Origin of the sequence: Marinobacter zhanjiangensis (assembly GCF_014651935.1) — a bacterium.
GTDB lineage: Bacteria > Pseudomonadota > Gammaproteobacteria > Pseudomonadales > Oleiphilaceae > Marinobacter > Marinobacter zhanjiangensis.
Genome location: NZ_BMXV01000004.1, coordinates 1 through 57,671, shown reverse-complemented (window position 1 = coordinate 57,671; position 57,671 = coordinate 1). Strand labels below are relative to the sequence as shown.

Genomic DNA, 57,671 nt, shown 5'->3' with positions numbered 1-57,671 from the left:
CAGCCGCGCCAGGCCCAGGGTTTCTTCCTCGCCGCTTTCATCGGAATCATCCTGAATGCTGCCCTCCTGGAACAGGTAACGGGCCACCTGCCCCTGGTCCGGCACGGCAATATTGACCCCCGCCTGGCGTTCCGTGGGCACTGCCAGCCAGATCAGCTCATCCCGGGCGTCGCCGGGTACGTCAAGCTCCAGGCCATCGCTCTGGTCAAAGGCGAACGGCATGCCATCCGGAAAGATACCGGTCACCCTGACCAGGCTGATCTGCCCGAGAGCCGGCGCCTGCTGGTCCATCACCAGCTCCCGCACACCGTAACCGTGCGGATTCATCAGATTGTGACGCTGGCAGGCAGCGTGATACAGGAAGCGGTCCTGCTGCTGGAAATGCTGTGGTCTGAGCAGCATGCCCTCAGACCAGGCAACTTTGGCCAATCGTTCCATGATGTGCTGTCCTTTTTTATCTGGTAACGCTTCCGGCTCTGACGAGAGAACCGGTCAGTCGCGAACCCGCTCAAGCTCGAGGCCGTCCACGGCGATCCTGATGTCCTGGTACCCCCTCGGCTTGGCGTCCAGAATCATTTTCCAACCGGCCTCGTCGATGTTCTGGAACGCCGCCACTATGCCGAGATAGCGGGTGTTCTCGTTCAGGGTCATGGTGGGCAGCGTTTCCACCAGTTCCGGACGCAACAACACTTCCTGCATGGACAGCAGATCCTCGTTGAGCACACTGTCCGGCTCGTCATACAGGTCGAAGAAACCGGCACTGCGGAAGGTGTCCACGGACCGTAGTTCGTACACCCGAATCACCAGCGGCGACGCGCGCCCCGAGGCGTCAGGGTTGATGTTGTCACCGGCCTCGAAACCGAGGTTGGTATAGGGGTCCACCACGTAATTGGCCACCGCGCAGCCGTTCAGCACCACAACACTTACAAGGAACAAACACTGAAACCATCGCATTGTCTGACTACTCCCTTTCACTACGACTGACCGCCACTTCATAGGCGTCCACAAAAGTATCGCTGCGCAGCATACGGTCGACATCACCGTACTCCTGCAGGTGCTGCTGGCGCCGCTCATGCATCGCCGCCAGTGCCTTGCGCTTGCGGAGCAACCCACCATCTTCCTCTCCGGAAGGGGGCTGCAGAATATCCCGGATAACATCTTCCACGCCCTGGAGCAGGGCGCGTTCATGGCTGACCACATCACCGAACGCCTGGGACACCGCCTCCTCCGGCCCGAGGAACGACGGGTGTCGGCGGAACAGCAGGCTTTCCAGGGCATCGCTGGAAGTGGCCGAGAATTTCAGCGGATTGTTTTCGCTGCGCTGGAACAGCGTCTGCTTTACCCGCAGCTGCTGTTTCTGGCGAGCCCGCATATGCAGCAGGTCCAGCAACCGGTCCAGCAGGGTTCTGGTCAGGTCACCCAGAGCGCGACACTGATCGGGCGTGAGCGACTCGGCGTCCATCCCCCGCAACCCCAGCCCTTCCATCAGTGCCTGGAGCTGACCGGCCTGCTGCTTCGCCGCCCGCTCGGTGTCCTGCTCCGGCCCGGTCACCGAGCCCCAGTCCCACTGATCGGGGATTTCCGATTTCGGCATTTCGACGTGGCTGTCACCGAGGAAACGTTCATTGAGACCGGAAGCCAGCATCGAATTGATATCACTGCTGCCTTGGCCCTGGGGTATCGGCTCCGGATCCGGGGCAGACATGGCACTGGCGACAGGGGGAGGCGACGAGGAAACAGATGGCTCCGGGGCCGCCGGCTGGTGTTTGGAGTCCACCGGGGATTCCGCGCCCACCAGACTGACTGAAAGCTCGTAGTCGCCGACACGCAGGCGATCGCCATTGTCGAGGGGCGACTCGGCATCACGACCCAGTGGATCCGGGCTATCGTTGATAAAAACGCCGTTGGTGGAGGTATCACGGATCAGAAAACGCCCGCTGCCGTCACAACGAATCTCCGCATGACGGGAAGAAACCACCTTGCCGGGGTCGGGCAGATGCCAGTCACAGGATTCCGAACGACCGATAACCCAGACCTGTCCGGGCGCGAATCGTCTGGTGGAGATAACGGCGGGCGACAGCCGCTGGTAGCTGGTGATGGCGAGCTCGAGTTCCATGAGCCAATCCTTCCTTTGACATCTGTCCTGGCCCGGCAGCCTGGCGGCTGGCGCGCATTCCCGACCTGCCGCGGCAGGTACATCCTGGGTTCGGGGCAACGTAAGCAGCCATCCTGTCAGGGGCCACCGGTTACCGACCGGACAGAGATTATGCAGAGTCCCGGGCAATGTCAATCACGGTTATCCCGGGCTGGGATCGCCTGGCCACCGATAACCGGAGACGCGTCACATTACCGACCTTTAAGGAAAACAGCCCGCTTGACGAGGTGCATCCAACCTGACTAGCATTCGACCTTCAGGAAGTCTGACGTGGCCTGACTCCGTTCTGCAACAGAACAATGTCAGTCGCCCGTTAATCCTCAGGGAGCAAGAGGAACGGACAACCGGCCCATCACGGTCGGCTCTGCCAGACCGGTACGACTCATGGCACCGGATAATACCCCCTTACAACTCTCCCTGACAGTGGACCGCCTGACGGCCGTACCGGTGATCCCTGGCTGGTGCGGACAGGCGCACGCGCACCCATGGATGAACAGCGGTAAGGATATTCCGGATGGACGCCAACGACACCGTTCTTGATGACAGCACCCAGACCCGTAAGCCGGGTTTGCAGTCGCCAGCAGCCAGAGGGCAGGAGGTGCCTGAAGGCCCCCGCCACAAGCGCCTGGGCATGTTGTTGAATGGCCGCTACCGGATTGTCTCACTGATCGCCTCGGGTGGCATGAGTGACGTCTACAAGGCCGTGGACCAGAACCTGGAAAAGGCGGGTTCCCGGGACTGCATGGTGGCCCTGAAAATCCTGCGCACCAGCCTGACCCGCGACCCCGGAGCCCGCAGCCTGCTGGCGCGGGAAGCCGCCAAATCCAAGCGCCTGTCTCACCCCAATATCATCCGCATCCACGACCTGAACCATGATGGCGATACCTGGTTTCTGGTGATGGAGCTGCTGGAAGGAGAACCGCTGTCACGGATCATCCAGCGCGCCAAACCCAACGGCCTGAAATGGAAAGGCTGCGTCGCGGTACTGCGGCAGGTGGCCGATGCCCTGGAGCACTCCCACAGCCAGGGCATTGTTCATGCCGACCTGAAACCGTCCAATATCTTCTTTACCCGTGAAGGCCGCATCAAGCTGCTGGATTTCGGTGTCTCCCGGGCCCTGCAGGCGCAGCAGCCCGAGGACTACCTGAACCCTCGAAGCGAGGACGAAACCTCCATTTACGGCTACACCCCGGCCTACGCCTCACCGGAACTGATCGAGGGCAAGGACCCATCTCCCCAGGACGATCTGTACGCCCTGGCCTGCATCAGTTATGAACTGCTGTCCTCCCGGCACCCCTTCGATCGCCAGAAGCTGACCCTGGAAGAACTGGGCACCTACAAGCTGAAGAAGCCCGACAGCATGCCCCGTCGTTTCTGGGGCGTGGTCAAGCGCAACCTCCGCTACGATCCCCGCTACAGCTCCCTGGAGCTGATCAAACGGCGCATGATACCCCTGCGCTGGCAGCCCTGGGCCGCCTCTGCGGTGGTCGTTGTCGCGGCCGCAGGTGGCAGCCTCCTCTGGTACCAGCAATATGCCCGGGCCATGGCGGCCGAACAGGCACTGACGGCAAAGGAACAGCATCAGGCGGAAGTTCGCCGGGTAATGGAGCTGCCGCCGGAACAGCTGCTGACGGAAGTGAACGCATTACCTTCGTTGGAACGCAGCGGCATCCTGCGCCAGCAGTCCGATCAACTGCTGGACTGGTACCTGACACAGATCGAGGGCATTCTGGTCGGCGGCCGCAGCGGCCAGGAACTGCCGGACATTCCCGCCGCCCTGGACCTGTTGGCGGAAGCCGGCACCGTCTACCCCCGGGATCACCAGCTGGCGGAGCTGGAGAGCCGGATTATCCGTCGGCGCCAGTCCCTTGAGGCTGCCCTTGGTAATGAGTTGGCAACTCAACTCCAGGAGGGCAATTACCGCAGCCAGCAAGCCTGGGAAGACGTGACCGGACTTACCCGGGATCTGGAGTTGATTGGCGCCGGGGATTTCACACCATCCGAAGAAGCGGTTCAGCAATTCGACCAGCAGTTGTCTGAAGCTCTGGATTCAGACAACGACGCGGCCCTGGCCCGCCTGCTGATACTGGGTGAACAGCTGTTTGCCGACCGGCCCGGGGTGTCCGACAAACTGGCCCGGGCAGCCACCATGGAGACATCCATCAGGGAACTGGGGAAGTACTACGCGGCCATCGCCAATGGTGATGATGAGGCAGTGTTCCCCGCCCGGGCGGCCGAAGACTTCTATGCTGACCGCTTCGAACGCTGGCGCGACGAAATCGCCAATGCCGGCAGCCGTGATCAGCTGGACAGCGTCTACGAGGAAATGATCGCCGTACTGAACCGGCTACCATCGAACTTCGAGCCACTGTCCGATATCCGCCAGCAACTCTCGGACGCCTACCTGGCCATGGCCGACAGCATGCTGGCCCGCAACCGCACAAGGCAGGCGCAGCCGTTGTTGTCGCGGGCGAGGGAGTTGATGCGCTAGGCCTCTCCCTACACTGGCGCGAGCAGCGGTTTGCATGGCCGCAATACTGTTTGCCTGCAAATAACGCAGCGAGGCCATGAACTGATGGCTTGGGTCAGGCCAACGCAACCTGATTGGCCACCATCGCTCTGTTGGTGTAGGCCTTGAAATTCAGGTCTCTGGCCTCGACTGCTGCCACACTGTATGAAGCTGCGTCCGCTGTATTCTGAAGTCGAGTTTTTTCCGAGGAAATACGGCTAGCATTATACGAATAGCCTACGGAAAGAGACAATATCACCAACAGCCCCAAACAATACACAAGCACACTACCATGTTGTCTTTTCACGCCAGCGCCATCAATTGTCCGGCTCATCACGCATCTCAATTCAGGTTATTGAGTTTCAATGTTCACATTGCGTCCCGTCTGGCACATGATAATTAACTACCACATAGGTATTACCATTTTTTACAAAATGCGGAACTTCCTTTCTGTAAACCCATACGCCGACACCCTGCCTGTGCTCACCACCTCGAAAAATTGCACAACTCGGTTCCGAATCCAACTCCAACTCTTCAACTCGCTCATATTCCGGAGCCTTTAGCCTGGAACGGTAAAAGTCGCACACCTCCTCAACGGATCGCTTAGTCCTGACGTGCATTGTGCATCTAGAGAGGTCGCCGGTGGTGCTAATAAAAACTCCGCCAGGCGCTAAAGGTATTGATACTTCGGAAGCCTCTGGCACCTCCATGCCCTCAGCCAACTCTGACAAAGACATGCCATCCCCGATTACCCCCCACTCTGCATAGGGCTCAGCCATAGCAGGCAGCGACGCCACCAACCCTAAGCCAAGAACTACCTTTGAAATCTTCATTCGATTACTTCTCCCCAAGAAAGTACTCTGGCACACGCCATACGAAGATCAGTCATAAAGTCCACCAACAATTTCGGAAACACCTCAGAGCCTCCGCACCAGCTCAACCCGACGGTTCTGACGTCGCCCATCGTCAGATTCATTGCCAGCCACCGGCGCATAAGGCCCAACTCCCGCTGCCTTGAGACGCTCCATCTCCACGTCATAATCGTCTTTCAGAACATCAACTACCGACGCAGCTCTGCGGGAAGAAAGGCTAAGGTTGTAATCGCTTTCACCCGTATCGTCAGTATGACCAACCACATAGAGATTCAGCTCCGGGTGGGATTCAAGAAGATCCGAGATGGCTTTGAGGGCATCAGCGGACTCGGGTTTTACGGTAGCGGAGTCGGTATCAAAGTAGATGCCGTAGACCAGCGCCTTGCCGGTTTGCTGGATGTCCTGGTAGAGCTGGTCAGCGTCCACCTTGACCAGATCCGTTTCGGTACCTTTCTCCTCGACAATAACCTGCTGAACCGTTGTATCTCCGTTATAGCCGCCGACAAAAACGGCGACGGTGAGAGGTCCTTGAGCCGACTTTTTTCTCGCAACGAAATAATAAGGCTTCCGGTAAAAGTTGAAGACACTCCCGTCCACTGAAACATTGCCGCCAAGCTGTTTAGCTGCATTGCTATCCCCACAGGCCTCCAGTTCACACTCGTAGTCGAGAGTTAAGTCGAGTTTTCTGACGGCAGCTTTGTAATTCTCTATAACTTTCAGGGTGGAGACATTCTCGAGAGCGTAAGTATGCTGAGCCAGATCCCCTGTTAACGACAAACGCTCACCCATTTCTCCGTCGGCGTCGACAGTACCAAACGGTATGTCAATTCGCTCGTACTCCATCGCCCTGGAATCGCTTAACTCTGCACCCGGATAACGGGCGATGAGTGGATGGTCCTGCTCCCGCTGCTCATCGGTACGCGATTCCCTTTTCGGCGAGATTTCACCACCACGGGTCAGATAATCCGCCGATACGGAGACCAGAGTGTCATCCAGTGGAACCTCTTCAAATATAACCTGCTGAACAGCCACCTCTCCCCTATACCCACCAAAGAAAAGTGCTACATGAACCGTACCTTTTGCACCGTCCAACTGGGCACGGATAAAGTACGGTTTTCGGCGGTGGTTATTCACCGAGCGCCGGACGGCCAGAGCCGCGCCAAGCTCGGCGCGGCCTCTATCGTCTGCACTGCACTGCTCGAGTTCGCAGATGGATATGACTTCGGCACCCAACTCGTCTAATGCGTGCCTGTAATTCTCGAATACTTTCAGGGTGGATACCCCCTCAATTTCGTATGTCAGCATTGAGAGGTCACCAACAAGTCGCTCTGTTTCCAGCTCCCCACCTTCCTCTATTGGCCCTACAGGCATGGCAAACTGCTCGTATTCGGTATTTAGCGACTCATCGATTTCGGCACCGGGATAACCACCTAACAAGGGGTGGTCCGAATCGGCATTAACCCACTGGGAAATCAGACAGAGGGATAGCAAGACAAGCGTTCTGGGGAGCATGAACATTCCTTATTCAGTTAGGCAGAGAACCTGCCAGTCCATTTGACATGTGTACTACAGGAGACAATTTAAAATAGCCCCCTGGTCCGCCAGAGCCCCACTTTAAACGGGAACCTACTTGGAATCGCAGTAGAATGGCACCCAGGCTGGATTCGTAAAACGTACACCTTGTCGTCATTGTCACCAAAAGGCGCACCGAGTCGCATCAGGGTGACGGTCACGCCCCTTCCGCGACACCATACATACCATTGTTACTGTTCAGGTTGATCATGCCCACAACCAGTCTGTAGACAAACCAGATGAAAAGGATGACAAATCCAAGCAATCCGATAAGAAAATAGGTCAGAACCAGGCTGATTGCCCCGAAGAGCATGCTCCACCAGAAGGTACGGATCTGCCACCTGAAATGTGAAATAGCAACATTGCTCTTTAGGTCAGACAACTTGACGTAGTTAACGATGATCGCTGCAAGGCTGGTCAGACCACCCGTAAAGAATCCCAGCACGTGCAGTATATAAACCAGCCACACGGTGTTCTTTTCAGCAGCAAAATCCTGTTCAACATGACTTTCCATAGCACTATTCTCCATTTTTAAATTGACGATCTTTTCTTTTAAAAGATCTTCTTATTAATCAACACAATCGCGTTCTTACATTTAACTAACGCAAAGGTGAAGGTTCGTAAAAAGGAGTAGCACAGGCCATTTAACAGGCCCGCAGAGTCTTCAGGAAGAGAGCTCGTAAAGCAGGGTTGTTCGCAAGCGTGAATAGTCCCTTTCTCCTTCAGACAGACAATCTGCCAATCCACTCCCTGTGGTGACATTTTCCCGGCGACGCGATTTGTTGAGCCACCGATAGAGAACGCCAGTCGAGACAATATCAAAGCAAGGATTAAATTGAACTCATTGGTCCGCAATGCGTGACAGACTTCACACACTGGCTTCAGCCAGAGCTGTTCGTTAACTGAACAGCACCCTCTTCGTAAGAAAGCGGATCCTCGACTCGCCATCTTTTCGGCCTGTGCAAAGCTCTATCTCACGGACGACGTCCCAGCTTTGATTCTGAGCTACACATCTGGCCCATAAGGCGGCGTCGCCGGAAAACAGCAACCAAGTGGCGACATCGGCCTGAACGGTAAGTCGCTTCAACGCCGGCAAGGTCAGCTCAAACCCCCGATGCCCGTAAGCGAACGCCTCCAGTTCAGTAACTTCCTGTGCCGTCAGGGCCGCTGCCGGAGGCAGATCGGCACTGATAGCCAGTACCAGCTCCGGTGACAGGGTGGGCCAGACTACCGGCAGCATCACCGGCCATTGCTCGGCGAATCTGGCGGACAGACGTTGTTGAGCAGCAGTACCGGGGTCACTCAGTCCCTTCATCATCTGAACAGCATATTCCCCGGAGCTGGCCTCGCGGCTGATGCCCAGGCGAACGGTGGCGAAGCCGGAGGATTGCCAGAACGGCAGCAGCTCTTCCGCAGCGCCATAGCTGGTGCCGATGGCATCCAGCGCTATATCGGACGCTCTCTCCCTGGCGCAGTCCAGCAGTTTCCGACCAATGCCCTGCCGACGGCACTGGTCGTGAACCGCCACCCGTACGACCCTCAACATGCGTAGCGTAGCCGCTTCGGCATCCCCACCGTGATTGGCCAGGGACTGGGGCAGCAGATGGCCTTTTAGTCGCCGCTCCCCTCGCAGTACCTTTTGCGCGAGGGCCGGGTCCAGGCCACCTTCCACCGTTGCCCAGAGCACACCGATGATGTCGCCCCCTTGTCTTGCCACGACGGTGACGGCATCCGGGTCATCCATCCACTGCCGCAGGTCGCCTGGGGTGGTGCGGTAATGGGCGTCCACCAGCAGGCCAAAAGCCCGGAAAAGTTCAGCCTCATTGGCCTGGCCCGGCTGCCAGTCTTCAATAGAGATGTCGCCAGTCGGCTCTGCCCCCCTGGCGTCCGCATCCAGCAGAAACAGGCGGTTGACCAGCGGCTCCAGGGGATCCCGGGGCGACCAGCGCACCGGCTGTTCCAGGGTCAGCGCCTGCCAGTGTGGCGTCTCTCGGTCCAGCACTGTCCGGAAGCGCAGGTTGAAGCCCCGCCCCGACCCTTCATAGCCATGCACCGTGGAGGCAAACACCACCCTTGGCCAGCCAAGCAGAACCTGCTTCAGCAGAGGCGCGGGGATGGCGGCGGCTTCATCCACCATGACCAGCTCCGCCTCCGGGCGGCTGGCCAGCAGATCGTCTACCGGAAACCATTCCAGGGTGGCGCCGGACTCGATCTGTAGAGCGGTCTGGCGATGGTATTCCATGCCTGCCTGTTCCGCTGCGTGGCGGAACAGGCTCGCGACATTGTCCTTGCGGGGCGACACCACCGCTATCCGGTTGCGCCCGCCCTGTAATAGGCGGACGGCGGCGATACCCAGGGCGGCCGACTTGCCCCGGCCCCGGTCAGCGGTGACTACCAGTGGACGGCGGCGCCGGCCCTGACCGGTGCGCACGATGGCCTCGATGGCCCGCTCCTGATCGGGGGTACCGGCAACCTGAAACGGTTTGTGGGCGGAAGCTGCGGAGAGAAAGGCTGGTCGCGGATCGGTGTCACCGGCGGTTACCCGGATAACCGCGTCATCGTCAGAGATAACATCCGCCAGCCGGGCCATAAACGGATGATGGCCACTGGCCGGCAGCCCCATGCGGGCATAGTCCGGGTCCGGGAAATTTGCCCACTCGGCCAGCGGAGGCATCAGCCAGAGCCATAGCCCCCCGGCCTGAATGGTGCCGGCCATGGCCGCCAGCGCATCCGGTGGATTGCCCTGCCAGCCGTCCCACACCACCAGAGGGGTTTCCGTGCCCAGCCGTTGCCGGGCCTGAGTGGCGGGCAGGGGCTGGAGGGCGGGGTTCGGGTTACGCTCACCTTCGCCAATCCACAGCCCATGCGCTGGCGCCAATTGCTCGAGAATACGGCGCGCACAGGTAAACACCTGATTATGCTCGCCCTCGACCAAAACCAGTCGCCGTTCGCCCCGTGACGCCAGTTGCTTCGTCAGGGCCTGCCACTCGTTACCGGTCACTAGCTCAGATCCACACCGTGGCGCTTCAGGTCCGCCAGGTCGCAGATTTCCAGTGCTGCCTTGTGGGTTGCCCGCAACCGGACCCGTGGCGCGCAACCGGCCTCGAAGGCTTCGTTCCAGCGGGCCGCGCACAGGCACCAGCCATCACCGGCACGCAGGCCGGGGAAGTCGAACTCCGGCCGGGGTGTGCTCAGGTCATTGCCCTTGCTGCGGGAGAATTCGAGGAACTCGTCGGTGACTACGGTGCAGACGGTGTGGCTACCCAGATCGTCCGGGCCTGTGTTGCAACAGCCATCCCGATAGAAACCGGTGAGCGGGTCGTTGCCGCAGGTCTCCAGGGTCTCGCCCAGTACGTTGACCGACTCTTCCAGTACCATTGCCATGCTGTCGCTCCTTGTTCGAAATGAGCCGCCATTATGGGGTAAGGATGACCGGGTGTCAGGGGCCCTTTACAATAGTGCCATGACCAGCCAACTCCCCGACTTTCTCACCTCCGAACAGCGCGACATTATCACCGCCGGCCACGAGCATGCGCTGATTACCGCCGTGGCCGGCAGTGGCAAGACCACCACCCTGGCCTGGCGCCTGCGGTGGCTGCTGCAACAGGGCCATGATCCAAGGCGGATGCTGGTACTGATGTTCAACCGCAGCGCCCGCGTCGACTTTGAACGCAAGCTGCGGGACGTCAGCCGTGACCTGGGCCTGGCGCTGCCGGAGGTGCGTACCTACCATGCCATGGGGCTGCGGCTGTACAAGCGTTTTGTGCAGGAGGGTTACCTGCCCGGCTTCTCCGACAGGATTCTTACCGAGCAGGAGGTCAGCTACCAGGCCTGGCTGCTGACCCGTCAACTGGCGCCGGAGGACCTGGCGGACGAAATCCGCCGCAACAAGAAGGACTTTGTGGAAACCGCCACCAACTTCATCGACCTGGTGAAGACCACCCTGACGCCGGTGGAAGTGGTCTTTGAGGAGCTCGGTTACAGCGATCGCCATCGTTACCTGATCGACCTGTTTCACGGCTTCGAGCAATGGCGCAAGGAGCGCAGCCAGATCACCTTTGCCGACATGCTCTACGAGCCGGTGATGGCCATTCACCAGAACACGGCGCTGCAGCGGCTGGTGGGCAACAAGATGGACCTGGTACTGGTGGACGAGTACCAGGACACCAACGAGATCCAGCACCTGCTACTGCGTTATGTGGCCGGTGACCGTGCCAGGGTGACGGTGGTGGGCGACCCGGACCAGACCATCTACGAATTCCGCGGTGCCAAACCGGAATTTATCCTGCGGCGCTTCCGCGAGGAGTTTGACGAGCCGTTGCAGCACACCCTGAGCTACAGCTTTCGCTACGGCCACCGGGTAGCGCTGCTGGCCAACCACCTGATCACCCACAATCAGGGCCGCCATGACGTGCTGTGTCACGCCCACCCTTCCACGCCCGCCAGCCGCATCCAGCTCCATGAAAGCGAGCAGGACGGCGGCGTGGTGGTCAAGCTGCTGGAAGGCCTGCCGGAAAAGGAACAACAGCAGACCGCCATCCTGTTCCGGGTCTGGAGTCAGAGCGTGCCCATTGAGTTGCGCCTGCTGGCGCGGCAGATCCCCTATCGCATCGATGCCGGCAAGGGCGCCCTGTTCAGCCGCGAGGTAGAGGCCATCACCAGCCTGCTGCAGGTGGTTACCGGCCAGCTGCCCCGGATGACGGTCCAGGACCGCCTGGACACCGCCCGCAACCTGCTGCGATTCCCCCATGTGGGGCTGAAGGAGCAGGAACTGGGCAGCATGGCGCAGATGCTGGCCGGCTTCGAGTCCGACTGGGGCAACTGCCTGCTCAGCCTGGACGAGCGGGGCCTGGGCCCCATGCCCGCCCGCAAGTTGCGGCGCCTGGGCGAAGCGCTGGTGTCGCTCAACGGCTTCTCCGGCCCGGTGGCCACCCTTCTGGGACGGTACGCCGATCAGACCGAACTCTTCGAGGGGATTCGCGGCCTCGCCCTCACCCACGAAACCGCCAATGAACGCATCGATACCGTGCAGGGCTTCCGCGCCTACCTGGCGTCACTCGACGTCCCGCCCGCCGATGCCCTGCAACACCTGCAGACACTGCGCCGCCAGGCCCTGGAGCGGCAGGACCACAACAGCGAGGGCAACCGGGGCGTGCTGCTGTCTACCATCCACCGCACCAAGGGGCTGGAGTGGTCACGGGTGATCATTCCCGGACTGCAGGAAAAATACCTGCCCTACAGCCCCCGCCAGCAGGAAGACCTGCAGGCCTTCATGGAAAGCGAGCGCCGCCTGCTGTACGTGGCCATCACCCGCACCCGCAACGAGCTGCACCTGATCACCCGCCCCGGCGGCCCCAGGCCTGCGGTGGATGCGGATCAGGCCCCCAGCCGGTTTGTGGCGGAACTCTGCCACGATCTGAGTGAACGTTTTGGCCGCTGGCTGGACCAAAGGACACCGGGCCATGAAAGCGATAACGAGTTCGAAGTCGACCTGCCCCTGACACCGGTAAGCCAGCGCTATGCCAGCCGGGAAGCCGTCAGCCTCAAAGGAGAAGCCGCCAGCCCCGCGACCGACAACCAGCCCCTGTGGGCCTGTCGGCGCCTGAGTCATGCCATTTTCGGCCCGGGTACCGTGCTTGCGGAAGAGGAATCGTCGTTTGATGTGCGTTTCGATGAGGGTCGACTACTGACCTTCAGCAAGAAAAGCGCGCACCTGTATTTCCGGGCCATCACGCCGTAAGGACACCAATGTCAGCATTCCGGAAAATCTGCCAGCCAGCGGGCATCTGCGCGTTGCTGACCGGTGTTACGCTGCTGCTTGTCGGGCCAGCCCTGGCGGCCAGCGGGACCGTCTACCGGTGTGAGGGCCCGGACGGTATCCAGTTCTCCGACCAGCCCTGCGGCCCGGACCCGGAAATCGTCACCATTCGGGACAACCGCGTTGGCGGCAGCGTCGGGGACAACCTGCCCGACTTTGACGGCTATCCGGAAAACGACCCACCCGAGCAAGACGAACCCCGGGCAGCGGAAGACGGGGCCTGCCGTTTTATCAGCTCCACCGATCTGCGTACCTACCTGGCGCGGGAACAGGTGGTGCCCGGCATGACCCGCAAGCAGGTGGAAAGAGCGTTCGGGCGAACCTCGGAAGTCTACCCCACGCCCCAGGAAACCTGGGTGTACCAGACCAGGCATTACGGTGCACTTTACGAACTGACTTACATTTATTTCAGAAACGGCTGCGTGGAACGAGTGGAGTACCGCAAACCCTGAGCCACTTTCTCCATTTATTTCAATGAATTGAGAAGCCGTTCACAAATTTCATTCTGGTCATCTCTTCCGCCAACCTCTGCGTGAATACCGAACCTTCGTTAATTTTCACTTGTATACAGACGGTTACAGAACTTAACTTGATTTAAATCGCTTGCAAAAAGGCGACCTCAATTGGCAATAAAAAGGAATACTCATGAATACACTTCGCCCTCTGTCCGCCGCCATACTGGCTGCGGCCGTCAGCACTCCGGTACTGGCGCAAGACGATATCGAGACTGTCTATATCAATCCCTTCATCGGTTACCAGTATTTTGACCACAAGCGTGACCTGGACGAAGAGGCGACCTACGGCTTCGGCCTGGAATACCGCTTCCTGCCCCAGTGGGCTGTTGAGGCGGTCTATTCCAAAGCCAATCCGGATATCAAGGACAGCAACGGTGACGTCGACTTCGAAGAAGTCCGGGTCGATGGCCTGTACTACTTCGGAAACCAGAGCGAGACGGTGAACCCTTATCTGGCAGCCGGTGTCGGTCATGCCAAGTTCGATGGCGGCACCATGACAACGCCGGGTACCGAGCATGAAGAAACCCGGGTCAATCTGGGCGGCGGTGTCCGTTTCAACATGACCGACCTGCTATCACTGCGTGCCGACCTGCGTGCGCTGCACGGGCTCGACGAAAGTACCTTTGATGCCCAGGCGTCACTGGGGCTGAGCCTTGCCTTCAGCCGCAACACCAGTGAGCCCGAACCCGCCGCACCCGAGCCCGCACCGGCTCCGGAACCGGAACCGGACAGTGACAACGATGGCGTTCCCAACAATCGCGACCAGTGCCCTGGCACCGTTTCCGGCGCTACGGTTGACCGCAACGGCTGCGAACTCGACAGCGATGGCGACGGCGTTGTTAATCGCCTGGACGACTGCCCCGGAACCAGAGCCGGTGCCGAAGTGGGCGAACGCGGGTGTGAGCTGGTGACGCTCGAGACCATCACTCTGTACATTACCTTCCCGCTGAACAGCGCTGAGATCGGTAGCCAGTACGATGATGACATCCTTAAAATCGCCAACGCGCTGAAAAAGAACGATGAGGTGACCACGGAAATTGCTGGCCACACCGACAGCACCGGTGCTGCCGCGTACAACCAGCAACTTTCCCAGCGTCGTGCCGAAGCCGTTGCCGAACGCCTGGTCGAGATCTATGACATCGATAGTGACCGGGTAACGCCAGTGGGTTACGGTGAATCCGACCCTGTTGCCACCAACGAGACCGATGAAGGCCGCGCCCAGAATCGTCGGGTTGAAGCCCGCATTCAGGTTCGTCGCTGATCCGCGACTGGTTCTTCACTACCTCTAAAGGCGCCTTCGGGCGCCTTTTTTCATGGCTGGGCGATAGCCGCGTCCACCAGCAGGTTACGGGGCGTCAGCTCACGCTCGCAGAAGGTGCCCATGCGCACGTGATAGCCGGACTCTTCCAGGAACAGGGCATAGTCCAGTACCAGCCACAGCTCCAGCGGGCGGCGGAACAGATGGCGCAGCAACTCGTACCGTCGCACCGTGGCGGCACGCTCCACGCCGTGTTCAAGCCAGTGGTCGAAATTCACGCCTTCCGGTAATGAGATCCCCTTGAGCTCAGCCGCCCATCGGCAGAACGCCTCGAATCCGTCTCCCGCCAGGCGCTTCGGGTGTGGTGGCAGGGGCAGGTACTCATCCACACCTCTCAGCCAGCGCTGCAGGCCATCGAAGCCCAGCCGCCACCGACTGGCGCGGGCGGTCTGTGCACGTACCCCGGCGGGCGCGGTGACCGTCTCCCTCACCGCCAGCCGCAGATCCTCTCGGCTCAGTACCAGGCCGGTATGACTCGACTGTGCCCGGAACGACAAGGGGACGACATCGCGGGTGGTGGTGAGATGGTAACAACAGGGGGAGAAGCTGAGCCGGGGCTGCCGCTGTTCCACGGCATCGCGGATCAGCTTGCGATGCAGATCACCACAGGCATGGAGAGCGACACCATGGGCCTTTGGCGGCCAGGGGAGATCCTCTGCCATCACATCCTGGCACTGCAGAGTCACCGCATCGCCATACCGGGTAGTCAGACGATTGCCGTCGCGCACCAGTTCGGCGTTCCACTCATACCCGATGACTGGCACCTTACCCCGCCGGGCCAGAGTGCGGGACAGATGCCCCTTGCCACAGCACCAGTCCAGTGGTGATTGGGCCAGCGGTAACAGGGCGGCGGTAAAGGCCCCGGCCTGCTGCCGCTTGCGACCGGGCATGTCCACCGCCTCCCGCTCGGCCAGCGTGGCTGCGCCGACGTCCGGTGGGCCCGGGCTGAGGTCCGGCACGGACACCATCGCTGCATAGTCCGACAGCGCCGGCAACCAGTGCGAAACCGCCTCAGCCAACCGCTCTGGCTGCTTTTCGTAAACCTCGCAGTGGGTGTTGTCGAGTTGCCCCAGCCAGGCCGCCAGCGCCGGCCAGTCACGTGTCCATGAAGGTGCCGGTTCGGCGAACGGCACCGGCTGCCACAGCCCACGATGCTGCCAAAGCCAGTCATCGAGATGCTGCCAGCGATGAGAAAAAGGAAGCATCCTATTCGCCTTTCAGCAGGTCCCGGTACTGTTCGAGTACGTCCTCATCGTACTGAGGGTACTCCGGCGCCAGGTGCACCAGCTGCTCGGCGACAACGCGGGCCACCAACGCCCGGGCCACGGGCTTGCGGTCAGCGGGAACAATCAGCCACGGGGCCTCGGGCGTATGGGTGGCGGCGATGGCCTCTTCCACCACTGCCAGGTATTCGTCACGGCGCTGCCAGGCATTGATGTCAGACCGGTCGAATTTCCAGCGCTTGCGAGGTTTGTCCAGCCGCTTGAGCAGACGCCGGCGGTGCTCTTCGGGGGAGAGCTCCAGCCACACCTTGATCACCGTGGTGCCTTCCTGCACCAGGTGCTGTTCGAAGGCTCGTATGGCAGCGTAGCGCGCCTGCCAGTTGTAATGGCCCTCGTCACGAACCGGCCACAGGCGCTCAGCCATCACCGCTTCGTGATGGCTGCGGTTGAAGGCCGCCATTTCCCCCAGGGCAGGCAGGTAAGGCACCACACGCCAGAGAAAATCATGTTTTGTTTCAGCACCGGCGGGCCGTCCGAAGGACCAGGCATGAAACCCCGCCGGGTCCATATAGGTCGCCAGAGTCCGGATCAGGCTGTCCTTGCCGCTGGCGTCCAGCCCGTGAAATGCCAGCAGGCAGGCATTGCCACCGTTCGCCCATAGCCGCCGCTGGTGCTCGCCGATCAGTTCCAGTTCCGGCTCAAGCGCGGGCACCTGGTCGTCGTCAATGTCTGAGGCATAGTCACTCAGCCGGGAACGGCGGGGGTCATAGAGCCAGGATTTGTTGAACCGTGTCGTTATCATTGAGTGGGAACGCTCCGGGAATGGCAGGTTGATGGTCTCAGGCTATCGAGACAATGGTTCGGAACCACACGCCTTGATGATAAACTGGTGGACTTTGAGAATGCAGGTTAGCAGCTATGAGCCGCAAGAGACGAGACATCCCCGTTTTCGACCAGCCCCTGATCGAGACCCATTGCCACCTTGATTACCTCAAGGACCGGCCGCTGGAGGAAACCCTGGAAAAGACCCGGGACGTGAACATCGAACGGGTCATCACCATCGCCGTTTCTCCGGAAAACCTGGCCACGGTTCGTGACCTCAGTGGCCGGCAACCATGGCTCTATGGCACTCAGGGCGTGCACCCCCACGAGGCCGAATCCTACTCCGATGCCTGCGAGGAGATCATCCGCAAGCACGGCAACGACGACAAGATCGTGGCCATCGGTGAGATCGGGCTCGACTACTTCTATGATAATGCCGACCGCGAGGTCCAGAAACAGGTGTTCCGCCGCCAGTTGCAGATTGCCGCTGACCTGGACCAGCCGGTGGTGATCCATAGCCGGGAGGCAGACGAAGATACCGTCAACATACTGTCCGAATTCGAGGCCACACTGAACCGCCGGGGAGTCATCCACAGTTTCACCTCCGGCCCAGGGCTGGCCCGTTATGCCCTTGATCAGGGCTGGTGCCTGGGCTTCAACGGCATCACCACCTTTAACAAGGCGGAGAACGTGAGGGACATCGTGCGCATGGCACCGATCGAACAGATCCTGCTGGAAACCGACTCACCGTTCCTGACACCCGCGCCCTACCGTGGTCGCGAGAATGCACCCTTCTACCTGCCTTTCGTGGCCGAGAAGATTGCCGAGGTCAAAGAGCTGGAGCTGGCCGACGTGCTGAGCGAAACTTATCAGAACAGCCTGCGTACGTTCTTCCCCGCCGGCTGACTCAGGCGACTGACAACATGATAAAACGCATTCCGCTGTCCGCACTGCGCGTGGGGATGTACCTGACCGACCTCAACAACGACTGGGTACCCCACAATAATGAGCGCAGAAAGGGGTTTATCCGCAGCGAGGCCACCATCGAGAAGATTGCCCGCCTGGGGGTGAAGTACGTCTACATCGACACCGAGCGCGGCCCGGATTCCCCCGACGGCGAACCCGCCCACGAAGTGGACCGGGCCAACGAAGCCGCTCTGAACCGGGCAGCGGAAGAATCACCAGTCGCCTTTCGCCGGGCGGACGTCGCCGAGGAGATGACATCAGCGCTGGCCATTCACCAGCAGGCCCAGGGTCTGGTGGGCAACCTGATGCAGGACGTAAAACTGGGCAAGGCCATTGACCTGTCTCCGGTTCACGAACTGGCGGATGACCTGCAGGGGTCGGTATTCCGTAACCATAACGCCCTGGCCTGCCTGGGCCGCATCCGCGAGAAGGACAACTACCTGCTGGAACACTCGGTAAACCTGAGTGTGCTGATGTCCATTTTCGGCAAGTCGGTCGGGCATTCCAGTGATGTGCTGCACCAGACCATTGTCGGCGCCCTGCTTCACGATATCGGCAAGATTCTCACCCCGGACGAGATTCTCCACAAGCCCGGGCGACTGACGGCGGAGGAATTCGAAATCATGAAAGGGCACGCCGCCCACTCCCACCAGATCCTGTCCACCACCGAAGGCATTGGTGAGCTGTCCGTGCTCACCGCCGCCGAACACCATGAACGTATGGACGGGAGCGGCTATCCCAGGGGCCTGCATGGCGATGAAATTTCCATCTACGGACGCATGGTGGCCATCGCCGATGTGTACGATGCGATTACCAGCGACCGGGTCTACCACAAGGGCATGACACCAACCCAGGGCCTGAAGAAACTGTTGGAATGGAGTGGCGACCACCTGGACCCGATACTGGTGCGCCAGTTCATCCGTTGCCTGGGCCTTTACCCCGTGGGTTCCATGGTACTGCTGGAAAGCGGTCGCCTTGGTGCGGTGATTGAAGGTAACGAGGATGATCAGCGTCAACCCGTGGTGCGGCTGATGTACCACACCCGGTTCCGCATGCCGATCCCCCTGGAAACTCTCGATCTGTCACGGCCCGGGGTGCAGGACCACATCCTGCGGGCGGTGGAGCCGGAGGAGTATCACCTGGACGTGCGCAAGTTTCTCCACTGACAGAAAGCCGTCGCAGGCATGGCGGTGCTGTCAGGCCGGTGCGCCGGCGCTTTTCGCATCCATACCCAGCCGCGCCAGCAGGCGTTCGCATTCCTGGCTCCGGGACATGTCGTTGCCGAGCAGCCAGGCCGTGCGCATGACTGCCTTCGAGCGCTCGCTGGTACCCCGTGGCAGCAGATAGCAGGCGCCGATCAGGTCTCGCAGGGGCAATGGCAGTCGCCAGGCCACTTTCAGCACATTACCCAGCGGGCCGCTCCACTGGTACAGAGCCAGGTCAACATCATCGTTGTCCAGCGCACCATCAGAGGCAATGAACTGCTGGGCCGAACTGATCACCGCCAACTCACCCACGCGATGAAGCAGCCCGGCGGTGAAACAGGGGGCGGGATCCAGCCCCAGCTTGCGGGCCATGGTGCTGGCAAGCTCCGCCAGCTCAAGAGACTTCTGGCTCTGCTCACGGGCCAGCTCCCTGAGGTAGGGATCCGACAGCTTGTGGGTAATATCCAGGGACTGGGCCAGGGCGTGGTTCAGACTCATGCCAACGCCAAGCAGGGTAACCGCGTCGCGCAGGTTACCGCAGGGCTCGCCGGTGCGGCGGAAAGCGCTGCTGTTGGCCACATCCAGCAACCGCACCGTCAGTGCCGCCTCCTTCCGCCATTCCCGGGCCAGGTCCGCTGCTGACAGGATATCCGCCTGCTCGATCAGGGCCATCACGCTGCTGGGGTCCAGGTCGGCCGGCAGGTAGACCTGGGTGTCACTGGCCTTGCGCAGCATGGTCTCGAAACTGGTGTGCGGGCCATCGGGTGTGCCGGCCGGCACTAACGCGCGCAGTCGTTGCTGCATGACATTGGCGCTGAATGGCTTGGGGACGAACCCCTGGATACGGTAGCGGGCGGCGGACAATACCTTGTCCCTGTCCGCCTTGGCGGACAGCATCAGCACCGGGACATCACGGTCGCGCTGACGCACCGCCCGGACCAGATCGAGACCACGGCCATCAGGCAGCTCCCACTCGCACACCACAAGGTCCGGACGCACCTGCTCCAGGCCTGCCAGGGCTTCGGACACTGTCTGGAAGGTGTGGATGCGGGCACGGGAAAACAGGCCGGAAACGAGGGTTTCCATGAGTTCGGCCACGGGCACATCGGCATCGAGAATCAGAACATTCATGATTTGACGGTCTTTATAGCGAGTCCTGTGCCGACGACAGGTGTCAGTAGCACACTAATGCCTAGGAAAGATATCACAACACAGGGCTCCACACTGTCAAAGCGTGAAAATTCCTGCGTCAGTGGCCCACAGGATCATACCGCTACGGCAACCGGTAGCCGCTCACCAGGCCATTTACCTGCCCGACCAGTGTTTCCAGCCCGGTAGCAAGCTGGCGGACCTCATCAGCCTGCTCCAGCACGTCGCGGTTACGTTCCGCCACTCCCTGAACGCTGGCGTTGATCTGCGTGGATGTCGCAGCCTGCTGCTCTGCCGCAGAAGCAATCTGGTAGATACGGTCGGTGACTTCATCCAGCCCCTTGCCCACGGTATCCATCGCCTCACCCGCGTCCCGGATAGCCGCTGTGGTTTGCCTTGACCGGGCCTGGCCGTCATCAATGGCCTGCAGGGCCGAATCGGCGCCCCGGGACAACGTCTCGATGGTTTCGCGGATCTCGCTGGTGAATGCCTGGGTCCTGCGGGACAGGCTCCTCACCTCATCGGCAACCACCGCGAAGCCACGGCCATGCTCACCGGCGCGGGCCGCCTCGATAGCAGCGTTCAGCGCCAGCAAATTGGTTTGCTCGGAAATATCGTCGATGGAACCAATCACCCGGTTGATGGAGGCCACATTGTCAGCCAGCGAACGTACCGCTCCGGCGGAGACATCCAGGGCAGCGTCCGTGGACTCGGTCAGGCTCACCGACTCCGCCACCCGGCCCTTGCCATGGGATGCCGACCGGGATGCAGTGGCCGACGCTTCCGAGGTCTGTTGGGCGTTCTGTGCCACCTCCTGCACGGTCGCCGACATTTGCTCGGTGGCCGAGGCCGCCTGCTCCAGATCCACCCTCTGCCGGTCAATGATCGTGTTGGCGCGATCGCTGCTGCTGGTAAGTTCGGTGGCGCTCTGTGCCAGCTGACGCGCCAGGCCCGAGGCTTCCAGTACCAGCGCCGAGAACTGGTCCATCAGGCTGTTGAAGGCCCTTGCCGACGGCTCACCAGTAGCATCGAGCCGACCGGCAAGGTCCTGCTCGCCATTGAACTGGGCGACCACATCCATCATGCCGTCGGCGACGCCTCTCTCCCGACCCAGCCGGCGCGCAAAGAAGGTCAGGATCGAGGCTTCAAACACCACGAACGCGGCGTGCAGGAACGCAATGCCCCAGCTGCCGCCATGGCTGAAAATCATCACCGGCATGCCGGCGATACCGGCCTCGGCCAGCTGCAGACCGGTCAGGATCAGGTGATGCACCGCAATCACCGCGGCGCCCACCACGACCGGCAGCCAGTCCCGGTAAATCATGACCAGGGCCAGAGCGGCAAAAATATGAAAATGCATCTCGATCTGACCCAGCCGCGACTGGATCATGATCGCGGAGAAGGCCATCAGGGCTGCGGCCACCAGCACTGAAAAATTGCGGCTGCCCCGCAGTAAAACGTAGGCGGCCAAAACAATGGCACCCAACAGAATGCTGGCCGTCAGGGCAAATCCATGGCTTCCGAACCCGAGCGGAATCAGCAACCCGACCACCGGGACATGGGCCAGCAGAATCCAGAGCATCTGCTGGTCCGTCTTGAGGGTTTGCAGGCGGGTATAGTTGTTTTCCAGCATCAATCGACGACTCCAGCTTTGGATGCCCGACTGGCATACCTGTGATTCAGCGTTTTACATGGCCAGGACCACGTCGTATGTAGGGAAATTACGAAACGGAAATGTCGATGGATCTGTCCGGGAGGCGGGCAGTGCAATCGATCAGAATCTGTCCAGTTGCCGGATGATTCGCTGAACCCGGTTGGCGGCCTGCCGATAGAGCTTCAGCAGGCGCGGATCCCAGTTCTGCAGGTCCCGTTCCATGGCGACATCATGCTCCATGGTTATGGCCAGCTTCAGCAACCGGCCCAGGCTGCCCTTGCGATGCAGCACAGCCTTGCGGACATCATGTTCCAGCTCCAGGCGGCTGGTGAATTCCTCCACCGGAACCCCGAGCATCACTTCCGTGCCGGACAAAAGCCCGGTCAGGAACGCCTTGTCCGGTTCCGGGGCACTGGTCTTCATGCGCTCCGCCAGAGCCTCGCAGACGTGGGCACGCACCAGTACCACCCGGGCCTTCTCGGTATTGACCATCTGCAGGGAGCTGAGCATGGTCGCCCAGTGCCTGAGGTTGGTAATACCCAGCCGGATCACCACCTCGCGTATAGAAGATATCTTGCCGTGTCCGCGGTACAGAGGACTGTTCACAATGCGGATCAGATTCAGCGACAGTTCCGGATCCGCTGACAGGATGGCAGTCAGGTCACTGATTTCCGGGTCGGGTCGGTAAAGCACCGCCAGCAACTGGGTCAGCCGCAATCCGGACGGCGACAGTTTCTGGCCGGATATGAGCTGGGGGCGCGCCATGAAATAGCCCTGGAAGAGGTCAAATCCCATCTCCATGAACCGGTCCCGGGTGGCCTGGTCCTCGACCCGCTCCGCCAGCCAGAGCACATCCAGGTAGGCCAGATCCTGCTTGTGGCCGGCCACCTGTTCCGCTGTGAACTGGGTAACGTCCACCTTGATAACAGACGCCATCGGCAACAACGGCGCCCAGCTGGGCAAAAAAGCAAAATCATCGAGGGCAAAACGGAAGCCCTGGTCGTACCAGTGCTGAACCGCCGCTACCAGGTCCGGAGTTGGCTCAATACGCTCGACCAGCTCGATCATCACCATATCCGGGTCCACTGGCAGCACCAGGCCGGACAGCAGCAGGTCAGCGGATACGTTGATGTAGGCGAGCGCATTGTAATGAGCGGCGTGATCAATAATGCCCGCACAGAAGTTGAACAACACCTCGCTGGTGGCGCGGTGTTCACCCACGGCGAGGGCGCTTTCACCGGCATCATTGCGGAAAAGCAGTTCAACAGCCTGCATCTGGCTGTCACGGTCATAGATTGGCTGGGCAGCCAGCAGGGCCTGCGAGGACATCAGTTGTCGATTCCATTCCACCTGGGACCGAAGCCGCACAAACACGCCCCGGAACCCATCTCATCGCATTTCCCCAATCATGCGCCATGGAACGACGAAAAAACAAGCGCTTGCCCGGTCAGACTTGATTTTTATCTATACCCGGTTGTTCCGGAGTGCCTGTCCAGAATGCCCCCGATCTGCTCTCCCAGGGTCATGGGGTCAAACGGTTTCGGGATTACATCAATAGCTCCCAGCGCCAGATACTCCTTGATCTCGTCCGGCTGTAACCGGGCAGTCATGAAGATCACCGGCGTACTCTGCAAGCTTTCATAGGCCCTCAGGGCCCGCAATGTTTCCGGGCCGTCCATCCCCGGCATCATGACATCAAGCAACACCAGTTCTGGCTGGAAGTCATCGACAACCGACAACGCTTCAGCGCCACTTGCACACAATTTTACGTCAAATCCTCCGACGTCTCCGAGCGCAAGCTCCGCAATGGCGCGAATATCCGGATCATCCTCGACACACAGAACTCGCAAGCCTGAAAGCTTATCAATGCTCAACTGCTCACTCCTCTTCAGAATCCAGAGCCAGTCGCCTTAGCAACCGCTGATACTTCGTATCATCAGACGACCCTGCCTGATAAAACTGTGCTGGCGGTTTGAATGTCTCCCCGGGCTCACTCAGGAACTGTATAGACCGAAACACCATTACGTCCTGCACTCTTGCGCTGATACAGAGCCTGGTCTGCGGCCTCCAGAGCGACATCACCATCGGAAAAGTCGTTCAAGGCGGCAATGCCCGCACTCAGAGTGACACTGAATGAATCTTCGTCGTTGCCGAAAAAAAGCAGTTCAGAGAAGCTCCTGCCAATCCCTTCAATCACACTTTGCGCCTGCCCGACATCACACCCGGGAAGCACCACGACGAACTCTTCACCACCATAGCGTCCTATGACATCAGTCTCCCGAAGCCGGTTCTTCAGAAGATTCGCGAGAGCTTTTATTACGCGGTCACCGCAACCATGCCCCCAGGTGTCATTGACTTGCTTGAAATGGTCGAGATCGACCATGGCAACGCAGGACCGGTAGCCCAAGCGCCGGCAACTCGCCAACTCCTTGTGAACCTGTTGTTTGACCAGGGCATGTTTGAGCAACCCGGTAAGACTGTCACGATTCATCAATTCGGACAATTGGCGGGCACGGTGGCAACGATGCAGCACTGAGCGGACCAGGTAGTCATCTGTAATGGGTTTCGACAGAAACTCGTCAGCACCCTCGGACATGGCGACAAGCTGGCTTTCCGGATCATCCTCCGAAGACAGGTAAATAATGGGCAGGCTCAGCCAGCGGGGCTCGAAACGTATCAGGCGGGCCAGAGTAATACCGGACCGGCCAGCAAGGTTCACATCCATCAGCACTATATCCGGCTGAAACTCAGCGAGATCCTGCATCAGATGCCGGGTATCACTGACAAGCCGGACCTCGACCCCGGAGGATTCGAGCACCAGCCGGTAGTGTTCAGCCAGGTCAGAATCATCCTCGACAATAAGCACCCGGCCGGACAGCCGGTATCTACGCTCCGAAACCAGTCGCTCTATCGAGTCGGCCAGCCGCGGGAAATCCAGTGGCTCGGAAAAAAAACCTTCAGCACCGGCTTCCGCAGCCCAATACCGTTTTTCAAAAGAGTCGTGTCCTGCCAGACACAAAACAGGCAACTGCCGACCGCCAACGTTCTGGCTACGGCATTCACTGGCGACTCCCTCCAACTGCTGCTCGCCGACCACGAATACACTCGCAACACGGGATGACTCTGCAATCACACCTGCCAGATCTGGTGACGTCAACGAAACCTCAAGGCATTGAAAACCGTAACGCGCCAGTCCCTGGACCAGACTCAGGCGAACATCGGCCGACTGGTGGCAGACCAGAATCCGCACCTGCGTTCCGTGTGAGTCGTCGTCAACTCCCTCTACGGTCTTGTTTTGACTGTCAGGCACAGACGCCGGCTGATCTGTAACCAGCCCGAAAAGCCCCTCAATGCCTCGCAAAAACAGTGGCTCAACAGGTGCAATGGCATCGTCGGCCACACCCGTTGCGGCAAGTCGTTCCACATGTGGTTTCAGTGATTTTTCAAGCACCCTGGCCGCTTCACCCAGATCAGGCAGGCCAAATGTACCAGCAGATCCCGCCAGCCGATGCAATACATGATAGGCCTCCGATAATTCTGCACCGGTCAGCTTACCCTCGCTCATTTTTTCCGCCTGGCGCGACAGGAAAAGGATCTCTTCCCTGGCCCGTCCTGAAAATTTACTTCTCAGTGCAACCAGGCTGGCCTGTACATCATTGACACTCAACGGCATCCTCCCGACTATACCAATTCCAGCCAACGTCAACGGGTCACCTTCCGGGTATCATGAAACCACGTTTAGCCATCCCTCGCCACAGCCTTGAGGTGAGCCCTTGAGAAATCTATCCCTCGGTGGCCGGATCGTGCTTATTACGGTGGGGATCAGCCTTTTATCCCTTGCGGTCATTCTGGTGATCGCCTATCAGCAGTTGGTGTCAGATTTTGAACAGGTGCTCACCGAACGACAGCGAGTGGAAGCACAGCGCTATGCCATCGAGGTCGATCAGGCACTGGAACTCCGCCTGCTGGCACTCGAAGGCCTTGCCCTGCAGTTGACAGACGGGCAGCGCCGGCTACCCGAAAATGAGCTCCAGACGATTCTGGAGCGTCAGTCATCGGTTTCGAAGTATTTCGAAGCCGGCCTGCTGGTATTCGATGAAAAGGCAGTCGCCATCGCGGAGAACCGCTTCGTGCCTGGCCGCCTGGGAACCTCCTATGCGGATCGTCATCACTTCCGCAAAGCCATGGTTTCAGAGGAGCCTGTGATCAGTCGCCCTATTGTGGGTCGTACAACAGGACTGCCACTTCTGTCTTTCCTTTACCCCATACTCAGCGACGATGGCGACTTGCTGGGCTTCGCTGGCGGCATAGTCAACCTCAAGGAATCCAGTATCCTGCCCCGTCCGGAGCAGGAAAACACCGAGATCGTCTTCAACATTCTGGACACGGAATCCTTCACCCTGGTCGACTCCCTGGAGTCCGACAGGACAATGCCACCGCTACCTGAACCGGGTGAAAACCTTCTGATTGACGCCGCTCTCTCCGGAATAAGCTCTGGCGTGGTAACCGATGCCTCGGGTGAGCGTTGGGTTTACGCTACCCGTCACCTCCAGAGAGTGGGCTGGCAGTTTTTACGAGCCGCACCCTATCGGGAAGTCACAGAGCCGGCCAGGGCGTCGTTCCTGCAGTTTCTTACCATCAGTATGTTAAGCATGATTCTTATCATTATCCTGGCGGTGGTGCTGTCCCGGGCAACGACTCAACCGCTCAGACAGATTGCTGCACGTATGCGGGAAATGACCGAAGACCCTTCGGCCAAAAGCCGACTGCCGGAGTTCGGCGCCCCCGAGATACGTAATGTGGTGCGTGCCTTCAATCGTCTCGCAAAAGAGAGGGAAGCGCTCGACGATATGAAGGACCAGTTCGTTTCAACGGTCAGCCACGAGCTGAGGACCCCTTTGACCTCGATCGGTGGGTCCCTGAAGCTACTGCAGGGTGGAGCAGCGGGTGAGTTGCCACCCAAAGCCCGGTCGATGGTCGACCTTGCGATGCGCAACAGCGATCAGCTGCAACTGCTGATTTCAGACTTGCTTGATTTCAACAAAGCCATCGCCGGCCAGATGACCCTGGCCATCCAGACCGTCAACGCCCGGGCTGCCATCGAACGGGCCTGTCAGGGCAATCGGTCCACGGCCTCTGCGCGCTCCATCAACTTTGTCATCGAGGCAGACCCTTCACAGGAAGTTCAGGCAGACCCCCATCGATTGCGGCAGATTCTCGACAATTTCATCAGCAACGCCCTCAAATTTTCCCCGGAGGGTTCAAGCGTCACCATCAGTGCCACGCCGACAGAAAATAACTCGGTACGCCTCACCGTTGCGGACCAGGGTGAAGGCGTCCCCAAGGGCTTCCTGCCGCGGCTTTTCCAGCGGTTCGCCCAGGCGGAGCATCACTCAGAGCGAGCTTATGCCGGAACCGGTCTCGGGCTTGCCATCTCCCGTGAATTGGCCACCCTGATGGGTGGCAGGGTTGGATACCACTTCGACCACGGGGCCCGGTTCTGGGTGGAGTTACCCGTAGGCGACACCAAGACAGAACCTGGAGAAGCCAATGAAGGCACCGGATAACCCCCCTCATGAGCCGGACAGGCTTGCGGCACTGAAAAACACGGGATTGCTGGACACGGCACCGGAGGAACGATTTGACCGTTTCACCCGCATGGCGACCCGGATTTTCAACGTGCCGATAGCGCTGGTCACCCTGGTGGACTCGAACCGTCAATGGTTCAAGTCATCTCGGGGCCTGGGCGCAACGGAAACGCCCAGAGACATATCCTTCTGTGGCCATGCGATTCTCCGTCCCGGTCTGTTGATTATAGAAGATGCCCGGCTTGATGACCGGTTCAGCGATAACCCGCTGGTTACCGATGCCCCCCACATCCGCTTCTATGCCGGTGCGCCACTACTCTCGTCGGAAGGCCACAGAGTCGGAACCCTTTGCCTGATTGATTCGCAGCCCCGGCAGCTAAGTGAGGCTGATCAGGAAATTCTCCGGGATCTGGCCGACAGTGTTTCCCATGAAATCCAGATCCACCGTGATCACAACACCTTTGTTGACCTGTGGCAAAAAGAGCGGCGAGCCCAGGCCATTATTGAAGGAACACGAGTCGGTACCTGGGAGTGGAATGTCCAGACCGGTGAAACGGTTTTTAACGAGCGCTGGGCAAACATCTGTGGCTACACCCTGGCGGAACTGGAACCTGTTGATATTCAGACGTGGCTGGGTCTCGCCCATCCCGAGGATCTTCCGGGGTCGGAAAGGCGACTGGAAGCGCACTTTTCGGGTAACGCAGCTGAATATGATTATCGCTGCCGAATGCGCCACAAGGATGGCAGCTGGGTATGGGTACATGATCGCGGCAAGGTTCTGGAATGGTCGCCGGACGGCATGCCCCTCAAGATGTACGGCACCCACGCCGACATCACCCACGAGATGGAAAACCTCCATCGGATGGAACAGCAGAATCAGGCCCTGGCCATTCTTAACAGGCTCGCACTCGATCGCGCATCCTCGGTAGACCAGAAGCTTGGTGACGCCCTGAAACTCGGCGCTGAATTCCTTGAGCTGCCCACGGCCATGCTGAGTGAGATCGTTGGCAACACCTACACCATCAGGGACTTTTATTCAGCGACCGACGCCGGGCTGGCAGCCGGCGCAAGCTTTCCCCTGGAAAAGACCTACTGCGCCATCCTGCTGCAGGGAAAGGATCACCTGGCGATTTCTCACATGGCCAAGTCCGTTCATCGGGATCATGCCTGTTACCGGGCTTTTGGCCTGGAGACTTATATTGCAGCGCCGATACGCACTCAAAGCCGTCTGTTTGGCACTCTGAATTTTTCTTCCAGCATGCCCCGAGATACCGAATTCAACGAAACCGAAATCACCTTCGTGACTCTGCTCGCCAAGTGGATTGCCAGCCTTCTGGACGAACAACTGACCAGCCAGACCCTGAGCAAGCTGGTCAATCAGATTCCCGGGACCCTTTATCAATATCGCCGCTGGCCGGATGGATCCTCTGCCTTCCCCTACGCCAGCCCCGGAATCAGGGACATTTACGGCGTTAGTCCTGAAGACGTCATTACCGACGCTACATCCGCGTTCAACGCTATACACCCTCAAGACCTTCAGGCGGTGAGCGAATCCATCGAAACCTCCGCCAATTGCCTGTCGCTGTGGCTGCATCAGTACCGGGTCCGGAAAGGAGGAGGTTGGCGCTGGGTAGAGGGGAGAGCAACCCCGGAATTGCTGGCCGATGGCAGCGTCATGTGGCATGGCTACATTTCGGATATCGACGAAAGAAAGAGGGCTCAGTTGCTTCTCCAGGAAAGCGAGGAGCAATTACGGCGACTGTTCGAGCTTTCGCCCATCGGCATATCGCTGACCGACTACGAGTCGGGACAGATTCTCAGCGTCAATGATGCACTTTTGCAACCAACGGGCTACAGCCGGGCCGGTTTTCTCTCCCTGGAAATGGAGCAACTGGTCCCGGGACAGTACGAAGATCTGCGTGCCACCGCTGTGAAAGAGCTCAGCGAAAACCGGCGCTTTGGCCCGTACGAGTACGCTATTACCAAATTCGATGGGAGCACATTTCCCGCAATTGTTCAGGGCTTACTGATTACCAACGCTTCCGGTCGCTCACTGGTATGGACACTGGTCGAAGACATATCGGAACGGAAGAAGGTTGATCGCATGAAAAATGAGTTCATTTCGACCGTCAGCCATGAGCTGAGAACGCCACTTACCTCGATTTCCGGGTCGTTGAGCCTGATTGCCAGCGAAGTGCTGGGAGGCCTGCCGGAAAAGGTCAAACAACTCATTACCGTTGCCGCCCGCAACAGCGATCAACTGCGCCATCTGATTGATGACCTGCTGGACGTCGAAAAACTGGTCTCGGGGCAATTGGAGTTTAACCCCCGGCACAACAGCATGGAAACACTGGCCCGGGAAACCCTGGAGCAGCTGGATACTTACGCTTCGCACAAAAACATTCAGTTCAGACTGACGATCAGTGAGCCCGATATTTCAGCCACTATCGATGGCCACCGGTTCAAACAGGCCCTGAGCAACCTGCTCTCCAATGCCATCAAGTTTTCTCCGGCAAAAGCAGAGATAACGATCACTATCAGGAAAGCCGACACGGGCGTGATTGTTGAAGTAGCCGATCAGGGGCCCGGCATTCCCGAGGAGTTTCGTTCACGGATATTCCAGAAATTTGCGCAGGCAGACAGCTCCATAACCCGTGAGCAAGGGGGCACCGGCCTGGGGCTCGCCATTACCCGGGAAATCATGCAGCAGATGGGTGGCGATGTTGGCTTTGATTCCCCCCCCGGCCAGGGAGCGAGATTCTGGCTGGCAGTGCCCCTGCAAGCTGAGCGGTCATCTTAGCCCCCAAGCGACAAAAAGATCCCCATCAGCACCGGTGAAATAAACGACAGGATGAAACCCGAGGCAATGGCCACCGGCACGCAGTCCAGCCCGCCACTGCTGCGGATGACCGGCAGGGTGAAATCCATGGCCGTGGCACCGCCATAGCCAATCGCCACGGCCGGGCGCCTGAGTATCACCACCGGTATCAGGGCCAGGGCGATAATTTCGCGGATCACGTCATTCAGGAAGGCCACGCCGCCCCAGGCCGGCCCCAGGGCATCGCCAATCACGATGCCCGACAGGGAGTACCAGCCAAACCCGGACGCCAGAGCCAGCGACTGGAACAGCGGCACCTGCAGCAGCGGAGCCAGCACCAGGCCGGCAAGCAGGGAACTGGCGGCCAGGGTTACCGCAATGCCCAGCCCCTGCCTGTTCAGCAGCAAGCGGCGCAGGGAGAGACCGGCATTGCGCAGTTGCAGGCCGATCAGGAATAACAACAGCATCAGCGACCAGGTGGCAAGGTCTTCCACCCAGGGCCATGCCGGCAGCAGAAACCAGCCGGCGAGCAGCCCGCCCAGCACCGCCGCCAGGGGTCTGGCGGCCGCCAGGAACAGGCGCCGGTAACTGGTCACCCCGCCCTGGCCGCCGGTATCAATCACCATCGGCTGCCAACGGTGCCAGGCCCATAGCCCCACCACATTCACCAGCAACAGACCGGTCACCAGCAGACCCACCTGAACCGCCATGGCCGCCAGTTGCGGCCCGAGACCTTCCATCTGCCCCAGACCCACGCCCAGCAAGGCAAGGATGAAATAGACCAGCCCTTCCACCCCATAGTGGACCAGGGTCATCAGCGGACGATGGGACAGCGCAATGGCAAAACCAAGGAACAGAGGCACCAGAATCAGCAGGGCATCGGCCAGCACAACAACCTCTCGGGAAACAGCAATAGCGGAAAGGAATCAGAGCGTCGGTTCGAACTGCTCCGGGTCAAACACGTACTTGCCCTCGTTGGCCTCCGCGCGCTGACGAAGGTCCCGGGCCAGTCGCTGGGCACGAACCGTCCATTGCACGGGCTCGTCCCGGTGGGGTTCATAGCCTCGCTCCAGCAGGTTGCCGGTCAGCGCCCGTAGCGCGGAGACGGCACGATCCTGATCCCGGAAGGGCCCCTGGCAGCGGGTAACGTCCGGGTGGCCCTCGGGATCGCCGGCCAGGGCCACCAGCGACCACACGCCACTATCGACTTTCTTGATGTGTAATTCCACGCGGCGCCCGCCCCGCCAGAGGACCAGCGTATGCAGGGGCGCACGACCATGAAAATAATGGAGCTTCATGACAGGCTCAGTGCAGTGTCTGGTCGTCGCGATCCTGGACCAGCACCCACGGTGCCACCACCACCGCCCAGAGTTCGGCTTCGCGGTCATACCAGGCACGGGCCAGGTCAGGACTGACCTCCCCCACCTGATCCTGCACCATCCATTGCTGGAACTGGTCCTTGTTGTCCGCAGTCAGTTCGGCGGCTACGTCGAGCAGATCCAGCTGCGGCGACACACGAACGACATGGCCACGGGCATAGTAGGTCTGCAGTTCACGCCAGGCAATACGGGAGGTTTCCAGGTTGAGCCTGGCCTTGATTTCATCGCGGGATTGGGGGGATGACATGCACGTCCTCGGGAACACATTCGGCTTCAGCCAAGAGCGTCGCATGAAAGCCCGCCGGCGGCAAGTGCACCGCCGGCGGTTGGCGCAGGACAGCGGTCTCCTAGGATGCCTGCTTGATCATCTCCCGCACCACATAATGCAGGATACCGCCATGGCGGAAGTAGACCGCCTCGTTGGCCGTATCGATGCGGGACTTGAGATCGCAGGTTTCCGTGGAGCCGTCCTTGTAGGTGACCGTCATGGTCAGGGTCTGGCCTGGCTGGATATCACCCGCCAGCCCCTCGATGGAGATAGTCTCCTCACCGGTCAGTTTCAGGCTCTTGCGGTCCACGCCCTCGGGGAACTGCAGGGGCATGACGCCCATGCCGATCAGGTTCGAACGGTGGATACGCTCATAGGACTCGGCCACGACGGCCCTCACGCCCAGCAGGCGGGTGCCCTTGGCGGCCCAGTCGCGGCTGGAGCCGGTGCCATATTCCTTGCCGGCGATGACCACCAATGGTGTGCCCTGCTCCTGGTACTTCATGGCCGCATCGTAGATCGCCATCTCCTTTCCGTCGGGCACGAATTTGGTGAAACCACCTTCCACCCCGTCGAGCATCTCGTTGCGGATACGAACGTTGGCGAAAGTGCCGCGCATCATCACTTCGTGGTTACCCCGGCGGGAGCCGTAGGAGTTGAAGTCTTTCGGATCAACACCGCGCTCCTGCAGGTACTTGCCAGCCGGGCTGTCGGCCTTGAAGGAACCGGCCGGGGAGATATGGTCGGTGGTCACCGAATCCCCCAGCATGGCAAGAATATTCGCATCACGAATGTCCTCGATGGCGTCCGGTTCCGGCCCAAGGCCTTCAAAGAACGGCGGGTGCTGGATGTAGGTGGACTTGTCTGACCACTCATATACCTTGCTTTCCGGCACCTTGAGGGCCTTCCAGGTTTCGTCACCGTCGAAGACTTCGGCATATTCCTTGCGGAACATGTCAGTCTTGACCTTCTCCACCGCATCAGCAATTTCCTGCTGGCTGGGCCAGAGATCTTTCAGGTAGACCGGATTACCATCCTTGTCGGTGCCCAGCGGATCCTTGGTCAGATCCACCCGCACGTTGCCAGCGAGGGCGTAGGCCACCACCAAGGGCGGTGAGGCCAGCCAATTGGTTTTCACCTGAGGATGCACCCGGCCTTCAAAGTTGCGGTTGCCGGACAGGACCGATGCCACGGTCAGGTCGCCTTCGTTGACCGCCTTTTCCACCGGCTCGGGCAGCGGGCCGGAATTACCGATACAGGTGGTGCAGCCGTAGCCCACCAGGTTGAAGCCCAGCGTGTTCAGGTCATCCTGCAAACCAGCCACTTTCAGGTAATCGGTGACCACCTTGGACCCTGGCGCCAGCGACGTCTTCACCCAGGGCTTGGTGCTCAGGCCCTTTTCCACGGCTTTCTGGGCAATCAGGCCGGCGGCCATCATCACGCTGGGGTTGGAGGTGTTGGTGCAGGAAGTAATGGCTGCGATCACCACAGCGCCGGGATCAAGGCGGGTTTTCTCGCCGTCGAGGGTCAGCTCCTGGCTGGCGTGATGTTCGTAGCTGTCGTCTACGCCAACGGCAGTCTGGCCACCCTCGGATGCCAGCTTGTCCTCACGGGCCTGGCTGGGGCCTTCCGCGGTCTCCATCAACAGTTCGAAGGAGGCCTTCATGTTCTTCAGCGCCACCCGGTCCTGGGGGCGCTTGGGGCCGGCGAGGCTGGCCTCCACCTCGCCCATGTCCAGCTCCAGGGTATCGCTGTATAGCGGCTCATGGCCGGGTTCGCGCCACAGGCCCTGGGCCTTGGCATAGGCCTTGACCAGTTCCAGCTGGTGATCATCGCGACCGGTGAGCTTCATGTAGGTGATGGTCTGGTCGTCCACCGGGAAGAAACCACAGGTGGCGCCGTACTCAGGCGCCATATTGGCGATGGTGGCCCGATCGGCGATCGGCATGTCCTTGAGGCCGTCGCCATAGAATTCCACGAACTTGCCCACCACGCCTTTCTTACGCAGCATCTCGGTCACGGTCAGAACCAGGTCGGTGGCGGTAATGCCTTCACGCAGCTTGCCGGTGACCTTGAAGCCGACCACTTCCGGAATCAGCATGGACACCGGCTGCCCCAGCATGGCGGCTTCTGCCTCGATGCCGCCAACGCCCCAGCCCAGAATGCCCAGGCCATTGATCATGGTGGTGTGGGAGTCAGTGCCCACCAGGGTATCCGGATAGGCGAATGTCTTGCCGTCCTGCTCTTTCTGCCACACCGTCCGGCCCAGATACTCCAGGTTCACCTGGTGACAGATACCGGTACCCGGTGGCACCACACTGAAATTGTCAAAGGCCTGCTGACCCCAGCGCAGGAACTCATAGCGCTCTTCGTTGCGCTCCATCTCGATGGTGACATTGTCCTTGAAGGACGACGCATCACCGAACTTGTCCACCATCACCGAGTGATCAATGACCAGATCCACCGGCGACAGGGGGTTGATGATGGCCGGGTCCTTGCCCGCCTTCTTGACCGCCTCCCGCATGGCCGCCAGGTCCACCACGCCGGGTACGCCAGTAAAGTCCTGCATCAAGACGCGCGCCGGACGGAACTGGATTTCAGTGTCGGAGCGACGATCCTTGAGCCATTGCGCCATGGCTTCCAGATGCTTCTTCTCAACGGTGAGACCGTCTTCGAACCTGAGCAGGTTCTCGGTCAGCACCTTGAGGGAAAAAGGCATCCGGTCGAGATCGCCCAGTGTTTTCCCGGCCTTCGGCAGGCTGTAGTAGTGGTAGGTCTTGCCATCCACTTCCATGCTCGAGAGGGTGTTGAAACTGTCGTCACTGATACCGTTGTTCGACATGTGTTGCCTCCTGGTTCGTGATCATCAGATGCATAAAGGCCTGCAACGGGTATCCGGTACCGCCGAAACCTTCAGGATTGACTATGATCTACGGAAGTGTGCCGGGAAAGTCTTACCCGGATAAATCTCTATTAACTATTGCATCAATTGTCAGGACTTCAACCCCGAAACCCGATAGTCCGTTTCTGTGCCGGGATAGACATTACGGCATCAAACAATACGTTACCTTTGTTTACATGTTTGGGTCCGGAATAATCTTATAATAATCAAGCCCAACAGGAGTCTTCCCGAAATGGCGGCTACCAGCAACGCCCCTCCACTGTCAGCCGAAGCACCGGCCGGCTACCGGCTGATTGAAAAAATCGCCGAAGGCGGCGCCACCCTGATCTACCGGGCAACCCGGGAAAGCGATCAGCAGAGCGTTGTCATCAAGACCCTCAGGGCCGATCAGGCAACCCGTGAAAACATTGCCATGCTTCAGCATGAGGCGGATATCCTGTCCAGCCTCACCGGCGACAACATCATCGGACTGATCGAAAGCACCCGGGTACGCGACCTGCCCTCGCTGGTGCTGGAAGACACCGGTGGCCAGTCTCTGGACCGGCTGACCACCCACCGGCGCATCCCTCTCAAGGCCTGTGTGGGCATCGGCATTGCCGTGGCCAAGGCACTGAAAGAGGTGCACAGGGGAGGCGTCGTTCACAAGGACATTAACCCGGCCAACATTGTCGTGAATGCCAAAACCAACACCATACGCCTGGTGGATTTTGGCATTGCCTCGAATGTCGCCACCGAACAGGCGACCATCATGTCGCCCAACTCCGTGCCCGGCACCCCCGGGTACATGTCTCCTGAACAGACCGGGCGCATGAACCGCTCGGTGGACTACCGTTCCGACTTCTATTCCCTGGGGGCCACCCTTTACGAGCTGGTCACCGGGCACCCCCTGTTTTCGGCGAAGGAACCCATCGAGTGGTTTCACTGCCACATCGCCCGCACTCCGGTGGCACCGGCCGACGCCAACAGCAGTGTTCCGCGGGTGTTATCCGACCTGATCATGAAGTTACTGGCCAAGACCGCGGAAGACCGCTATCAGAGCGCCACCGGACTGCTCCATGACCTGCGGGAGTGTTATGCGCAGCTCAACACCAATGCGGCCATCCAGGACTTTCCTCTGGCATCCCATGATGTGCCGGATCATTTCCGGATTCCCCAGAAGCTGTACGGCCGTGAGAAGGAAGTCGGTCAGCTGCTGCAGGCGTTCGAAGCCGCCTACGATCAGGTATCCCTGGCGCTGGTGGCGGGGCGGTCCGGCATTGGCAAGAGCAGCCTGATCAATGAGCTGCATAAACCCGTCACCGCCCGTCGTGGCTACTTTATTGTCGGCAAGTTCGATCTGGTTCACCGGGATATTCCCTACAGCGGGCTGGCCGTTGCCTTGCGGGATCTGATTCAGCAGATCCTCACCGAAAGTAACGAGCGGCTGGCCCAGTGGAAGCACAAGCTGGAACAGGCGCTTGGCCCCAACGGCGCCCTGATGACCGAGATGTTGCCGGAACTGAAGCTGATCATGGGTGAGCAGCCGGAGGTCCCGGCCGTAGGTCCCACGGAATCCGAGCAACGCTTTCGTCTGACCCTGTTCAACTTTATCCGGGTCTTCAGCTTTGCCGATCACCCGCTGGTGCTGGTGCTCGACGACATGCAATGGGCTGACAGCAGCACCCTGCGCCTGGCTGATTTGCTGGTAGACCAGGTGGAAGGCGACCGGCTGCTGTTGGTGGGCGCTTACCGGGACAACGAAATCACGCCCGATCACCCACTGATCCAGACACTTCAGCAAATGCAGGGAACCGACGTTGCCCTGACCCACATCGAGCTGAAACCGCTGGCCGTGCCCGACATTTGCCGGTTGCTGGCGGACACGCTGTTGACCAGCAGCTCGGAGGCAGAGCCGCTGGCCCGGGTCATCCGCCAGAAGACCGAGGGCAACCCGTTTTTTGTAGAAGAGTTTCTCAAGGATCAACATGCCCGGGGGAATATCAAGGCGGACCCCGACACCGGCAAATGGATATGGGACATCGGGCAGCTGACGCAGCAGCAGATGACCGACAACGTGGCAGGGCTGATGTCCCGCAAGCTGGACCGCCTGCCGGAAACCAGCCTGCGGTTGCTGCGCCTGGCCTCCTGTGCCGGCACCCGCTTTTCAATATCGGTATTGTCGATGGTTGCCGACATGTCGCCGGCCAGGGTGGCCGAAGCCCTGCGTGTGCCCATCGAGGAAGGGCTGATCGCCCCGATCAGTGACGCCTACCAGCTGGCCGAGCTGAGGCAGGACAGGGATCCCGGAAGACTGACAGTTCGCTTTGCATTTACCCATGACCGCATCCAGGAAACCGCCTACAACCTGGTGGATCAGGACACCCGGCTGGCCGCCCACCTGGAGATTGGCCGTCAGTTGCTGCGCAACCTGAATGCGGTGGAGCGCAAGGAAGGTCTGTTTGCCATCGTCACCCACCTGAACCTGGCTGCCGGCCTGATTACCGACGACCGGGAAAAGCGCGAACTGTGCCGCCTGAACCTGGAAGCCGGTCACCGGGCCCGCCAGGCCGCCTCCTACCCGATCGCCTACAGCCATTTCCAGCGCGCCATCCTGCTACTCGGAGACCATCCCTGGGACACGGATTACGCCCTGGCCCTGAGCGCTTTCTCAGCTGCGGCGGAAGCCGCCGCCTACGTGGGTGACCACCGTGCCCTCAAGACGTTCCTGGAATCCGGGCTGACCAATGCCCGGGACCTGCTGAGCCGGGTCAACTTCCATGAGATCGAAATCGGACACCTGATCACCCAGGGGGAGCTGGAAAAGGCCATCGATACCGCACTGCCGCTGCTGAGGAAACTGGGGCACCCCTACCCACGACATCCCCGCAAGTGGTATGTCAGCTTGCGCTTTCTCAGGCTCAGCAGCCGTCTCAAGGCCATGAACCTTGATAGCATCAGGGAATTGCCGGACATGACCTCGCCCGAACACCGGGCCGCCATGCGTATCGGCGCCAGTATCGGCAGCGCGACCATGTTTGCCGAGCCGCTGCTGTTGCCACTGCTGTGCATCAACGGGGCGGAAATGGCCCTTCGTCATGGTCATACGCCGGAGGGCACCACCACCTTTTCGATCGTGGGTATGATGTATGCCGAGTCGCTGAACGATCCGGACACCGGCATCGCGCTGGGACGGCTGGCTCTGGACCTGAGCGAGCGCTTCAACAGCCGGCGGGGGCGAGCACATCACCTGTACGGTTCGCTGATCCAGCACTGGAAGGAACCCATCCAGAAAACCTATGAACCACTGCGCCAGGGCACGCGTTTCTGCATGGAGAACGGCGACTTCGAGTTCGCGGTTCACGCCTCCAACATGCTGGAGGAATACATGCTTCTTGCCGGCGAAGACCTGGAGAAAGTGGAGAGCCTGACAAGCCACCACCTGGGAGAGTTCCGGGCACTGCACATGGATGCCATGCTGCATCATCAGGAATCGCGGCTTCAGTTGTTACAAAACCTGCGCGGATTCAGTCACAACCCGGCCAGACTTATCGGCGACGCCTACAATATTGATGAGATGTTGCCAAAGCACCGGGAAACCAAAGATCAAGCTTTGGTCGACCTGGTCTTGTCCAGAGCCATGTATCTGGGCTACCTGTTTGACGATGAATCACAAAACCGGACCCAGCAAATCGCTGAACACATGGCCAGGAACCCTCCCGGCAGCACGGCATTCTATGTCGGGCGCTGGGCTTTGTTCATGCGAACCCTCGTGTTCCTGCGCAGTGCCGGCCAGGCGAGCTCCAGTCGTCGGCGCCGCAAGTTGCTCCGGCAGGTGCGCAAGGATATCCGCAATATCGCTAAAAGGATGAAGCGGGACCCCTACAACATGCCTGATAAGCATGAGTTGTGCCGGGCTGAACTGCTCAGGGTCACCGGCAAGCCGTTCGAGGCCCACGAGGCCTTCGATCGTGCCATTGAACTGGCTCGGACGAATGGCTTTCTGAGCGAACAGGCGCTGGCCAGCGAGTTGTGCGGCAGCATGCATATGAGTGCCGGCCGCAGTACCATTGCCATGCCCTATTTTTCCCGGGCCCGGGACCTCTATCGCCGCTGGGGTGCCCATGCCAAGGTACGACAGCTGGAGCAGCGGTATCCGGACCTGTCTCAGGAGCAGAAGTCTGCCACCCTGGCCGGCACCCGTGCCATGGCCATGCAGGAAGTGGACATGACGTCACTGATGAAGGCCCTGCGGGCCATTGCCGACGAGCAGATCCACAGCCGTATGGTGGAGGCCATCATCAACATCGCCATCGAGTTCGCCGGCGCCCAGCGAGGCATCCTGGCGTTGCGTGACGGTGACGGAGTGCTGCGCATCGAGGCGGAGGCGTCCGTGGATTCCGACGAAACGATCATTCTTCAGTCGGCGCTGCTGGAACAGTCGGAATCCGTGTCACAGACCACGGTGAACTATGTCAGCCGCACGCGGGAAAGCGTGGTGGTTGCCGATGCCCTGGCGGTGAACAGTTCAGTGCCCGGGCTGGATCGGGAGGAGTACATCCTGCGGGAGCGGGTGCGCTCTATCCTGTGCCTGCCCATCGCCATCGGCAAAGGCAGGGAACGGACGCTGACCGGCCTGTTGTATCTGGAGAATAACCATATCAGCAACTGTTTTACCGAGGCCCGTATCGGTGCGCTGGAGATTATTTCAGTAGCGGCGGCGGGTCGGCTGGAGCTGTCCCGCAAGGCGGCGGTGGATGGTCTGACCAACCTGTTCAACCATGATTATTTCCAGAATATGCTGCGCCAGGAGCTGGCTGGTGTGGTGCGTTATGGTCGCGAGCTGTCACTGATACTGATTGATATCGATCACTTCAAGCAGTTCAACGATACCTGGGGGCACCAGCTCGGGGATCAGGTACTGCGGGAGGTATCCGATCTGATCCGGGAGAACTCCCGCGAGAATGATACTGCGGCCCGTTACGGTGGCGAGGAGATGGTAGTGATCCTGCCGGGGGCTAATCAGGAAGATGCTGCCGTGGTGGCGGAGCGTATTCGCAAGGCCATTGAACAACATCAGGTGCGGGTGGACGATGAGGTGCTGGGTGTGACGGTCAGTATGGGGCTGGCAGCCGCCGGGCCCGGGGATCCGGACCCGAAGAAGCTGATCAAGCGGGCGGATACGGCGCTGTACAAGTCCAAGGCCAATGGGCGGAATCAGCTTACTTTGGCCGATTGATCTGCTTTGCTGTCCGAGACAAACAATAGTCGCCGTCAAAAAGCTATTTTAACGCCAGCGTAAAACGTTCGTCCGGGCGCTGGTTCATAGTAACGACTGCGACTGGCATTGATTCGTACGTTCTCATAGTAGTCTTCGTCGAACAGGTTGCGGATACCACCATAGATATCCACCGTGGTGTCACTTCCCACACGCCAGCTTTCGCCGCCTTTCAGATCAAACCGCCAGTGGCTGTCCACCTCTTCGGTATTGGCATCGTCGGCATAGAAATCGCCGACATAGTGAACACCCACTTCCGCAAAACGACCGCCAAGACCCTGCCAGGCGACGGCCCCGTTCCACAGGGTTTGCGGCAGGCCGGGCAGGTCGTTGCCGGCATAATCATCGCCGCCGTCGGTGGTGTAGCGATCAAACCGGTAGCGGGCCAGGGTCAGGCTGCTGCGGGCTTCCCAGGCTTGCAGAAACGGGTAGCTGATGGCCGCTTCGAGTCCGTCACGGGAGGTACGGCCGGCATTGCGATAGAAAGTGCGGCCGCTGCCGGAGATTTCAAAGGGAATCAGCTCGTCGTCGACATTGATGGAGAACAGCGCCAGGTCATATTCGAGGCCCGTGTCAAACAGCCCCCGGGCGCCCACTTCGTAATTCCGGGCCTGCTGGGGTTCGATCTCCGGGTTGAAACCGCCCCGTCCATCAGGACGCGCAAACTCGGCGAAGGTGGGTGTTTCAAAGGCGTTGCCAACGGTGGCATACCACTGGTGAGCAGGCCGGTACTGGTAGCTCAGACCGAGACTGCCGGACCATTCCCGGAAGGTGCGGTCACCGCTGTCGTCAAAGCCATCAGCCAGGTAGTCATCGTCAATTTCCATGGCTACGCGATCATGACGGACCCCGGCACTTAACCCGAGCTTGTCTGTCAGTAACCACTCACCCTGGGCGAAGACACCGGTGCTCTGAGCCTGCTGAAACTCATCCCCCGTCGTGCCGGTAACCTCGCCGGAGGGATTGACGGAATTGCGTCCGCGGTCGTCTTCCTGCCAGCCCAGGTCCATGCCAATAACCCAGTTGAACGGACGCTCCACCAGCTTGGTGGAGCGTCCGTACTCCAGGCTGCCGCCATAGTAATCCCGCTGGTAGTTGATCAGGCTGGAACCGGGAAACGGCAGTTGTTGCTCGAAGTCACGCCAGCTGTAGAAAACGCGGGCATCCAGGGTGCCGCCGCCAAAGTCCTGGTCACTGTAGTGAGTGCCCACTAACTGCTGATCCACGGTTTGGCCCGAATCCAGTCTTTTGGCGATCTCCCGCGCCTGCCGGGGATCTTCCTCGGCGGCTTCCCGGGTCAGGCCGCTGGGATCCTGCGCTTTCGGGGTGTCCAGCAGGTTGAGCAAGACGATCAGGGAACGGTCATCGTCCAGTTGGTGGCCCAGCTTGCCGTTGAACAGGTACTTTTCCACTTCGCTCTGTTCCCGGTAGCCGTCAGATGTCAGAGCCGAAGCACTGGCGGCATAGAACCAGTCGCCCTGCTCTCCGCCGGCGCGGACGCCCGCCTGCATCAGGCCGTGACTGCCGCCCTGCAGGTCGATCACCGGAGACTGGCGCATGCGGCGGCCATCGGCAGTGGTGATATCGATCACCCCGCCGGCAGCGTTACCGTAGAGTACCGACGACGGGCCCCGGATCACCTGGATCTGCTCGGCACTGGCCAGGTCCACGGCGTCAATCTGGGCCTGCCCGTCCGGCAGTGTATAGGGAATGCCATCCACGCGGATGTGGAGGCCGCGAATACCGAACGGTGCCCGTGCCCCAAAACCGCGGCTGGAGATGCGCTGTCCCTGGGCATAGTTTTCCCGGTTCTGCAGGTAGATACCGGGCACAAATTCCAGGGATTCGTCCAGGTGGATGCGCTGCTCCCCCTGTCGGATCTCCCGTTGATTCACCACCGATACCGCCGCCGGCGTGTCATAGATATCCCGGGTCAACCGGGGAGCGGTGACGGTGATATCCGGCCCGGCTTCCGCCGAGGTCGAGGCATCCTCCTGCCCGATTGCGCCGCCACTCCATACCAGTGCCACTGCCATCAACGGAACTGCTCCACTCGCTTTGCAGGCCTTCATGCCTTCTCCCCGCCTGATTGTTGTTATGGTTTTTGCTGACGCCGTTTGTGCTCCGCCCCATCATTCTGTCGGAGGCAAACCCGTCAAAAGTTTTAAGGATAGCAGCTGAAATGTAACCGCTCCACGAGCGACACCAGAATGATTTTGCCCCGGTTACAGGACAGCAGATGGGCGGTTGACGGTGGCAGCAACCTGGCGAGCACTGGTGGAGCCGGCTCGGGTCTGCCTGAACTGATTTGACGCTCTAACAAATAGTTCTACAATATTGAAGGCATGCTCAAAAACAAGACACATAAACGAGAAACAACAACGGGAAACAACAACGAGAGGATCTGACAATGCCTTACAAATCCCCCCTGCGGTCGATCGGAGCAATCGCCGCATCAGCCCTGATTGTCGGCTTACCTGCTGTCGCAAGTGCCGACACCCCCGATCTTGAACAGAATACCGTGTTATCCGGTCTGGATAATCCGTGGGATATGGCGTTCCTGCCTGATGGAGCCATGCTTTTCACTGAAAAGTGCAAAGGCCTGTCGGTGCGACTCCCCAATGGAGACGTCAATAACCTGCTGGGCATGGCTGACACCGACGGCTACGCCAGTACCGCGGACGACCTGTTCTGTCAGGGTCAGGCCGGGATGAACGGTGTCACGGTTGATCCCGACTTCGAGGACAACCGGACCATCTATGTCTATTCGGCATCCAATATCAACAGCCCGCCCACCAACCGGGTGGTGAGACTGACGGTAAACGAGGATCTGGATGGCGTCGGGAACCGCACCGATATTGTGAAAAACATCCCCTACAAGGAAGCGCCCAGCGACCATCCGTTTGGTGATGCCGGCGCCCACAACGGCGGCCGCATCCGGTTCGGCCCGGACGGGCACCTGTTTGTACCCACCGGCGACAACCACAACAGCGCATTGCCGCAATCCGGTAACAAGCTTGGCGGCAAGGTGCTTCGCATCGACAGAAATGGCGAAGCGATACCCGGCAACGCTGAAGCGACGCCCGATGGTTTCGATCCGCGAATCTTTACCTATGGACACCGTAATGTTCAGGGCATCGCCTTCCACCCGGAGACCGGTCAGCCGATCATAACCGAGCATGGCCCCTGGCATTCCGATGAGGTCAATGCGTTGGTCGCTGGCGCCAACAGTGGCTGGGATCCACGCCCGAACATGGCCGGCCGCGGCGATTGCCCCGACGACTACTGCGGTTACCAGCCTAACCAGAATGAAGGCATGGACCCCGATAAACGGTCGCAGTACATGCCAATGACCGATCTGGAAACCTATCCCGACGCCATGGAAGCCATCTGGGGCAACAATGGCCTTTCCCAGGGCATCAGCAGTGATGCGTTCCTGAAAGGCGAGAAATGGGGTGACTGGAACGGTGACCTGGTGGTCAGTTTCCTCGGCATCGGTTTCGGGGAAACACCTGTCGGTCAGCGCATCAACGTACTTGATCTTGAAAAAGACGGCGACACCGTCAAAGTGGCAGATGTTGCCGAGATGTCATTGCCCGAGGGCCCTGCCCGCTACCGTTCACTGGTTGTAGGACCGGAAGGCGATCTGTTTGTCGCGGTGGATGAAGGCAATATCTACCGTGTCAGTCCTCAATAAGTCCGTCTGAGCCGCACTGCCTCCGGGTGGTGCGGTCTCAGCCGCATACCAGGGAAACACCATGAGAAAAACAGTGCTTTGTGCTGTCGCTGCGATCCTGACAATCGGTACTGCCCACGCCCAGGCAGCGGATGCTTCCGCGGGCAAAGCCATGTTCGAGAATAGCTGTGCGCAATGCCATGGCAAACAGGGGCAAGGAATGGCGAGCTTTCCATCCCTTAAGGGCAATGAGGCTGAATACATCGAATCACGACTTGAAACCTATCGTGCCGGTGAAAAAGTCGGCGCAAATTCCGGTCTGATGATCCCTAACGCCAAAGATCTGTCCGATGATGACATCGCCAATCTTGCCGCCTATATCTCCAGCAGTTTCAAGTGATCCAACAGGATTACCTTACGACGACCCGCTCTGACCAACCCCCTCCTGTGAGCCTTGTTGTTTCCGGAATACTGTTTTCAGGCCTTACCCGGTATCTCCGCAACGGCGGGCTGACGGTCTACGAGATTGCAAGTGGCCGGCTATGGCCGCAACCTGTCGGCAGGCGTTATACTTGCCTTGGACTGTCCGCCAGATGCTCCTGAAGGACCTCAACGCAACAGATCAGGGAAACCGCCATGAGCGATCTCGAAACCCGTTTCAACGAAGCCGTCGATTTCATCCAGAAAGGTCAGGGTGACGCCAACCCGTCCAATGACCAGAAACTGGAGTTTTACGCCCTGTACAAGCAGGCCACGGAAGGGGATGTCAGTGGCAAGCGCCCCGGCATGATGGATTTCGTGGGACGCGCCAAATTCGACGCCTGGGAGAAGGTCAAGGGCCTGTCACGGGAAGAAGCCATGGAGCGTTACATCGAAAGGCTGGAAGCACTTCGCGGCTGACAGTTTTTCGCTGCCACTTGAGATAACTCAAGTAACCATGAAAAAGCCTGAAGGGTTTTTGCGGTATTAAAAAGTTTGTCATAGGATGCCGCTACTATAATTAAAAAGGGGCCCTGAACACGCTGTAGAGCCCGCAAATACACCTTCAGGGAAAACGCCCATGTATCTGACTGAAGCGCTTGAGCAGAGCGAACCCGGTCTGTTCAAACGAGTACGCAACGCTATCCACACGCAGCGATTGAACCAGCGAACCGAACAGACCTATCTGCACTGGATATCCCGGTTCGTGCTGTTCCATCAACCCAGGACACCGGAGACACTGGAAAGTGCTGATCAACAACTGTTCCTACTGCATCTCCAGGACCGCATCCAGTTGTCCCGCGCACGTTTCAACCAGGCGCAACAGGCACTTACGTTCTTCTATGAGGACGTCCTCCACAAGCATGTCCCGGTGGCCAGATCTGCGTGAGCGCCCATGCGCGCAAAACTGATTACCCGCGCCGGTTTCGAGGCGCTCAAGGCCGAGATGGACCAGCTGTGGCGGTTTGAACGCCCCGAAGTGACCCGCAAGGTCACCTGGGCGGCCAGCCTGGGAGACCGCTCCGAGAATGCCGACTACCAGTACAACAAGAAGCGGCTGCGGGAAATCGACCGCCGCTTCCGTTACCTTGAGCGTCGCTCACGGGAGTTGCAGGTGGTGGATTACGCCCCCGAACAGGAAGGGCGGGTGTTCTTCGGCGCCTGGGTGGAAGTGGAAAACGAGGAAGGCCAGACCCGCCATTTCCGTATAGTGGGATTTGATGAGCTTGACCTCGATCGGCGCTATATCTCCATCGACTCCCCCATGGCCCGCGCCCTGCTGAAAAAAAAGCTGGACGACGAAGCCGTGGTGATAACCCCGGAAGGCCCCGTTAACTGGGTTGTCACCGATATCCGCTACGAGAAACCTGCCGACGAGTAACGAGCCTTAAAGGAAAAAAACCCCGCCGAACTGGCGGGGTCAAGGCTAGCGCTGTGCTGGAGGGAGAAGCAGACGGAAACTGTGTCTGCTTCACTACTGCACCAGCCATTATGCATAAAGGCTGTTAACCCGAAGTGGCCGTGCAATGACATTTTTTTCAGGCCACTGGCCACTGTTTTGCAGCCACTGCCATTGCCGCAGCCAGGCGTGCTGCTCCCTGTTTAGGTTGTATACTCTAGGCAATATCCCCATGCTATCCGGATACAGTCGGACAACTTTGACTCACGTTGGGAACACACTCTATGAACAAAGATAACCTGACCCAGGCCGCGCTCAAGGGTGTCGACAGTCTGGGCTATCAGCTGGACAAGCTGGGCATTACCGACAAGGTGAACCGCCACAATATCGCGGCCTTGATGATGGCCGAGCAACATCATCTTGAAGGCGAGTGGGACAGCCTGCAGACCCGGCTGGACCGTTATCGTGGACAGGCGGAAGACCTGCTGGAAAGCCTGGAGAAAAGCGGTTACCCGATCCTGCAACCGGTCGCCGAGCGCATCAATCGCTTCCGTCGTAAAGACAATCGTCAGGCCGACTGATCTTCCTGATCACTGGTAAGCCGGTTGGCGGGCACTGAACGGACCCGCCGTTTCTGCGGGTTATAGCGGGGCAGAGTTACCCGCACCCGCAACCCCGGGTAGTCTGCCCCAGGGTGGTGGTCGAACAGGCCAATCGAGCCCTTATGGATTTCCACTACCGCGCTGACCAGGCTCAGGCCAAGCCCGCTTCCGGGCAGGGAGCGGCTCTTGCCAACCCGGTAGAAACGCTGGAAGATCTGCCCTTTTTCGTCATCCGGCACACCGACACCGCTGTCACCTACCTCGAACACCGCCGAGCCGTCGTCCAGGGTAACCCGGATCACGATTCCCCCCTCTTCCGGCGTGTATTTGATGGCGTTGTCGATCAGGTTGCTGACCATCTGGAACAGAAGGTCACGGTCACCCTCAACCATCACCTCCTCGTCGATCTCCTGCACGAATGACTGGTGCTTGTCCTCCGCCAGGGCTTCGTAAAGCTCACAGGCGTCGCTAACCAGCATTCCCAGGGACACGGGGCGCAAATCCGCGGTGGTATTGCCCCGGGTTTCCAGCCGTGCGATCCGCAGCAGCGCATTGAAGGTGGCCAGCAGCTGGTCCGCCTCCGCCACCGCTTTCGCGGCCTGGTCACGGGCCTCGTCGTTGTCCACCAGCATAAGCGTGGTTTCCAGCTGGTTGCGAAGCCGGGTCAGCGGTGTGCGCAGGTCATGGGCGATGCTGTCGGAGACATGGCGAATGCCCTCCATCAGGTAAACGATCCGGTCCAGCATCTGATTGAGGTTTTCCGCCAGCTGGTCGAAATCGTCGTGGGTGCCACGGGTGGGTATACGTTGTGACAGGTGCCCGTTCATGATTTTGCGGGAGGTGTTGTTGATCACCTCGATGCGCCGTGTGGTACTTCGGCTCATCATGAAGCCGCCGAGCAACGCCAGCGCAAGGGTGATACCCATACCCCAGTTGATGGCGGTTTCGATCAGTGACTTGAGGGTATTGAGGTCATCCACATCACGACCCACCAGCAGGCGCAAACCACCCTGCACCTCGAAGATACGGGCGCGGGCCATGCGCGGCGGGCCGGTCCAGCCAAGATCCTCGTCCAGCGTAAAGTTGATCCAGCCACCCTCAGCGTCGGCCTCCTCCGGCCAGGCGTCAAGATTGCCTGCCAGCTTCAGCTCCTCGTCGGTGGACAGCAGATAGAGGGATTTGGCATTGGGGTCGCGGGCCACCCGCTCACGGATGACCGTGATCAGGCCATTGACGCCCCGACCCCGGTATTGCTCCGCCAGCCCTGCGATTTCCGCCTCGATGGTTTCATCGGTCTGCGCAGTCATGAAACCGGCGGTACGCCAGTAGATGAACGCCAGCAACAGGAAAACCGAAGTGGCAAAGACCACCATGTACAGCAGGGCCAGCTGGAAGGTGGAGGTTCTTAGCTGGCTAAGCAGTCTCACGCAACATGTATCCCGCACCCCGGACTGTCTGCAGCAACGGGGTGTCGAACTCCTTGTCGATCTTGGCCCTGAGGCGGCTGATATGTACATCGATGACGTTGGTCTGGGGATCGAAGTGATAGTCCCAGACCTTCTCCAGCAGCATGGTCCGGGTGACCACCTGGCCGGCATTGCGCATCAGATATTCCAGCAAGCGGAACTCCCGAGGCTGCACGTCGATGTTCTGCCCGGCACGCTTGACGGTACGGGCGAGCAGGTCCATTTCCAGATCGGCGACCTTGAGTACCGTTTCCGTTTCCGCCGACTGACGATTGCGGCGTACCAGCGATTCGATACGGGCCAGCAATTCGGTAAAGGAAAAAGGCTTGGTCAGGTAGTCATCGCCACCACCCCGGAGGCCTTCCACCCGGTCGTCCACATCGCCCAGGGCGCTCAGAATCAATACCGGAACCTGATTGCCCGTGGCCCGGACCGTCTTGATGATGGACAAACCATCCATGCCCGGCAACATTCTGTCCACAATCATGATGTCGTAATCTTCGCTGGCGGCCATCATCATGCCTTCCTTGCCGTCAGCGGCGTGGTCCACCACGAAATCGGACTCCTTGAGACCCTTTACCAGGTAGCTTGCCACGTCCTGATCATCTTCGATTACCAGTGCTTTCACCGGTCTTCCTCCCGCCTGCCTGTCTACTCGCGATTGCAGCGTTCAGACCCCGGATAACAGGGCTCCACCACTGTCCAGGTGCCTGTGAAAAGACGCTCGGTCCTGACCACAGGCTCTGTAATGTTTGCCCAGAGTAAGGGCTGACCCGGTTAGCTGCCAGTTACGATCCTGTAAGAGGGTGTCGTCATCGACGACGGTCACATTGTGACCATTCGTTACGCCGACATCCACTCCAGACCCTCGCCGGTACTGGCTTTCGGGTGATACTCGGCGCTTACCCAGCCATTGTAGCCGGCCTCATCCAGTGCCTGAAAGATGGACCGGAAGTTAATCTCGCCGGTACCAGGCTCGTGCCGCCCGGGATTGTCGGCAAACTGGATGTGGCCAATACGTGGCATCAGCTGGCGCAGTGTTCGGATCAGGTCGCCTTCCATGATCTGCATATGATACAGATCATACTGCAGGCGCAGGTTGTCGGCGCCCACCTCGTCCATGAGCCTGACGACCCTGGCGGAGGTATCCAGCAGGAAACCGGGCATATCAACCCGGGAATTGATCGCCTCCAGGCACAGGGTAATGCCCTCATCCTGCAGGCGTCTGGCGGCGTAGGCCACATTGTCCCTAAGGGTAGCCCAGAGCTGGCTCTCATCCGCCTGGGCCGGCCGCAGCCCGGCCAGACAGTTCAGCCTTTTGCAGCCAAGAGCCCTGGCATAGCGAATGGCTTCATCAACCCCCGCCCGGAACTCGTCCTCATGCCCTGGCAGGCAGGCGATACCGCGCTCGCCCGCGTTCCAGTTACCGGGCGGCAGGTTGAACAGCACCTGGGTCAGGCCATTCTCCTGCAGGCGCTCGGCCAGCATGGCCTCCGGCCAGGCATAGGGAAACAGGTACTCGACGCCCCGGAAACCGGCCTGGCGGGCAGCCGCAAACCGTTCTTCAAAGGGAAGCTCATTGAACAGCAGGGTCAGGTTGGCAGCGAAACGAGGCATGGAATCAGGTCTTTTTCCCGGGCTTCGGGCCGCCACCGAGGCGGGCGCCATTGACGTGCTCAAGTTCCAGCAGCAGCCCGCTGTGGTCCACGTCGGCATGGCCATTGGCAACCAGCGACTGGTAGCTGTTATGAGACTGCTGGGCCAGGGGCAGGGTCAGCCCCTCCGCCCGTGCCTCATCCAGGATCATACGCAGGTCCTTGAGCTGAATGCGCGCCGGTGCCCCAGGGGCAAAATCCCGTTCGATCATGCGCTGGCCGTGTTGTTCCAGGATCTTGCTGCCCGCGAACCCGCCCAACAGCGCTTCGCGCACCGCCGCCGGATCCGCACCCCCCTGGGCCGCCAGCAGCAGCGCCTCGGAAACCGCTCCGATGGTGACGCCGACAATGGCCTGGTTGGCCAGCTTGGCCAGCTGACCGGCACCCACCGGGCCAATGTGCGTGGCCTTACCCAGGGCGGCGAATACCGGCTTCACCGTGTCCAGGTCAGCCGCTTCGCCGCCAGCCATGATGCTCAGGGCGCCGGCTTCGGCGCCCCGGGTGCCGCCGGAGACCGGAGCATCAAGGTAGCCCGCACCCTTTTCAGTGGCCATCGCGGCATGTCGACGAGCCAGCGAGGGCTGCACCGAACTCATGTCCACCACTACGGCACCTGTCTGGAGCGTGTCCATCACACCCTGGCGAACCAGCACATCCTCTACCACGTCACCATTTTCCAGCATGGTAATAACGATATCCGCCGCGGCAACGGCGTCAGCCGGGTTATCCGCCACCGAGGCCCGGTCACGGAACGGATCACACTTGCTGCGGGTGCGATTCCACAGTGTCATCGGGAACCCGGCATCCAGCAGGTTGCGGGTCATGGGAGCCCCCATCAGGCCGATGCCCAGGAAGGCAATATGGGGATTTGCCATTTAGCGTTCCTTACCGGAAGTTTCCACGTGCAAACAAAAACGCCACCAGTGGTTAGCCGGTGGCGTCGTGCTCAGGTTGCTGAAAGGGGCGGCGCTCAGGCCGCCTCGCCCAGCTGTGCCCTGATTTTCTTCATGGCGTTCTTTTCCAGCTGACGGATACGCTCGGCGGAAATACCATACTTGTCCGCCAGCTCGTGCAGTGTGGACTTGCTTTCCGTCAGCCAGCGTTCCCGCAGGATATCCTGACTACGCTCATCCAGGCCTTCCAGGGCCTGCATCAGACGCCCATTGGAATCCTCGGTCCAGTCAGACTGTTCCAGCATGGTGGCCGGATCACCACGACGATCTTCCAGATAATAGGCCGGTGCCTGGTAGGCCTTGTCGTCATCGTCATCCTGGGGACCGTCAAACGCTGTGTCCTGGGACGCCAGGCGCCCTTCCATCTCACGGACCACGCGGGGCTCTACCCCGAGGTCGCTGGCGACAGCGTTCAGTTCATCATGGTTCAGCCAGGCAAGACGCTTTTTCTGGCTGCGCAGGTTGAAAAACAGCTTACGCTGGGCCTTGGTGGTAGCCACTTTCACGATGCGCCAGTTGCGCAGGATGAACTCGTGAATTTCAGCCTTGATCCAGTGCACCGCAAAGGACACCAGACGAACCCCGTACTCGGGGTTATAGCGTTTGACGGCCTTCATCAGGCCAACGTTACCTTCCTGGATCAGGTCTGACTGGTTCAGACCGTAGCCGGAATAACTGCGCGCGATATGAATCACAAACCGCAGGTGCGAGAGCACCAGCGTACGCGCTGCATCCACATCGTCCTCATAATAGAGACGCTCGCCAAGTTCACGCTCTTCATCGACGGACAACACCGGGATGCGGCTCGCTGCCTGAATGTAGGCTTCCAGGTTGGCACCCGGAACAAGGCGATCAGCCAACTGTAGACTTGTACCCATTCGTATCCTCCGTACCTGGCAATCAGATCAATATATCAATTAAACCTATGACAGCCAAGTTTCTGATTAGTTCCCCAATCCGGCCTTATCTTCAACAAATTCAGTAATCTGAGGCCAGATTGCGATAAAATATATGTGAGCACGTTTACTGTTACTGGCAGCCGACACAACCTGCTGCGTCCCGCCCCGGTATCCGGCGGGGATGTATAACGTTACTGTCAGTAACATAGAGCGGGGCCGCCGCTCCCAGCCATACGGTGTTTCCCCTACAGCGGTTTATAATCGCTAACCAAGCCACCACATGAAGTCGTCAAGCGTAGCACAATCAACCGTGCAACGAATTAACATGGCTTAAAGAATGTACACAGGTCCTTAGTGTCCCGTCGGCAAACTAGCAGCCTGTCGGACTTAAGCGATCGTCACGAGCAAGGTGGGAAAGTGAGCGCAAATTTTTCGGATTTTGAGGCGCATAGTGGTTCTATGTAACGAAAAATCCGGGGAATTTGAGCCGCTTTCCCATCGGCGCAGTAGATCAGCCTTAAGTTCGACAGGCTGCTAGGGGCCGGCAATTTCGCCGGGCTCAATGGCATCAAGGTGTCGGCGCACGGCCAGCCACGCCCCCAGCCAGCCCAACACCACCGCCACCAGCAGTAGCCCCACGGCGCCATCCAGCGGCAGTCCACCAAGGGCAAAATCGCTGTTGTAGAGCACCGCCAGCTCCCTCACCGGGCCATTCAGCCACCAGATGGACAGCTGCAGTATGATCAGCGCCACCAGACCTCCGCCCAGGCCATACCAGGCACCGGTATAAAGGAAGGGACGACGGACAAATGCATCGGTACCGCCCACCAGTTTGGCCACCAGAATCTCGTCACGGCGGTTCTCGATGGCTAGCCTGATGGTGTTGCCAATCACCAGAATCACCGCTGCCGCCAGCAACAGGGTCAGCACCCAGACCGCCCGTGCGATCAGGTCGGTCATGGCCGCCAGCCGCTGTAGCCAGCCCAGGTCCACCTGAACCCGTGCCACCCGGGGTTCGGCCTCCAGCCCACCCGCCAGAGCATCGACACCTGCCGCTGTACGGGCATCGTCCACCGGCGTCACCAGCAGTGTATGGGGCAAGGGGTTCTCATCCAGGTAGTCCAGGGCATCAGCCAGACCGGACTCGGCGCGAAACTCCGCCAGCGCCTCGTCCCGGTGGATCATCACCACCCCGGCGACGTCATCCCGGCCTGCTATCCGGCTCTGCAGTGCCTGCGCGTCGGCACCGGAAACTTCATCGGCAAGGTACACCGTGACCCGCGCTGCGCTTTCCCAACCGGCACTGACCCCCTGCAGGCTGGCCAGCAACAGCAACAGCCCCACCGGAAGCGCCAGGGCAATGCCCATCACCGCCCAGGTCATGGCACTGGCCACCGGCGCCTGCCAAAGCCGGTGGGCGCTGTCTTTTGCCACCTTGAGATGGTGGGAGCGGTAGGCCGCCAGCACGGATCTGGCGGACGAGTGAGAGCGGCCGGCCCCGCGGGCACGGCGATCCGCCGGCTGGCGCCCGGGGCGACTCATGCCGGGCTCCCGGCCATGGTGGCCCCGGCGGACAACAGTTCACCCTGAGTCAGTGTCAGCCGCCGCCGGTTCATGGATTCGATCAGGGCAATATCGTGGGAGGCGATCAGTACCGTTACCCCCACCTGACTGAACTGCTCGAACAGGTGCATGATGTCTGCTGACAACTCCGGATCCAGGTTACCGGTAGGCTCATCCGCCAGCAGCACCGGCGGCTTGTTGACCACCGCCCGGGCGATACCCACCCGCTGTTGCTCGCCACCGGAAAGCTGGACCGGATTCATCTTTTCCTTGCTCAGTAACCCCACCTTGTCCAGCGCCGCCCGAACCCGGCGCCCTATATCCTGGTGCGACACGCCCATCACTTCCAGCGGCATGGCGACGTTGTCGAATACCGTGCGGTCAAACAGCAGCTGGTGATTCTGGAACACGGCCCCGATGTGGCGGCGAACGTAGGGGATCTGCCGGCGCGGCATGGTATTGAGCAACTGGCCACCCACCACCACCTTGCCGGCGGTGGGGCGCTCCATCAGCAGTATCAGCTTGAGCAGGGTACTCTTGCCGGCCCCGGAATGGCCGGTCAGGAAAGCCAGCTCACCTCGCCCCAGCTCAAAGGAGACCTGCCGCAAGGCGGTGTGGTCGCTGTCGTAACGCTTGCTGACCTGACGAAACTCAATCATTGCGGCCTGTTTCCATTATTTGCACGCCGGAACCACTACGGAACACGCTTCAATCGTCAAACAGGGCGTCCACAAAGGCTTCCGGTTCGAATGGCCGCAGGTCTTCCACCTGCTCCCCCACACCAATGTAACGGATAGGCAGGCCCAACTGGCGGGCAATGGCAAAGACGATACCGCCCTTGGCAGTGCCATCCAGCTTGGTCAGGGCGATACCCGTGACACCCACCGCCTGCTGGAAGACCTGGGCCTGGCTCAGGGCGTTCTGACCGGTGCCGGCGTCCAGCACCAGCATGACCTCGTGGGGCGCCGACTCGTCCAGCTTCTTCACAACCCGAACCACCTTTTCCAACTCGGCCATCAGATTGTCCTTGTTCTGCAAACGCCCTGCTGTGTCGGCAATCACGACATCTGTACCCCGGGCCTGGGCCGACTGCACCGCGTCGTAGATCACCGAAGCGCTGTCAGCGCCGGTGTGCTGGGCAATCACGGGCACCTGATTGCGGTCACCCCAGACCTGAAGCTGCTCCACGGCAGCGGCCCGGAAGGTGTCTCCGGCGGCCAGCATGACGCTGCGGCCCTCGTTCTGGAACTGATGGGCCAGCTTGCCGATGGTGGTGGTCTTGCCAACGCCGTTCACGCCAACCATCAGCATGACCCAGGGCTTTTTGTCGGTGTCGATGACCAGCGGTTCACGGCTGCCGGCCAGCAGGGTGCGGAGCTCGTCCTTCAGCGCCTCCTTGAGAGCGGCACCATCCTTGAGCTGTTTGCGATTGAGTTTCTCGGTCAACGAATCAATGATTTCCGTGGTGGCGGTCACGCCCACGTCGGCCATCAGCAGGGTGGTTTCGATCTCTTCCAGCAGATCCTCGTCCACCTTGCTGCCAACGGAAAACAGGCCGGAAAGCCCCGAACCGAAACTCTCCCGGGTCTTGCCAAGCCCGACCTTGATGCGCTGGAAAACACTGACTTTCTTTTCTGGCTCTGGCTCTGGCTCTGGCTCTGGCTCTGGCTCTGGCTCTGGCTCTGGCTCTGGCTCTGGCTCTGGCTCTGGCTCTGGCTCTTTGACAGGCTGCGGTTCCTCGGCCGGGCTGACCACCTCCTGTTCGGATACCGGCACCTCGCGTTCCCCGGCGGGCGCCTCTTTCTGCGACAGGGACTCACGATTCAGGGGTTTGGGTGCCGGCCCTGGGAGGGCTTCGGGTTTACGCTGGGGAACGGGTTTGGGCCGGGGAGCCGATGCCCGCCGGCCAGCCACGTCTACCACGAAGGCCAGTACCAGCAGCACCAGCAGGCCGATCAGAATCCACTCTGCCATCATTTGTCTTACCATGTTTGCTGGAGGGGTCAGCGGCCCATTAGGCGGGCGCTGCTCAGGAAAGCGCCCATTCTAGCGGCAGGGGCGTTCCGGGTCCAAACCTGCTTACGGAGGCGTGCCAATTGGGCTACCATCATTAGCCCGTTCACTGGCAACTACCGGATTTTTCATGCCCCGCAAAGCCCCCAGAACCAGACCCGCCAGGGCCCCTCGCGCAGGGGGACAGGGCGAGGTGCGAATCATCGGCGGCGACTGGCGCAGCCGGGTACTGCGGTTTCCGGACGAAGGGGGCGTGCGCCCCACCCCGGCCCGCACCCGCGAGACCCTGTTCAACTGGCTCCAGTTTCATCTGCCCGGCAGCCGTTGCCTGGATTTGTTCAGTGGCAGCGGCATACTGGGGCTCGAAGCCCTCTCCCGTGGCGCTGACCGGGTGACCTTCGTGGATCACACCCCGGCCCTGGCGCGGACCCTGCGAGATAACCTGAGGTTGCTGAAAACCGACCGCGGGGAAGTGGTTTGCGAGGATGTAGCGGCTTTCCTGCAGCGACCTGCCAACACGCCCGCCGACATCCTGTTCATGGATGCGCCGTTCCGGCAGGGCTGGCTGGAAAGCCTGTTACCGCTGATCGCAGATAATGGCTGGGTGACCACGGGCAGCCGGATCTACCTGGAGTACGAGAGTGACCGGCCAGCGCCGGCAGTGCCAGGGAACTGGCACCTGCACCGCAACAAGAGCGCGGGGCAGGTTACCTATGCGTTGTATCAGGTATTGGCTGCGGGGCGCAGCGAATAGGCCCGCAGATGAGCGGCGAAGTCTTCCAGGTAGCGGATACGGCTGGCTTCCGCCTCCCGACACCAGGCCATCAGGGCCTGCAGCTTCTCCTGGGGCTTCACACCCCGGCGACGCCACAGCGCCTGCAACTGCTGGTTCATGTCGTAGATCTGTCGCAGGGTCGGATGGGTTTCCAGCACCGATTCCAGTTGCGCCTGTTCCTGGGGCGGAATCAGTGAGCGATCCCGGGACAACAGCTTTTTCACCCGCCGATAGCGGGGGCGAATACCTTCATCCATCAGTGACTTCTGCTGACGCAGCACCGGCTCCATCACCCGTTTACGATACTGGCGCATGATATCAAAGCGGTCGTTGGTAATCGCCTGCACGGTTTCCACGTCAACTTCCTGCTTGCCCGGCACCCAGTGCACCACCGGCCGGTAACCCTTGGGCTTTGCCAGCCCGAACAGCTGGAACAGGCGGATATAGCCCCAGCCGAGGTCGATCTCATACCAGCGCCGTGACATCTTGGCGGAGTTGGGGTAGGTGTGATGGTTGTTGTGCAACTCCTCGCCGCCAATGACAATGCCCAGCGGCGAGATATTGCGGGCGTTGTCCCGGCACTCAAAGTTGCGATAACCGACATAATGCCCCAGACCATTGATCACACCAGCGGCCCAGACCGGTATCCACATCATCTGCAGCGCCCAGATCCAGATACCATTGACGCCGAACAGCGACAGGTTGAGCACGAACATCAGGGCGATACCCAGGTTGCGGTGACGGGTATAGACGTTGCGCTCCATCCAGTCATCCGGTGTATTCTTGCCGAACCGCTCCAGGGTTTCCGGTGTGGTCGCCTCCGCGTAAAGCTCGGCACCCTCAAACAGCACCTTGCGGATACCCTTGACCACCGGGCTGTGGGGGTCATTTTCGGTCTCACAGGTGGCATGGTGCTTGCGATGGATCGCCGTCCACTCCCGGGTGTTGATGCTGGTGGTCAGCCACAGCCAGAACCGGAAAAAGTGTTTGAGCACGGGGTGCAGGTCCAGCGAATTATGGGCAGAGTGCCTGTGCAGGTATAGCGTCACGCTGACAATGGTGACATGTGTCATCGCGAGGGTGACCAGCACCAGTTGCATCCAGGACAGGTCCAGGAGACCGTTGTACCACATAGTGAGTTCCTCAACTGACGGAAATACTGACAGATTTTTGCTGTCAGAAGTGCTTTTCGGGGTCCTGAAAAGCAGGTCTCACTTTAGCGTACACTTGTGCGCCGAAACAACGGCAATTGCACGGCAATTCATTACCGTTTCATTAGGAGCAAGCCTTGCCCGAACTACCTGAAGTCGAAACCACCCGCCGCGGGATAGCGCCCTTCAGCGAAGGCAAGCAGGTAGCGCAACTGGTCATTCGCGACCCGCGTCTGCGCTGGCCGGTGCCTGATGATCTGCCGCAACGGCTGGCCGGCCAGACACTCAGGGAGGCGGACCGGAGAGCCAAGTACCTGCTGCTGAGGTTTGACCACGGCACCGTCATCGTCCATCTGGGCATGTCCGGCAGCCTGCGGGTCATCACTGACAACAGCGAGCCCCACAAGCACGACCATATCGACCTGTTATTCACCGACGGTAATCGGCTGCGGTTCAACGACCCACGTCGCTTTGGCTGCTGGCTATGGGATGAACAACCGCAGGATCACCCCCTGCTGGCCAGCCTGGGCCCTGAGCCCCTGAGGGAGGGCTTCAGCGGTCCTTACCTGTTCCGCAAGTCCCGGGGCCGCAAGACCCCGATAAAGAGCTTCCTGATGGACAACCGGATCGTGGTGGGCGTTGGCAACATCTACGCCAATGAAGCCCTGTTCAAAACCGGCATACACCCGAACCGGCCTGCGGGGCGGATCGGCGCCGCCCGTTACCAGCGATTGCGCGATGCCATCCGCGAGACTCTCAGCGCCGCCATCCTGATGGGCGGCACCACGTTGCGGGATTTCATCAACAGTGACGGCAAACCGGGTTATTTTGCCCAGTCACTGCTGGTCTACGGTCGTGCCGGCCTGCCCTGCGTAGAGTGCCAGCGCCCGCTGCGGGAGACCCGCATGAACCAGCGCAGCACGGTCTACTGCACCCGCTGTCAGCACTAGTGTGCCGTGCGGTTAATTCGCTGATCTACTGAGCCCCTGAGGGCCTTGAGAGCAAGGCGCGGTGGCGAAGGTTTGGTGGTTCCAAATCGAGGCAGCGCAACG

Annotated in this window: 47 protein-coding genes (1 of these 47 running past the window's edge); 17 read left to right on the top strand and 30 right to left on the bottom strand. The window is 59.9% G+C overall.

From position 1 onward, the window contains the following. The 3 genes in view from tssK to tagH are tightly spaced (at most 54 nt apart) and all read right to left on the bottom strand, a layout consistent with a single transcriptional unit that may run on beyond the window. A protein-coding gene (gene tssK / locus IE079_RS09365) for a type VI secretion system baseplate subunit TssK (RefSeq protein ID WP_189575734.1) crosses the window boundary here: on the bottom strand, positions 1-438 show its 5' end (the start). It extends 885 nt beyond the left edge of the window; only the first 438 of its 1,323 coding nucleotides appear in the window; its start codon is at positions 436-438; its stop codon lies beyond the left edge, outside the window. A 54-nt stretch (positions 439-492) separates the two neighbouring features. Then, positions 493-936, bottom strand: coding sequence for a type VI secretion system lipoprotein TssJ (gene tssJ, locus IE079_RS09360; protein ID WP_189575732.1), 444 nt, complete (start codon positions 934-936; stop codon positions 493-495). 25 nt (positions 937-961) lie between these two features. Beyond that, positions 962-2,116: a type VI secretion system-associated FHA domain protein TagH gene (gene tagH, locus IE079_RS09355; RefSeq protein ID WP_189575730.1), complete on the bottom strand. Its 1,155-nt coding sequence runs from the start codon at positions 2,114-2,116 to the stop codon at positions 962-964. A gap of 553 nt (positions 2,117-2,669) precedes the next feature. On the opposite strand from tagH, the gene IE079_RS09350 reads away from it, so the two are divergent. After that, complete coding sequence (locus IE079_RS09350; RefSeq protein WP_189575728.1) at positions 2,670-4,646, top strand: serine/threonine-protein kinase; 1,977 nt, start codon at positions 2,670-2,672, stop codon at positions 4,644-4,646. A 94-nt stretch (positions 4,647-4,740) separates the two neighbouring features. Here the strand turns inward: IE079_RS09350 and IE079_RS19095 are convergent, their stop codons facing one another. The 6 genes from IE079_RS19095 to IE079_RS09320 all read right to left on the bottom strand — a co-directional run bounded on the left by IE079_RS19095 (position 4,741) and on the right by IE079_RS09320 (position 10,492). Next, positions 4,741-4,998, bottom strand: a complete 258-nt coding sequence (locus IE079_RS19095) for a Tad domain-containing protein (protein ID WP_189575726.1) — start codon at positions 4,996-4,998, stop codon at positions 4,741-4,743. Positions 4,999-5,026: 28 nt separating this feature from the next. Further along, on the bottom strand, positions 5,027-5,497 hold the full coding sequence (locus tag IE079_RS09340; RefSeq protein WP_189575724.1) for a hypothetical protein: 471 nt from the start codon (positions 5,495-5,497) through the stop codon (positions 5,027-5,029). A gap of 84 nt (positions 5,498-5,581) precedes the next feature. Beyond that, the gene (locus tag IE079_RS09335; protein ID WP_189575722.1) at positions 5,582-7,048 is read right to left on the bottom strand and encodes an OmpA family protein; all 1,467 of its coding nucleotides are present in this window, start codon (positions 7,046-7,048) and stop codon (positions 5,582-5,584) included. Positions 7,049-7,265: 217 nt separating this feature from the next. Further along, positions 7,266-7,622, bottom strand: a complete 357-nt coding sequence (locus tag IE079_RS09330) for a DUF4870 family protein (RefSeq protein ID WP_189575721.1) — start codon at positions 7,620-7,622, stop codon at positions 7,266-7,268. Positions 7,623-8,006: 384 nt separating this feature from the next. Further along, positions 8,007-10,109, bottom strand: coding sequence for a tRNA(Met) cytidine acetyltransferase TmcA (locus IE079_RS09325; RefSeq protein WP_189575719.1), 2,103 nt, complete (start codon positions 10,107-10,109; stop codon positions 8,007-8,009). Beyond that, positions 10,109-10,492: a DUF2237 family protein gene (locus tag IE079_RS09320; protein WP_227712422.1), complete on the bottom strand. Its 384-nt coding sequence runs from the start codon at positions 10,490-10,492 to the stop codon at positions 10,109-10,111. Before IE079_RS09320 ends, IE079_RS09325 begins: the two co-directional genes overlap by 1 nt. 79 nt (positions 10,493-10,571) lie before the next feature. Between IE079_RS09320 and IE079_RS09315 the strand changes: the two genes are divergently transcribed. From IE079_RS09315 to IE079_RS09305, 3 genes are all read left to right on the top strand, one after another. Next, positions 10,572-12,848, top strand: a complete 2,277-nt coding sequence (locus tag IE079_RS09315) for an ATP-dependent helicase (RefSeq protein WP_189576333.1) — start codon at positions 10,572-10,574, stop codon at positions 12,846-12,848. 8 nt (positions 12,849-12,856) lie between these two features. Next, on the top strand, positions 12,857-13,378 hold the full coding sequence (locus IE079_RS09310) for a hypothetical protein (RefSeq protein WP_189575717.1): 522 nt from the start codon (positions 12,857-12,859) through the stop codon (positions 13,376-13,378). Positions 13,379-13,571: 193 nt separating this feature from the next. Next, complete coding sequence (locus IE079_RS09305) at positions 13,572-14,702, top strand: OmpA family protein (RefSeq protein WP_189575715.1); 1,131 nt, start codon at positions 13,572-13,574, stop codon at positions 14,700-14,702. Positions 14,703-14,752: 50 nt separating this feature from the next. Here IE079_RS09305 and IE079_RS09300 read toward each other — a convergent pair whose 3' ends face one another. Together IE079_RS09300 and IE079_RS09295 are read right to left on the bottom strand one after the other, a co-directional pair. Next, positions 14,753-15,964, bottom strand: a complete 1,212-nt coding sequence (locus IE079_RS09300) for a methyltransferase (RefSeq protein WP_189575713.1) — start codon at positions 15,962-15,964, stop codon at positions 14,753-14,755. A gap of 1 nt (position 15,965) precedes the next feature. Then, a complete protein-coding gene (locus IE079_RS09295; protein WP_189575711.1) occupies positions 15,966-16,784 on the bottom strand; it encodes a polyphosphate kinase 2 family protein in 819 nt (272 codons plus the stop codon). 116 nt (positions 16,785-16,900) lie between these two features. Here IE079_RS09295 and IE079_RS09290 point away from each other — a divergent pair, with 116 nt between their 5' ends. After that, positions 16,901-17,710 (top strand): TatD family hydrolase, encoded by an 810-nt coding sequence (locus IE079_RS09290; RefSeq protein ID WP_189575709.1) that lies wholly within the window; start codon positions 16,901-16,903, stop codon positions 17,708-17,710. Positions 17,711-17,727: 17 nt separating this feature from the next. Then, a complete protein-coding gene (locus tag IE079_RS09285) occupies positions 17,728-18,936 on the top strand; it encodes an HD-GYP domain-containing protein (RefSeq protein WP_189575707.1) in 1,209 nt (402 codons plus the stop codon). A 30-nt stretch (positions 18,937-18,966) separates the two neighbouring features. Here IE079_RS09285 and IE079_RS09280 read toward each other — a convergent pair whose 3' ends face one another. The 5 genes from IE079_RS09280 to IE079_RS09260 all read right to left on the bottom strand — a co-directional run bounded on the left by IE079_RS09280 (position 18,967) and on the right by IE079_RS09260 (position 25,478). Beyond that, complete coding sequence (locus tag IE079_RS09280; RefSeq protein WP_189575705.1) at positions 18,967-20,106, bottom strand: HDOD domain-containing protein; 1,140 nt, start codon at positions 20,104-20,106, stop codon at positions 18,967-18,969. A gap of 142 nt (positions 20,107-20,248) precedes the next feature. Then, positions 20,249-21,757 (bottom strand): methyl-accepting chemotaxis protein, encoded by a 1,509-nt coding sequence (locus tag IE079_RS09275; RefSeq protein WP_189575703.1) that lies wholly within the window; start codon positions 21,755-21,757, stop codon positions 20,249-20,251. A 141-nt stretch (positions 21,758-21,898) separates the two neighbouring features. Further along, positions 21,899-23,107, bottom strand: coding sequence for an EAL and HDOD domain-containing protein (locus IE079_RS09270; protein WP_189575701.1), 1,209 nt, complete (start codon positions 23,105-23,107; stop codon positions 21,899-21,901). 131 nt (positions 23,108-23,238) lie between these two features. Then, positions 23,239-23,652, bottom strand: a complete 414-nt coding sequence (locus tag IE079_RS09265) for a response regulator (protein WP_227712420.1) — start codon at positions 23,650-23,652, stop codon at positions 23,239-23,241. Between the two features lie 116 nt (positions 23,653-23,768). Further along, the gene (locus IE079_RS09260; protein WP_227712419.1) at positions 23,769-25,478 is read right to left on the bottom strand and encodes a diguanylate cyclase; all 1,710 of its coding nucleotides are present in this window, start codon (positions 25,476-25,478) and stop codon (positions 23,769-23,771) included. Positions 25,479-25,551: 73 nt separating this feature from the next. Here IE079_RS09260 and IE079_RS09255 point away from each other — a divergent pair, with 73 nt between their 5' ends. Continuing rightward, positions 25,552-27,345 (top strand): sensor histidine kinase, encoded by a 1,794-nt coding sequence (locus IE079_RS09255; protein WP_189575699.1) that lies wholly within the window; start codon positions 25,552-25,554, stop codon positions 27,343-27,345. Continuing rightward, positions 27,329-30,166: a PAS domain-containing protein gene (locus tag IE079_RS09250; RefSeq protein ID WP_189575697.1), complete on the top strand. Its 2,838-nt coding sequence runs from the start codon at positions 27,329-27,331 to the stop codon at positions 30,164-30,166. Before IE079_RS09255 ends, IE079_RS09250 begins: the two co-directional genes overlap by 17 nt. Here IE079_RS09250 and IE079_RS09245 read toward each other — a convergent pair. The 4 genes from IE079_RS09245 to acnA form a co-directional block, all read right to left on the bottom strand. Then, on the bottom strand, positions 30,163-31,074 hold the full coding sequence (locus IE079_RS09245; RefSeq protein ID WP_189575696.1) for a LysO family transporter: 912 nt from the start codon (positions 31,072-31,074) through the stop codon (positions 30,163-30,165). The genes IE079_RS09250 and IE079_RS09245 overlap by 4 nt on opposite strands. A gap of 36 nt (positions 31,075-31,110) precedes the next feature. After that, positions 31,111-31,482, bottom strand: a complete 372-nt coding sequence (locus IE079_RS09240; RefSeq protein WP_189575695.1) for a PA4575 family protein — start codon at positions 31,480-31,482, stop codon at positions 31,111-31,113. A gap of 7 nt (positions 31,483-31,489) precedes the next feature. Next, on the bottom strand, positions 31,490-31,810 hold the full coding sequence (locus IE079_RS09235) for a DUF2288 domain-containing protein (protein WP_189575694.1): 321 nt from the start codon (positions 31,808-31,810) through the stop codon (positions 31,490-31,492). A 100-nt stretch (positions 31,811-31,910) separates the two neighbouring features. Continuing rightward, positions 31,911-34,673 carry an aconitate hydratase AcnA gene (gene acnA, locus IE079_RS09230; RefSeq protein WP_189575693.1) on the bottom strand — a complete coding sequence of 921 codons (2,763 nt, stop codon included), beginning with the start codon at positions 34,671-34,673 and terminating at the stop codon, positions 31,911-31,913. A gap of 292 nt (positions 34,674-34,965) precedes the next feature. On the opposite strand from acnA, the gene IE079_RS09225 reads away from it, so the two are divergent. After that, positions 34,966-39,948 (top strand): diguanylate cyclase, encoded by a 4,983-nt coding sequence (locus IE079_RS09225; RefSeq protein WP_189575692.1) that lies wholly within the window; start codon positions 34,966-34,968, stop codon positions 39,946-39,948. 35 nt (positions 39,949-39,983) lie between these two features. Here IE079_RS09225 and IE079_RS09220 read toward each other — a convergent pair whose 3' ends face one another. Next, entirely contained in the window at positions 39,984-42,023 is a 2,040-nt protein-coding gene (locus tag IE079_RS09220) for a TonB-dependent receptor family protein (RefSeq protein WP_189575691.1), read from the bottom strand. Positions 42,024-42,397: 374 nt separating this feature from the next. Here IE079_RS09220 and IE079_RS09215 point away from each other — a divergent pair, with 374 nt between their 5' ends. The 6 genes from IE079_RS09215 to IE079_RS09190 all read left to right on the top strand — a co-directional run bounded on the left by IE079_RS09215 (position 42,398) and on the right by IE079_RS09190 (position 46,123). Continuing rightward, a complete protein-coding gene (locus IE079_RS09215) occupies positions 42,398-43,684 on the top strand; it encodes a PQQ-dependent sugar dehydrogenase (RefSeq protein WP_189575690.1) in 1,287 nt (428 codons plus the stop codon). A gap of 61 nt (positions 43,685-43,745) precedes the next feature. Continuing rightward, positions 43,746-44,063: a c-type cytochrome gene (locus IE079_RS09210; RefSeq protein WP_189575688.1), complete on the top strand. Its 318-nt coding sequence runs from the start codon at positions 43,746-43,748 to the stop codon at positions 44,061-44,063. Positions 44,064-44,299: 236 nt separating this feature from the next. Then, a complete protein-coding gene (locus IE079_RS09205) occupies positions 44,300-44,563 on the top strand; it encodes an acyl-CoA-binding protein (RefSeq protein WP_189575686.1) in 264 nt (87 codons plus the stop codon). Positions 44,564-44,723: 160 nt separating this feature from the next. Then, entirely contained in the window at positions 44,724-45,032 is a 309-nt protein-coding gene (locus tag IE079_RS09200; RefSeq protein ID WP_189575684.1) for a site-specific integrase, read from the top strand. A gap of 6 nt (positions 45,033-45,038) precedes the next feature. Beyond that, on the top strand, positions 45,039-45,524 hold the full coding sequence (greB, locus tag IE079_RS09195; protein ID WP_189575682.1) for a transcription elongation factor GreB: 486 nt from the start codon (positions 45,039-45,041) through the stop codon (positions 45,522-45,524). 302 nt (positions 45,525-45,826) lie between these two features. After that, complete coding sequence (locus IE079_RS09190; protein ID WP_189575680.1) at positions 45,827-46,123, top strand: hypothetical protein; 297 nt, start codon at positions 45,827-45,829, stop codon at positions 46,121-46,123. On the opposite strand, the gene IE079_RS09185 is transcribed toward IE079_RS09190, so the two are convergent. The 8 genes from IE079_RS09185 to ftsY form a co-directional block, all read right to left on the bottom strand. Then, complete coding sequence (locus tag IE079_RS09185; RefSeq protein WP_189575678.1) at positions 46,111-47,571, bottom strand: HAMP domain-containing sensor histidine kinase; 1,461 nt, start codon at positions 47,569-47,571, stop codon at positions 46,111-46,113. The two genes, IE079_RS09190 and IE079_RS09185, sit on opposite strands and share 13 nt — an antisense overlap. Then, entirely contained in the window at positions 47,558-48,238 is a 681-nt protein-coding gene (locus IE079_RS09180; protein WP_091851950.1) for a winged helix-turn-helix domain-containing protein, read from the bottom strand. Before IE079_RS09180 ends, IE079_RS09185 begins: the two co-directional genes overlap by 14 nt. A gap of 215 nt (positions 48,239-48,453) precedes the next feature. Beyond that, positions 48,454-49,227 (bottom strand): hydroxypyruvate isomerase, encoded by a 774-nt coding sequence (hyi, locus tag IE079_RS09175; RefSeq protein ID WP_189575676.1) that lies wholly within the window; start codon positions 49,225-49,227, stop codon positions 48,454-48,456. Between the two features lie 4 nt (positions 49,228-49,231). After that, positions 49,232-50,140: an NAD(P)-dependent oxidoreductase gene (locus IE079_RS09170; protein ID WP_189575674.1), complete on the bottom strand. Its 909-nt coding sequence runs from the start codon at positions 50,138-50,140 to the stop codon at positions 49,232-49,234. Between the two features lie 95 nt (positions 50,141-50,235). Beyond that, the gene (gene rpoH, locus IE079_RS09165; RefSeq protein ID WP_189575672.1) at positions 50,236-51,096 is read right to left on the bottom strand and encodes an RNA polymerase sigma factor RpoH; all 861 of its coding nucleotides are present in this window, start codon (positions 51,094-51,096) and stop codon (positions 50,236-50,238) included. 555 nt (positions 51,097-51,651) lie between these two features. After that, complete coding sequence (gene ftsX, locus IE079_RS09160) at positions 51,652-52,659, bottom strand: permease-like cell division protein FtsX (protein WP_189575670.1); 1,008 nt, start codon at positions 52,657-52,659, stop codon at positions 51,652-51,654. Beyond that, complete coding sequence (gene ftsE, locus IE079_RS09155) at positions 52,656-53,339, bottom strand: cell division ATP-binding protein FtsE (RefSeq protein WP_189575668.1); 684 nt, start codon at positions 53,337-53,339, stop codon at positions 52,656-52,658. Before ftsE ends, ftsX begins: the two co-directional genes overlap by 4 nt. 49 nt (positions 53,340-53,388) lie before the next feature. Further along, complete coding sequence (gene ftsY, locus IE079_RS09150; protein WP_189575666.1) at positions 53,389-54,657, bottom strand: signal recognition particle-docking protein FtsY; 1,269 nt, start codon at positions 54,655-54,657, stop codon at positions 53,389-53,391. A gap of 166 nt (positions 54,658-54,823) precedes the next feature. Here ftsY and rsmD point away from each other — a divergent pair, with 166 nt between their 5' ends. Then, positions 54,824-55,447 carry a 16S rRNA (guanine(966)-N(2))-methyltransferase RsmD gene (rsmD, locus tag IE079_RS09145; protein ID WP_189575664.1) on the top strand — a complete coding sequence of 208 codons (624 nt, stop codon included), beginning with the start codon at positions 54,824-54,826 and terminating at the stop codon, positions 55,445-55,447. Here the strand turns inward: rsmD and IE079_RS09140 are convergent. Beyond that, complete coding sequence (locus tag IE079_RS09140; RefSeq protein WP_189575662.1) at positions 55,417-56,601, bottom strand: DesA family fatty acid desaturase; 1,185 nt, start codon at positions 56,599-56,601, stop codon at positions 55,417-55,419. The genes rsmD and IE079_RS09140 overlap by 31 nt on opposite strands. Positions 56,602-56,756: 155 nt before the next feature. On the opposite strand from IE079_RS09140, the gene mutM reads away from it, so the two are divergent. After that, positions 56,757-57,569 (top strand): bifunctional DNA-formamidopyrimidine glycosylase/DNA-(apurinic or apyrimidinic site) lyase, encoded by an 813-nt coding sequence (gene mutM / locus IE079_RS09135; protein ID WP_189575660.1) that lies wholly within the window; start codon positions 56,757-56,759, stop codon positions 57,567-57,569. The last annotated feature ends 102 nt before the right edge of the window (positions 57,570-57,671 follow it).

Bases quoted from the DNA above. Each gene is read 5' to 3' on its own strand.
- tagH (WP_189575730.1), bottom strand. From the start codon at position 2,116: ATGGAACTCGAGCTCGCCATCACCAGCTACCAGCGGCTGTCGCCCGCC.
- IE079_RS09350 (WP_189575728.1), top strand. From the start codon at position 2,670: ATGGACGCCAACGACACCGTTCTTGATGACAGCACCCAGACCCGTAAG.
- IE079_RS19095 (WP_189575726.1), bottom strand. From the start codon at position 4,998: ATGAGCCGGACAATTGATGGCGCTGGCGTGAAAAGACAACATGGTAGT.
- IE079_RS09340 (WP_189575724.1), bottom strand. From the start codon at position 5,497: ATGAAGATTTCAAAGGTAGTTCTTGGCTTAGGGTTGGTGGCGTCGCTG.
- IE079_RS09335 (WP_189575722.1), bottom strand. From the start codon at position 7,048: ATGCTCCCCAGAACGCTTGTCTTGCTATCCCTCTGTCTGATTTCCCAG.
- IE079_RS09330 (WP_189575721.1), bottom strand. From the start codon at position 7,622: ATGGAAAGTCATGTTGAACAGGATTTTGCTGCTGAAAAGAACACCGTG.
- IE079_RS09320 (WP_227712422.1), bottom strand. From the start codon at position 10,492: ATGGCAATGGTACTGGAAGAGTCGGTCAACGTACTGGGCGAGACCCTG.
- IE079_RS09315 (WP_189576333.1), top strand. From the start codon at position 10,572: ATGACCAGCCAACTCCCCGACTTTCTCACCTCCGAACAGCGCGACATT.
- IE079_RS09310 (WP_189575717.1), top strand. From the start codon at position 12,857: ATGTCAGCATTCCGGAAAATCTGCCAGCCAGCGGGCATCTGCGCGTTG.
- IE079_RS09305 (WP_189575715.1), top strand. From the start codon at position 13,572: ATGAATACACTTCGCCCTCTGTCCGCCGCCATACTGGCTGCGGCCGTC.
- IE079_RS09300 (WP_189575713.1), bottom strand. From the start codon at position 15,964: ATGCTTCCTTTTTCTCATCGCTGGCAGCATCTCGATGACTGGCTTTGG.
- IE079_RS09295 (WP_189575711.1), bottom strand. From the start codon at position 16,784: ATGATAACGACACGGTTCAACAAATCCTGGCTCTATGACCCCCGCCGT.
- IE079_RS09290 (WP_189575709.1), top strand. From the start codon at position 16,901: ATGAGCCGCAAGAGACGAGACATCCCCGTTTTCGACCAGCCCCTGATC.
- IE079_RS09285 (WP_189575707.1), top strand. From the start codon at position 17,728: ATGATAAAACGCATTCCGCTGTCCGCACTGCGCGTGGGGATGTACCTG.
- IE079_RS09280 (WP_189575705.1), bottom strand. From the start codon at position 20,106: ATGAATGTTCTGATTCTCGATGCCGATGTGCCCGTGGCCGAACTCATG.
- IE079_RS09275 (WP_189575703.1), bottom strand. From the start codon at position 21,757: ATGCTGGAAAACAACTATACCCGCCTGCAAACCCTCAAGACGGACCAG.
- IE079_RS09270 (WP_189575701.1), bottom strand. From the start codon at position 23,107: ATGTCCTCGCAGGCCCTGCTGGCTGCCCAGCCAATCTATGACCGTGAC.
- IE079_RS09250 (WP_189575697.1), top strand. From the start codon at position 27,329: ATGAAGGCACCGGATAACCCCCCTCATGAGCCGGACAGGCTTGCGGCA.
- IE079_RS09240 (WP_189575695.1), bottom strand. From the start codon at position 31,482: ATGAAGCTCCATTATTTTCATGGTCGTGCGCCCCTGCATACGCTGGTC.
- IE079_RS09235 (WP_189575694.1), bottom strand. From the start codon at position 31,810: ATGTCATCCCCCCAATCCCGCGATGAAATCAAGGCCAGGCTCAACCTG.
- acnA (WP_189575693.1), bottom strand. From the start codon at position 34,673: ATGTCGAACAACGGTATCAGTGACGACAGTTTCAACACCCTCTCGAGC.
- IE079_RS09225 (WP_189575692.1), top strand. From the start codon at position 34,966: ATGGCGGCTACCAGCAACGCCCCTCCACTGTCAGCCGAAGCACCGGCC.
- IE079_RS09220 (WP_189575691.1), bottom strand. From the start codon at position 42,023: ATGGCAGTGGCACTGGTATGGAGTGGCGGCGCAATCGGGCAGGAGGAT.
- IE079_RS09215 (WP_189575690.1), top strand. From the start codon at position 42,398: ATGCCTTACAAATCCCCCCTGCGGTCGATCGGAGCAATCGCCGCATCA.
- IE079_RS09210 (WP_189575688.1), top strand. From the start codon at position 43,746: ATGAGAAAAACAGTGCTTTGTGCTGTCGCTGCGATCCTGACAATCGGT.
- IE079_RS09205 (WP_189575686.1), top strand. From the start codon at position 44,300: ATGAGCGATCTCGAAACCCGTTTCAACGAAGCCGTCGATTTCATCCAG.
- IE079_RS09200 (WP_189575684.1), top strand. From the start codon at position 44,724: ATGTATCTGACTGAAGCGCTTGAGCAGAGCGAACCCGGTCTGTTCAAA.
- greB (WP_189575682.1), top strand. From the start codon at position 45,039: ATGCGCGCAAAACTGATTACCCGCGCCGGTTTCGAGGCGCTCAAGGCC.
- IE079_RS09190 (WP_189575680.1), top strand. From the start codon at position 45,827: ATGAACAAAGATAACCTGACCCAGGCCGCGCTCAAGGGTGTCGACAGT.
- hyi (WP_189575676.1), bottom strand. From the start codon at position 49,227: ATGCCTCGTTTCGCTGCCAACCTGACCCTGCTGTTCAATGAGCTTCCC.
- IE079_RS09170 (WP_189575674.1), bottom strand. From the start codon at position 50,140: ATGGCAAATCCCCATATTGCCTTCCTGGGCATCGGCCTGATGGGGGCT.
- rpoH (WP_189575672.1), bottom strand. From the start codon at position 51,096: ATGGGTACAAGTCTACAGTTGGCTGATCGCCTTGTTCCGGGTGCCAAC.
- ftsX (WP_189575670.1), bottom strand. From the start codon at position 52,659: ATGAGTCGCCCCGGGCGCCAGCCGGCGGATCGCCGTGCCCGCGGGGCC.
- ftsE (WP_189575668.1), bottom strand. From the start codon at position 53,339: ATGATTGAGTTTCGTCAGGTCAGCAAGCGTTACGACAGCGACCACACC.
- ftsY (WP_189575666.1), bottom strand. From the start codon at position 54,657: ATGATGGCAGAGTGGATTCTGATCGGCCTGCTGGTGCTGCTGGTACTG.
- rsmD (WP_189575664.1), top strand. From the start codon at position 54,824: ATGCCCCGCAAAGCCCCCAGAACCAGACCCGCCAGGGCCCCTCGCGCA.
- IE079_RS09140 (WP_189575662.1), bottom strand. From the start codon at position 56,601: ATGTGGTACAACGGTCTCCTGGACCTGTCCTGGATGCAACTGGTGCTG.